Annotated in this window: 53 protein-coding genes and 2 pseudogenes (2 of these 55 cut by a window edge); 35 read left to right on the top strand and 20 right to left on the bottom strand. The window is 63.8% G+C overall.

Annotated elements, in window-relative coordinates; translation table 11 throughout:
- On the top strand, positions 1 to 559 hold the 3' portion of the coding sequence (locus NCR93_RS29920) for a hypothetical protein (RefSeq protein ID WP_175982393.1). It extends 185 nt beyond the left edge of the window; only the last 559 of its 744 coding nucleotides appear in the window; its start codon lies beyond the left edge, outside the window; it ends in the stop codon at positions 557 to 559.
- Positions 560 to 2194: 1635 nt separating this feature from the next.
- Here the strand turns inward: NCR93_RS29920 and NCR93_RS29915 are convergent.
- A complete protein-coding gene (locus NCR93_RS29915) occupies positions 2195 to 3166 on the bottom strand; it encodes a ParB/RepB/Spo0J family partition protein (protein ID WP_008345313.1) in 972 nt (323 codons plus the stop codon).
- Complete coding sequence (locus NCR93_RS29910) at positions 3163 to 4371, bottom strand: ParA family protein (protein ID WP_033535672.1); 1209 nt, start codon at positions 4369 to 4371, stop codon at positions 3163 to 3165. The genes NCR93_RS29915 and NCR93_RS29910 overlap by 4 nt, the downstream gene beginning before the upstream one ends.
- 770 nt (positions 4372 to 5141) lie before the next feature.
- Between NCR93_RS29910 and NCR93_RS29905 the strand changes: the two genes are divergently transcribed.
- The 3 genes from NCR93_RS29905 (at position 5142) to NCR93_RS29895 (ending at position 7444) form a co-directional block, all read left to right on the top strand.
- Positions 5142 to 6521 carry a replication initiation protein gene (locus NCR93_RS29905; protein WP_175982394.1) on the top strand — a complete coding sequence of 460 codons (1380 nt, stop codon included), beginning with the start codon at positions 5142 to 5144 and terminating at the stop codon, positions 6519 to 6521.
- A gap of 71 nt (positions 6522 to 6592) precedes the next feature.
- Positions 6593 to 6760: a hypothetical protein gene (locus tag NCR93_RS29900; RefSeq protein WP_175982395.1), complete on the top strand. Its 168-nt coding sequence runs from the start codon at positions 6593 to 6595 to the stop codon at positions 6758 to 6760.
- Between the two features lie 39 nt (positions 6761 to 6799).
- Positions 6800 to 7444: a DsbA family oxidoreductase gene (locus NCR93_RS29895; RefSeq protein WP_008345316.1), complete on the top strand. Its 645-nt coding sequence runs from the start codon at positions 6800 to 6802 to the stop codon at positions 7442 to 7444.
- A 10-nt stretch (positions 7445 to 7454) separates the two neighbouring features.
- Here the strand turns inward: NCR93_RS29895 and NCR93_RS29890 are convergent, their stop codons facing one another.
- Complete coding sequence (locus NCR93_RS29890; protein WP_008345317.1) at positions 7455 to 7910, bottom strand: YaiI/YqxD family protein; 456 nt, start codon at positions 7908 to 7910, stop codon at positions 7455 to 7457.
- Positions 7911 to 8026: 116 nt separating this feature from the next.
- On the opposite strand from NCR93_RS29890, the gene NCR93_RS29885 reads away from it, so the two are divergent.
- The 7 genes from NCR93_RS29885 (at position 8027) to NCR93_RS29855 (ending at position 12694) form a co-directional block, all read left to right on the top strand.
- Entirely contained in the window at positions 8027 to 8335 is a 309-nt protein-coding gene (locus NCR93_RS29885) for a hypothetical protein (protein WP_372492612.1), read from the top strand.
- Between the two features lie 362 nt (positions 8336 to 8697).
- A complete protein-coding gene (locus tag NCR93_RS29880) occupies positions 8698 to 9552 on the top strand; it encodes an ABC transporter substrate-binding protein (RefSeq protein ID WP_175982397.1) in 855 nt (284 codons plus the stop codon).
- Between the two features lie 51 nt (positions 9553 to 9603).
- The gene (locus NCR93_RS29875) at positions 9604 to 10320 is read left to right on the top strand and encodes an amino acid ABC transporter permease (RefSeq protein WP_008345320.1); all 717 of its coding nucleotides are present in this window, start codon (positions 9604 to 9606) and stop codon (positions 10318 to 10320) included.
- Positions 10321 to 10341: 21 nt separating this feature from the next.
- Positions 10342 to 10986 (top strand): amino acid ABC transporter permease, encoded by a 645-nt coding sequence (locus tag NCR93_RS29870; RefSeq protein ID WP_008345321.1) that lies wholly within the window; start codon positions 10342 to 10344, stop codon positions 10984 to 10986.
- On the top strand, positions 10983 to 11735 hold the full coding sequence (locus NCR93_RS29865) for an amino acid ABC transporter ATP-binding protein (RefSeq protein WP_008345322.1): 753 nt from the start codon (positions 10983 to 10985) through the stop codon (positions 11733 to 11735). The genes NCR93_RS29870 and NCR93_RS29865 overlap by 4 nt, the downstream gene beginning before the upstream one ends.
- A gap of 18 nt (positions 11736 to 11753) precedes the next feature.
- Positions 11754 to 12503 carry an IclR family transcriptional regulator gene (locus NCR93_RS29860; RefSeq protein WP_008345323.1) on the top strand — a complete coding sequence of 250 codons (750 nt, stop codon included), beginning with the start codon at positions 11754 to 11756 and terminating at the stop codon, positions 12501 to 12503.
- Positions 12504 to 12523: 20 nt separating this feature from the next.
- Positions 12524 to 12694: a hypothetical protein gene (locus NCR93_RS29855; protein WP_008345324.1), complete on the top strand. Its 171-nt coding sequence runs from the start codon at positions 12524 to 12526 to the stop codon at positions 12692 to 12694.
- On the opposite strand, the gene NCR93_RS29850 is transcribed toward NCR93_RS29855, so the two are convergent.
- From NCR93_RS29850 to NCR93_RS29840, 3 genes are read right to left on the bottom strand one after another with little or no spacing between them, the layout of a single operon-like run.
- A complete protein-coding gene (locus tag NCR93_RS29850; RefSeq protein ID WP_372492611.1) occupies positions 12691 to 14160 on the bottom strand; it encodes an efflux transporter outer membrane subunit in 1470 nt (489 codons plus the stop codon). The genes NCR93_RS29855 and NCR93_RS29850 overlap by 4 nt on opposite strands.
- 3 nt (positions 14161 to 14163) lie before the next feature.
- Entirely contained in the window at positions 14164 to 15738 is a 1575-nt protein-coding gene (locus NCR93_RS29845) for an MDR family MFS transporter (protein WP_034474155.1), read from the bottom strand.
- A complete protein-coding gene (locus NCR93_RS29840; protein ID WP_175982398.1) occupies positions 15731 to 16858 on the bottom strand; it encodes an HlyD family secretion protein in 1128 nt (375 codons plus the stop codon). Before NCR93_RS29840 ends, NCR93_RS29845 begins: the two co-directional genes overlap by 8 nt.
- Before the next feature lie 188 nt (positions 16859 to 17046).
- Here NCR93_RS29840 and NCR93_RS29835 point away from each other — a divergent pair, with 188 nt between their 5' ends.
- Positions 17047 to 17712, top strand: a complete 666-nt coding sequence (locus tag NCR93_RS29835; RefSeq protein ID WP_008345328.1) for a TetR/AcrR family transcriptional regulator — start codon at positions 17047 to 17049, stop codon at positions 17710 to 17712.
- Positions 17713 to 17937: 225 nt separating this feature from the next.
- Positions 17938 to 18216 (top strand): RNA chaperone Hfq, encoded by a 279-nt coding sequence (hfq, locus tag NCR93_RS29830; RefSeq protein WP_008345329.1) that lies wholly within the window; start codon positions 17938 to 17940, stop codon positions 18214 to 18216.
- A gap of 69 nt (positions 18217 to 18285) precedes the next feature.
- On the opposite strand, the gene NCR93_RS29825 is transcribed toward hfq, so the two are convergent.
- From NCR93_RS29825 to NCR93_RS29815, 3 genes are all read right to left on the bottom strand, one after another.
- The gene (locus NCR93_RS29825; RefSeq protein WP_175982399.1) at positions 18286 to 19755 is read right to left on the bottom strand and encodes an aldehyde dehydrogenase family protein; all 1470 of its coding nucleotides are present in this window, start codon (positions 19753 to 19755) and stop codon (positions 18286 to 18288) included.
- Positions 19756 to 19771: 16 nt separating this feature from the next.
- The gene (speB, locus tag NCR93_RS29820; RefSeq protein WP_175982400.1) at positions 19772 to 20722 is read right to left on the bottom strand and encodes an agmatinase; all 951 of its coding nucleotides are present in this window, start codon (positions 20720 to 20722) and stop codon (positions 19772 to 19774) included.
- A 113-nt stretch (positions 20723 to 20835) separates the two neighbouring features.
- On the bottom strand, positions 20836 to 21681 hold the full coding sequence (locus NCR93_RS29815) for a helix-turn-helix transcriptional regulator (RefSeq protein WP_008345332.1): 846 nt from the start codon (positions 21679 to 21681) through the stop codon (positions 20836 to 20838).
- 201 nt (positions 21682 to 21882) lie between these two features.
- Between NCR93_RS29815 and NCR93_RS29810 the strand changes: the two genes are divergently transcribed.
- The 11 genes from NCR93_RS29810 (at position 21883) to NCR93_RS29760 (ending at position 35402) form a co-directional block, all read left to right on the top strand.
- Positions 21883 to 22230 carry a cupin domain-containing protein gene (locus tag NCR93_RS29810; protein ID WP_175982401.1) on the top strand — a complete coding sequence of 116 codons (348 nt, stop codon included), beginning with the start codon at positions 21883 to 21885 and terminating at the stop codon, positions 22228 to 22230.
- Positions 22231 to 22263: 33 nt separating this feature from the next.
- The gene (locus tag NCR93_RS29805) at positions 22264 to 23730 is read left to right on the top strand and encodes an NAD(P)/FAD-dependent oxidoreductase (protein ID WP_175982402.1); all 1467 of its coding nucleotides are present in this window, start codon (positions 22264 to 22266) and stop codon (positions 23728 to 23730) included.
- A gap of 10 nt (positions 23731 to 23740) precedes the next feature.
- A complete protein-coding gene (locus NCR93_RS29800; protein ID WP_175982403.1) occupies positions 23741 to 24691 on the top strand; it encodes a LysR family transcriptional regulator in 951 nt (316 codons plus the stop codon).
- A gap of 74 nt (positions 24692 to 24765) precedes the next feature.
- Positions 24766 to 26304, top strand: a complete 1539-nt coding sequence (locus tag NCR93_RS29795) for a purine-cytosine permease family protein (protein ID WP_175982404.1) — start codon at positions 24766 to 24768, stop codon at positions 26302 to 26304.
- 180 nt (positions 26305 to 26484) lie between these two features.
- Positions 26485 to 28542 carry an alkyl/aryl-sulfatase gene (locus NCR93_RS29790; protein WP_175982405.1) on the top strand — a complete coding sequence of 686 codons (2058 nt, stop codon included), beginning with the start codon at positions 26485 to 26487 and terminating at the stop codon, positions 28540 to 28542.
- 9 nt (positions 28543 to 28551) lie between these two features.
- On the top strand, positions 28552 to 29079 hold the full coding sequence (locus NCR93_RS29785) for a hypothetical protein (RefSeq protein WP_175982406.1): 528 nt from the start codon (positions 28552 to 28554) through the stop codon (positions 29077 to 29079).
- A 10-nt stretch (positions 29080 to 29089) separates the two neighbouring features.
- On the top strand, positions 29090 to 29854 hold the full coding sequence (locus NCR93_RS29780) for a bestrophin-like domain (protein WP_008345338.1): 765 nt from the start codon (positions 29090 to 29092) through the stop codon (positions 29852 to 29854).
- Between the two features lie 70 nt (positions 29855 to 29924).
- Positions 29925 to 33185 carry an adenylate/guanylate cyclase domain-containing protein gene (locus tag NCR93_RS29775; RefSeq protein ID WP_175982407.1) on the top strand — a complete coding sequence of 1087 codons (3261 nt, stop codon included), beginning with the start codon at positions 29925 to 29927 and terminating at the stop codon, positions 33183 to 33185.
- Between the two features lie 11 nt (positions 33186 to 33196).
- On the top strand, positions 33197 to 33598 hold the full coding sequence (locus NCR93_RS29770) for a hypothetical protein (RefSeq protein ID WP_008345340.1): 402 nt from the start codon (positions 33197 to 33199) through the stop codon (positions 33596 to 33598).
- 49 nt (positions 33599 to 33647) lie between these two features.
- Positions 33648 to 34046: a MarR family winged helix-turn-helix transcriptional regulator gene (locus NCR93_RS29765; RefSeq protein ID WP_008345341.1), complete on the top strand. Its 399-nt coding sequence runs from the start codon at positions 33648 to 33650 to the stop codon at positions 34044 to 34046.
- A 48-nt stretch (positions 34047 to 34094) separates the two neighbouring features.
- Positions 34095 to 35402, top strand: a complete 1308-nt coding sequence (locus NCR93_RS29760) for a chloride channel protein (protein WP_008345342.1) — start codon at positions 34095 to 34097, stop codon at positions 35400 to 35402.
- A 9-nt stretch (positions 35403 to 35411) separates the two neighbouring features.
- Here NCR93_RS29760 and NCR93_RS29755 read toward each other — a convergent pair whose 3' ends face one another.
- Positions 35412 to 36743, bottom strand: a complete 1332-nt coding sequence (locus tag NCR93_RS29755; protein ID WP_175982484.1) for a type II toxin-antitoxin system HipA family toxin — start codon at positions 36741 to 36743, stop codon at positions 35412 to 35414.
- Positions 36743 to 37084, bottom strand: a complete 342-nt coding sequence (locus NCR93_RS29750) for a helix-turn-helix transcriptional regulator (RefSeq protein ID WP_008345344.1) — start codon at positions 37082 to 37084, stop codon at positions 36743 to 36745. The genes NCR93_RS29755 and NCR93_RS29750 overlap by 1 nt, the downstream gene beginning before the upstream one ends.
- A gap of 127 nt (positions 37085 to 37211) precedes the next feature.
- Between NCR93_RS29750 and NCR93_RS32175 the strand changes: the two are divergent.
- The 4 genes and pseudogenes from NCR93_RS32175 to NCR93_RS29735 all read left to right on the top strand — a co-directional run.
- Positions 37212 to 37562: pseudogene (locus NCR93_RS32175) on the top strand (CoA-transferase); the annotation flags it as partial.
- 100 nt (positions 37563 to 37662) lie between these two features.
- A complete protein-coding gene (locus NCR93_RS32170) occupies positions 37663 to 38421 on the top strand; it encodes a hypothetical protein (protein WP_372492613.1) in 759 nt (252 codons plus the stop codon).
- The gene (locus tag NCR93_RS29740) at positions 38418 to 38969 is read left to right on the top strand and encodes a shikimate dehydrogenase family protein (RefSeq protein ID WP_239295323.1); all 552 of its coding nucleotides are present in this window, start codon (positions 38418 to 38420) and stop codon (positions 38967 to 38969) included. The genes NCR93_RS32170 and NCR93_RS29740 overlap by 4 nt, the downstream gene beginning before the upstream one ends.
- A pseudogene (locus NCR93_RS29735) lies at positions 38912 to 39310 on the top strand (fumarylacetoacetate hydrolase family protein); the annotation flags it as partial. The gene NCR93_RS29740 and the pseudogene NCR93_RS29735, both read left to right, overlap by 58 nt.
- A gap of 63 nt (positions 39311 to 39373) precedes the next feature.
- Here the strand turns inward: NCR93_RS29735 and NCR93_RS29730 are convergent.
- The gene (locus NCR93_RS29730) at positions 39374 to 40519 is read right to left on the bottom strand and encodes a porin (protein WP_175982408.1); all 1146 of its coding nucleotides are present in this window, start codon (positions 40517 to 40519) and stop codon (positions 39374 to 39376) included.
- 387 nt (positions 40520 to 40906) lie between these two features.
- Here NCR93_RS29730 and NCR93_RS29725 point away from each other — a divergent pair, with 387 nt between their 5' ends.
- Both NCR93_RS29725 and NCR93_RS29720 read left to right on the top strand, forming a co-directional pair.
- Positions 40907 to 41626, top strand: a complete 720-nt coding sequence (locus NCR93_RS29725; RefSeq protein WP_008345349.1) for a response regulator — start codon at positions 40907 to 40909, stop codon at positions 41624 to 41626.
- A gap of 11 nt (positions 41627 to 41637) precedes the next feature.
- Positions 41638 to 42942 carry an ATP-binding protein gene (locus NCR93_RS29720; protein ID WP_034471160.1) on the top strand — a complete coding sequence of 435 codons (1305 nt, stop codon included), beginning with the start codon at positions 41638 to 41640 and terminating at the stop codon, positions 42940 to 42942.
- Between the two features lie 8 nt (positions 42943 to 42950).
- Here the strand turns inward: NCR93_RS29720 and NCR93_RS29715 are convergent, their stop codons facing one another.
- Together NCR93_RS29715 and NCR93_RS29710 are read right to left on the bottom strand one after the other, a co-directional pair.
- Positions 42951 to 43643 (bottom strand): response regulator, encoded by a 693-nt coding sequence (locus NCR93_RS29715; RefSeq protein WP_008345351.1) that lies wholly within the window; start codon positions 43641 to 43643, stop codon positions 42951 to 42953.
- A gap of 3 nt (positions 43644 to 43646) precedes the next feature.
- On the bottom strand, positions 43647 to 45254 hold the full coding sequence (locus tag NCR93_RS29710) for an ATP-binding protein (RefSeq protein WP_008345352.1): 1608 nt from the start codon (positions 45252 to 45254) through the stop codon (positions 43647 to 43649).
- A 206-nt stretch (positions 45255 to 45460) separates the two neighbouring features.
- On the opposite strand from NCR93_RS29710, the gene NCR93_RS29705 reads away from it, so the two are divergent.
- A complete protein-coding gene (locus tag NCR93_RS29705; protein WP_051078953.1) occupies positions 45461 to 45754 on the top strand; it encodes a DUF2866 domain-containing protein in 294 nt (97 codons plus the stop codon).
- Between the two features lie 2 nt (positions 45755 to 45756).
- Positions 45757 to 46509 (top strand): winged helix-turn-helix domain-containing protein, encoded by a 753-nt coding sequence (locus NCR93_RS29700; protein ID WP_175982409.1) that lies wholly within the window; start codon positions 45757 to 45759, stop codon positions 46507 to 46509.
- Between the two features lie 53 nt (positions 46510 to 46562).
- Here the strand turns inward: NCR93_RS29700 and bamA are convergent, their stop codons facing one another.
- Positions 46563 to 48857, bottom strand: coding sequence for an outer membrane protein assembly factor BamA (gene bamA / locus NCR93_RS29695; RefSeq protein ID WP_175982410.1), 2295 nt, complete (start codon positions 48855 to 48857; stop codon positions 46563 to 46565).
- A gap of 36 nt (positions 48858 to 48893) precedes the next feature.
- A complete protein-coding gene (locus NCR93_RS29690; RefSeq protein WP_008345356.1) occupies positions 48894 to 49283 on the bottom strand; it encodes a hypothetical protein in 390 nt (129 codons plus the stop codon).
- A gap of 362 nt (positions 49284 to 49645) precedes the next feature.
- On the opposite strand from NCR93_RS29690, the gene NCR93_RS29685 reads away from it, so the two are divergent.
- The 3 genes from NCR93_RS29685 (at position 49646) to NCR93_RS29675 (ending at position 53263) form a co-directional block, all read left to right on the top strand.
- The gene (locus NCR93_RS29685; RefSeq protein ID WP_239295324.1) at positions 49646 to 49906 is read left to right on the top strand and encodes a hypothetical protein; all 261 of its coding nucleotides are present in this window, start codon (positions 49646 to 49648) and stop codon (positions 49904 to 49906) included.
- A 397-nt stretch (positions 49907 to 50303) separates the two neighbouring features.
- Complete coding sequence (locus tag NCR93_RS29680; RefSeq protein ID WP_175982411.1) at positions 50304 to 50603, top strand: hypothetical protein; 300 nt, start codon at positions 50304 to 50306, stop codon at positions 50601 to 50603.
- Complete coding sequence (locus NCR93_RS29675; protein ID WP_175982412.1) at positions 50600 to 53263, top strand: ATP-binding cassette domain-containing protein; 2664 nt, start codon at positions 50600 to 50602, stop codon at positions 53261 to 53263. The genes NCR93_RS29680 and NCR93_RS29675 overlap by 4 nt, the downstream gene beginning before the upstream one ends.
- A gap of 61 nt (positions 53264 to 53324) precedes the next feature.
- Here the strand turns inward: NCR93_RS29675 and NCR93_RS29670 are convergent, their stop codons facing one another.
- The 4 genes in view from NCR93_RS29670 to NCR93_RS29655 are tightly spaced (at most 27 nt apart) and all read right to left on the bottom strand, a layout consistent with a single transcriptional unit that may run on beyond the window.
- Positions 53325 to 54317: a UDP-glucuronic acid decarboxylase family protein gene (locus NCR93_RS29670; protein WP_033535669.1), complete on the bottom strand. Its 993-nt coding sequence runs from the start codon at positions 54315 to 54317 to the stop codon at positions 53325 to 53327.
- A 27-nt stretch (positions 54318 to 54344) separates the two neighbouring features.
- Complete coding sequence (locus NCR93_RS29665; RefSeq protein ID WP_175982413.1) at positions 54345 to 55304, bottom strand: glycosyltransferase family 4 protein; 960 nt, start codon at positions 55302 to 55304, stop codon at positions 54345 to 54347.
- Positions 55291 to 56346 (bottom strand): glycosyltransferase family 9 protein, encoded by a 1056-nt coding sequence (locus tag NCR93_RS29660; protein ID WP_175982414.1) that lies wholly within the window; start codon positions 56344 to 56346, stop codon positions 55291 to 55293. The genes NCR93_RS29665 and NCR93_RS29660 overlap by 14 nt, the downstream gene beginning before the upstream one ends.
- Positions 56343 to 56555 carry the 3' end of a glycosyltransferase family 2 protein gene (locus tag NCR93_RS29655; protein WP_175982485.1) on the bottom strand. It continues 804 nt past the right edge of the window, so the window shows 213 of its 1017 coding nt (coding positions 805–1017); the start codon falls outside the window, past its right edge; the stop codon is at positions 56343 to 56345. The genes NCR93_RS29660 and NCR93_RS29655 overlap by 4 nt, the downstream gene beginning before the upstream one ends.

Below are 56555 nucleotides of genomic sequence, written 5' to 3'. Positions count from 1 at the left end.
CGTGTATGCGAACACGACGACAAACGCGCTAGGTCTGGTACAGGGTGCGGCATCCGCATCTCATGGCACTTTTCAGTCGGACAATGCGCGCACCTTCGACATAAGCGGCAAGGCTGCGACCGATACGCCCGTCCTCGCGGGCTACAACGCGAAGAACAGCGTTCAGGGCGTGATCTATACGAGCACGGCGAAGCAGAACAGCATCAAGTTCAACGTGGTTTATGACGCCAACTATGAACGTCCGGTGGCGCTGTCGTCCGTTGCCGGGACGTATTCGGGCGCGGCCGGATCGACGAAGGACGGCGAGACCGCCACTTTTGTAATCGGGCAGGACGGCTCGATCAAGGGTGAAGGCTTGAGCGGCTGCACGTTCAGCGGAGCCGCCACGCCTCATGGCGACAAAGACGTGCTGGACGCCACGATCACGTTTGGACCCGCGCCCTGCATATATCCGGGTGCGAAGCTTACGGGCGTCGTTTTTTTCAGCAACAGTCAGGTATTAGGAGCTTTGACGCTACCTGACAGATCAGACGCCTTCGTGGTGGCCGCTACGAAGTGATGTCGCGTGGAGTGCGCGTCGCGCACTCCCAGTTGCGGATCGGAATGCCGGCGGCCTGTTGAGCTTTGCCCGTCCGGATTTATTTGCGTTAAGCATCTCGCGCGCATTTTCACGGCCACATTATTTCGGATACCGAAGAAATATACGAGGTAGGCGTTGCGCAGGGGCCTTTCCGCCGACAACTCGCCACTTGCGTCTGACTTTGAATTTCGACGCGCCGGACGCCCGCGGACGCTTTCGGTCAGCCCGCGCGCATTCCAGACATTAAGCGCGGACGGAAATTTGAAGCGTCGAACAGATGCCTGTTGTCCCGGCTGATCGCAACATCGACTTTGCCATGCCTCGCTCACACTGAGTCCAGTAGATCTCCAATACAAAACTATGCGACCGGACGAGGTGAATATGTCTTTGCTCGAGTTCCTTGGCACGATGGTCTTCGTTGCCGTCGTATTGCTCTCGATGGTCGCGGTGCTCGACATTTTCTTCCCGCGACTGATCCCGGTCGCGCGTGATGAGCGCTCTTCGGGATTGTCGCGCGCGCGGAAGTTCGCGAGAGCGAACGCGCGGGGACGCTGAGCCTAACTTTCAGATACCTGCGGCTCGCGCATGTTCCGTCCGAGCTTTTTCACCAGCACGCGGGCGGCAAGCAGTCTGAATGGACGAGGGAGCAAGCGGAAAGTTTGCTGATCCGCGCAGCATTTTATGAAGGTTGGTCTGGCGGATCGATGTCTTCCGTCGCCCCATCCGGAGTCGCGACGGGTGTTCTTCGCCGCGACCAGCGAAACGCCGTCTACCGCAGCTTCGACGCCTCACTGCGGACGTATCGAGCGCTACATTTTTCGTCTTATTCGTCACGATGCGGCCGTTATGCGCGTTTCGGAGCGCTCGCCGGTTTCTTTTATGCCGATACCTCTGTCCACGCAGACGATTTCGTGAAACATCCTCCCAGATCACCCTTGAAAATGGGCCGCAAAGCCCGTCCTGTCTAGCGATCGCAGGAGTGGAAACGGGGCGTCGATTGTTTCACGAACGATCGGAGCGATCATTGTTCAGCAGCTTTCCAGGCGAAGTGCTTGCTCGAGTGGCGGTGACCGGCTTCTCCGTTGGTTTCGCATCGCTAAGAGGACGTTCAGGCTTTACATTCAAGCTTCGGATGCTGGCGGGCTCCGCCTTTCCCAAGCTGCTATTCACCCACGCTGAGAGTGACTCGCATCGACGCGCTTGGAGTAGTGGCTGCGTCGTCCTCTGCGCCAAACCGGATGACCATGCGCCTGGATCGAGATCGAGATATTTCGCGCGCCTCATCTGCATCGATGGTGCTTGCCATCAATAGTCCTGCCGTTGAGACAGCTTGTTCCAATGGGAATTGCCCCAGTCCACGAGTTCGCGTGCAAACAACCGTGCGGGTCGTGTCGATGCGCGGATGTGGGAAAGTTTGCGCCCGGGGCGTGAACGGCCGACGTTGCTGCGGAGATCGAGTGTCCCAAGTCGGGACACTCGCTAGATCAACCTAGAGGAAGTGCACGAGCGTGACTTCGCGCTGCGCGTGTCCCAAGTTGAGACACTCTTGGAGCTTCGGAAATTGACCCAGATGCTGAGCGAACCGCATCAAGACCAATTGCTGGAGGGAATCGACTAGCTGTTATCGGCAAACAACTGTGTCACCAACTCCCGAATTTGCCGTTCCTTTTCTTCGGTCAGTAATCCGGCTTTGATCTTGACCGTGAGCCCCATTGAGTCTCTCGTGATCGACCCTGCCTGCGATCCACCCGCAAAAATCTTGTCGATACTGCGATCGCTTACGGCCGGCGCCGGCTTGCGCTCGTCATCCAACGCCTGCTTGATCGCCTTGCCAAATTTCGACTGATCCAGATCGCCCGAAACCACGCGCGCCCAAAGGCCCTTGGCAACGTCGAACGCCGCCGCGTTCCGCCCGCGCAGTACCGAGACGACATTCTCCGCGGCCGTGGCTCCCAACAGGCGAGGCTGCACATCTAGATCCTGCACGACGAAATCCGGCAACTCGCCAAAGGAAAGATACCGGTACAACTCGGAGCGCGAGATGCCCAACGCTTCAGCCATGCGCTTGCGGTTAGGAAACTCCTTTTCGGTCCGTCGAATCGATCGCGAGATCTCGTAGTCGCACAGATCTTCACGCGCTACGTTTTCGACGAGGGCAAGCATCGCCATCTCTTCGTCGGAAAGATCGACGACAAGAACCTTGATCGATTCCTTACCGATCATCTTGTGCGCGCGCCAGCGCCGCTCACCCGCCACGATCTGGTATCCGGTGCCGATGCGCCGTACAACGATCGGCTGTACGAGACCCGCTTCGCGGATCGACTCGGCGAGTTGCACAAGCTTCGCGTCGTTGAATACTTGCCGAGGCTGCCAGGGATTCGGAACGATCTCCGACACCGGCGCTTCCGACGCAGGACCTGCCTGCTCGAGTTGCGCGATGCGCTGCTGCGCCGAGGCCAACGCCGCTGCCATTCCGGGCGCAGTGCGCGGACTCGTCGCCTTCTCTTGCTGCGGATCGAGTTGGATGTCCTTTGCCGCACGCACTTCCGCGGTCTTGCTCATCATTCGGTCGCGAAGGCTGCTCATTGTCCCGCCCTCCATTGCTCAACGTACTGGTCATCGATCCATTTGCAGTAGTCGACCATCGGCTGTTTTACGCGCGCCAAAGTTTTCGCGACTGTCTCGGCCCGTGAAAGATCGAAGACAGTAGAAAAAGCCAACGCGCCATTGCTCATGACCGAACTCGCCGGAATCTCAGTGGTGTGCAACCAGTCGCCATACGCGCGCTGAGACCATGAGCGAACGACCGGCGCCGAAGATGTATTGCCATAGTCGACCCGCGAGAGAAGCACCGAAACGAAGTCGTATGTTTTGTCGACTTCGTGTTCGACGAAACCATTCGCGACTTCAGCGAATAACGACCAGAACGACACCGACGAAATGAAATCCAGACTTTCGGGTACGAGCGGCATGACCATCGAATCGGCCGCCATCAATCCGTTCAGCGTCATATAAGAGAGCGAAGGCGCGGTATCCAGGATGATGTAGTCGTACTCCGCGCGCAGCGGCTCAATCCCTTTTCGCAACACCGACCAGAACTCGAAGTTCGCGTTCGTCTTCTGCGCAGTAGGCAGATGGAATTCGGCGTCGTGAAGATAGTTGTGTGCCGGAATCACATCGAGTCCGTCCCAATACGTGCTTTGCACTTTCGACGCGAGACCGCCTTCCATGTCCGGATCGTAAATGTATGGCAGGACCGTATCCTCCCAAGTCACGTCCTTTTCCGCGTACAGGCCGCACAACTCCGAAAGCGACGCTTGTGGGTCGAGGTCGATCATGAGAACCTTGCGACCACGCAAGCTCAATCCTTGGCCGATGCACATCGACGTCGTCGTCTTGCACGACCCGCCTTTGAAGTTCGCCGTGATTAACACCCTACCGCGATGTTCGCGCGTACCAGTGACAAGCGGCGTCTGATAAATGTCCGAGACCTGCTGAACCCACGTTCGGGCATCCTTCAGAGAGAAGATACGCGCACGCCCGGTTCCGTGCGTTTCACCCGGCGGGAGGTCAGTACCTTCCTTTGTCGCCAGATAATTGATCTTCTGCCGGTCGATCCCGCACATGTCCGACAGCTCGCCTATCGTAAACACCGGCGCTGTCTTCCTTGGCCGTGGTGCCAAGATCTGATCACGCAGTTCGTTCGTCATGACCGACAAACGCTCTGCGAACTCTCCTAGGTTGGAGAGTTTCACCCTTCGATTAATCCCTGGCAGTTCGCTCAAATTCATTCGGTGCTTCCTTTTTAGTCCACGGTGAGGCGTATTCTTCACGCTCGCCGATGTTTCCACGGTTTTGGTGTAACTAGATGTCGAACCGTAGAATACTCGCCGCAGTGATGAATAGCTATTGGAATTGATCGAAATTTGCAAGCACTGGGGCGGAGGTGCAAGACTATCAATAAGATCAACCACTTATACAAGCTATCTTCAGTGATTCCCGACACGCTCAGAGGACAGCGAAACGCTCCACGGCATCGTGAGCTCAGTGGAACGCCGGCTCCCATCACAAAAAACCTCACCTCTGCGAACGTCGGCGCAGTTGGATTCCAGCGTCTCGACGGCTGGTCACAATTCACTTCACCTAAACGAAGCGCGCGAAACGCCATAGTCCCGCTGGTTAAAAATCGAATGCACCGTCTATATGAGTAAGGCCGTTGGTTAGTTATTTTTGTAAACACAAAGACTCACCACCACTAACGTCTCACGCACACGCTTATGAAATCAACGACTTACACCCATAAGGTGAGGAAAAGTGTGCTTGAAGTGATGTTGATTGAGCGTCAAGGTGCTGTGTTTACCCCGTCAAGGTGAGATGAAGTGGACCCCAAGGTGAGGCGTCTAGGCAAGAATGGTGAGGAAATTTGTGTACGTTGCGACGCAATGGTGAGGTTTCCTGTGTCCGCGCCTGCAAAAGGTGAGGTAGTTTGTGTTGACAGCTCACCTTGCAGCCGTTAACGTACCGCTCGACACAATGAACTAGCGCCGGACACGGAGACGGAATGACGACAGCAGGGCAGGTGGCCACGTCCAGACAACTGGCGCTGGCCCTATTCGACGATGCCAATGCGCAGGGCTTGCCCGTCGACGCCGCCCGCTCGGACATCGGCTTTTCGCGCAAGAACGTCCTGATCCGCATCGTCGATCTTGGCGTGGCGGCTCGTCGCTTGATTGACGCGGCCTATTTCATCGTCGCGCAAGAAGAAAAGATTCACGACCTGTACGACGTCGAGCTCGACTATTTCAAGTGGCTCATGCGCTACTCGAGCCGGAACAACGCGCATCTGGAACAGGTGATCACCGAGGCGCAGAGGGCGCTCATTCAGGCGACCGCGGAAGCCGACGCCGATGGCTCCAAGCCGTTCGGCTCGGTTCAACTGATTGGACGCATCTCATACGTCGGCGGACGGTTTCAGTTCCGCGTTCCGCCCGATCTCATCGGAATCATTCGCGGTCCCGGGAAATCGCATTGGCTGAGCTTGCGCATCACGTCGCTTTTCACGCTCAGCTATGCGCGCGTGATGTACGACCATCTGCTTCCCTACGCGTCCGAGGGTATAACCGATTGGTTCACGCTCGACGAATTGCGTGCCTGGCAGGGGACGATGGGCGCAAAAGCGCAGGAATTCAAATACTTCAAGCGCGACTGGCTCGCTCCGGCGGTGGATCAGATTAATGAGGTATCCGATCTTTCCCTCTCGTATGAGACGCGCAATGAACCGGGTTCACGCAAGATCGGACGCATGCGATTTCGCGTCGAGCGCAAGGAAATGGCCGAGCGCCTGCTGCATACGCACGAGCACGCGCAGGCGCTGTATCTGACGCTGAAACAGGAAATCGGTCTGTCCAGCGCGCAGTTGAATCAGATCGCTTCCGACCGCGATACCTTCACCGACGAACGTCTGGAGCAGGCAATCGAGCGTACGCGTTTCAGCCTCAAGCTCGGCAAGGTGTCGAAGAGTCCGGCGGGCTTCTTCATGAAAGCGCTGAAGGAAGGCTGGATCGTCTCGGATGCGGAACGCCAGATGGTTCAGATTCAGGAGAATCTGGCGCTGACCGATCAACGCGACACTGAAGCGAAGCAACAGGCCGAGGCGCGTCGGGCATTGCAGGTCGCGGCACAGGATGTGAACGCTCAGAACCGGATCGTCGATGAAGTCCGTCGCGGCTGGGAGATGTACGAAGCCGCGACGCCGCGGCAGCGCGAAGACTGGCGGCGCACCTACAAGACGAGTCCGGCGGGAAAGCTGACGCTGCGCAGATTGGGCATCGATCCATCGAGCGAGCTCGTCGAAACCATCATTCAGAAATATCCCGATCTGAGAGACGGCTTCTCGGGCTACGTCTTCAACAAGTCGAAAAGCGCGAAGGGCAGGGACTGACCATTACGCAATCGCATCGATCGCAACTAACGGTCTTTAGCAACCGCGCCACCATTCGCTTCGCGATCCCAATGCCCGACGGCAAGAACGACATTGGGCATTTGAACTATCGGCTCTACGCCAGCTCCGCCCTGACGCTCGCCCGGCTCCCGTTGGAGCGCTTCGAAATCGTGAATCCAGTCTTCGACCTGTTCGCGGATGCCGCGAAGGGCACGCGCAAACCGACATCGGCGATTTGAGCTAGTCTGTCCGACTCGATTCCAATCTTCACGAACCTCATGTCCCGCACTCTCCAAATCGACTTCGTCTCCGATATCGCGTGCCCGTGGTGCGCCGTCGGACTCTCTTCGCTGCAACGCGCGCTGGAGCGTCTCGGCGATACCGTCGATGCGCGCATCACCCTTCATCCCTTCGAACTGAATCCGGACATGAGTCCGCAAGGCGAGCGCATCGTCGATTATCTCGGCCGCAAATATGGCCGCACGCCCGAACAGATCGGCGAGACGCAGGCGATGATCCGCGAGCGCGGCGCGCGCGAAGGCTTCGCGTTCGGCGAACGCAAGTGGGTCTACAACACGTTCGATGCTCATCGGCTGCTGCATTGGGCGCGCATCGAAGGCAAGCAACTGCCGCTCAAGCTCGCGCTGCTGCGCGCTTATCACGGTGACGGCAAGGATACGAGCGACCCCGACGTGCTGATCGAAGCGGCTCGCAGCGCCGGGCTCGATGGCGACGAGGCGCGCACGGTGCTGCAAAGCGGTGCGTACGCCGACGAAGTCCGCGCCGAAGAGCGCGAGTTCCAGCAACTCGGCATTCAGTCCGTGCCGGCGATCATCTTCGACCAGAAGTATTTGGTGAGCGGCGGGCAGCCTTCCGAGGCGTTCGAGGAAGCGATCCGGAAGATCATCGACGGGACCGCCTGAAGCCGCCTGCTCAATCGGGCGTCCGCTGCTTCGCGAGAAAACGGTCGAGCTGCGCGGCGAAGTTCTTGCCGTCGCGCGGCGCGTACGGCGGCGGCCCGCCGGTCTGCACGCCGGAGCCGCGCAACTGATCCATCATCGCGCGGATCGACAGACGTTCCTCGATGTTCTCCGCGTTCATCCATTCGCCGCGCGGATCGAGCGCGAACGCGCCCTTTGCGATCACCGCCGCCGCGAGCGGAATGTCCGCCGTGATGACGAGATCGCCAGCCTGCGCCATCTCGACGATGCGCGCGTCGGCGACATCGAAACCGGCGGGCACCTGAATCGCGCGTATCCACGGCGAGGGCGGCGTGCGCAAAAACTGATTCGCGACGAGCGTCACGTGCACCTTCATGCGTGTGCCTGCGCGAAAGAGAATATCCTTCACGACGGCGGGGCAGGCGTCGGCATCGACGATGATTTGCATCCGTTGGCTTCCGATAAGTTATGTCGTGACGAATGAAAGTCGCATGCTCGACGGGCGCAGTGCCGAAACGCGCGCCCTATACTTTCCTCAACGCAAGTCCTCCAGGCGAACGGAGAATCACCGTGAGAACGAAGCTAGCAAGCATTGCTGTGTCATTCTTCCTGGGCGTGGCGGGCGCATCCGCGGCCTCGCTTTCCTATGCGCAGGATACCGGTTCGACCGCAACCGGCGCGACGCAAGCTGCGTCCATGACGAAAGCCGAGAAAAAAGCCGCACGAAAACAGGCGCGCGACAAGAAGAACGCCGAGCTGAAGAAACTCGAGGACGCGGGCTATAACCCCGGCCGCGCGAATGATCCCAACTATCCCCAGGACTTGCAGAACGCTCAGAAGAAAGCGGGGATCGGAGCGGGCGCCAGCCAGTAGCTTCCGACGCGACGTTCCGGCTCGCGAGACATAGAACGCAAAATCCATGACCCGGTTCGGCCGGGTCGGGCCGCGCGGCCGAACGTCGAACCATCGCTTCCGTGATTCCGCCGCGCCGCTCGCGCGTCCTGGCGGCTCGTCAGCCGACTGCGCCTGTAGCCGCATCCCCTTATCTGATCAAAAAACCCTCGCCAATTAGGGTTCGGGCCGCTTGTGCTCGGAATTTTCTCATCCAACACTGCAGTTCGATCCGATACGCCAGATGTCTGTCCGGTATATCGGACATGGACGAACTTTCGCGTTTCGCTCTGAGCCGGTTCTGGAACCGGTTCCTCCTAACCATCCTTCGAAAGGACCTGCTCATGAAACTCTCGAACATAGGCGTCAGAACCGTTTCGCTGTTCGTCATCGCCGGCGCGCTGGCGTTGGCCGCCTGCACCAAGGTTTCCACGCCGGCCGAAGGCGGCGGCGCAAACGCCGGGGCGGCGGCAGGTTCGTCGACGCTCCAGGCGGTTCTGCAGCGCGGGACGTTGCGGGTCGGCGACTGTCTGACGTTCGCGCCGTTCGGCTTCTACGACAAGGATGGTCAGCCCGACGGCTACGACGTCGATCTCGCCAAGGAACTCGCCAGGCAGATGGGTGTGAAGCTCGAAGTCGTGAACACGACGAGCGCGAACCGCATCCCGAACCTGCAGACGAGCAAGGTCGATGTCGTGTTCTGCAACTTCACGCGCAATCTGGAGCGCGCGAAGGTCATCGAATTCACGACGCCGTATGTCGTCGCGAGCGAGGCGCTGCTGGTCAAGAAGAGCAGCGGCATCAAGTCGGTTCAGGACATGGGCAACCGCACGATCGCGACCGTCAAGGGCTCGACCAACGGCGATGAAGTCCGCTCGCTGAACATCCCGATCAAGATCCAGGAATACGACAGCTCGCAGGCCGCGATTCTCGCCGTCAAGCAAGGCCAGGCCGACGCGATGATCGAGGACAACAACTTCCTCGCGTATCAGGCGAAGCTCGATCCCGAATTGACCGTCACGAACGAAGCACTCGTGCCGCTCGAATACAACGGTTTCGGCGTGAAGGCCGGCGATCAGGCGTGGCTCAACTATCTGAACCTGTTCCTCTTCAACATCAACGCGTCGAAGCTCAACGCGCAGCTCTACAAGAAGTGGTTCGGCAGCGATCCGCATTTCCCGCTCAATCCGCAGTTCTGAGGATGAAGTGATGTCGATATCGCACGAGACCGGACGGATGCGGAGGCCGAGATGAACTACGAATGGCTGACCTTGTGGGGCTACGTCCCCGAGTTCCTGAAAGCCGGATGGCTGACGCTGCAGGTGACGCTTCTCGCGTTCGTGCTGTCGCTGGTGCTCGGCTTGCTGGCCGCGCTGGCGAGCCTGTCGCCGATGGCCGCGATCCGCTTCGTCGCGCGCGCGTATGTCGAAGTCATCCGCAATACGCCGGTTCTTTTGCAGATATTCATCGTGTTCTTCGGCTTGCCGTCGGCGGGCATTGCGCTCGATGCCTACTGGGCCGGCGTGATCGCGCTGGGCCTGAACGTCGGCGCGTATCTGTCGGAAGTGTTTCGCGCGGGCATTCAGTCGGTGCCGCGCGGACAGCTCGAAGCCGCGGGCATTCTCGGCCTCGAACGCGGGCAGATCTTCACCGAAATCGTCTTGCCGCAGGCCGCGCGCGCGGTCTATCCGGCGATCGTCAACTATCTGATCCAGCTATTGCTCGGCACGTCGCTGCTCTCCGCGATCGCGCTGCCCGAACTCACCGGCACCGCGACCGTCATCAATTCGCGCACGCTGCTCTACGTGCAGACGTTTTCGGTCGTGCTCGTCGCGTATCTCGTGCTGAGCAACGTGCTGTCGTGGATCGCGGGTCAGCTCGGCGCGCGCATGTTTCATCCGCCGCTCGTCGTCCGGCCGCGCGCACGCTTCGGCGGCCTCGCGTTGCGCCGCGCCAATCGCGCCTGATGCCCGAACCGGAGTCGGATCATGTCATTTGAACTGCTGAGAACCAGTCTGTCGATCCTGCTGCAAGGTCTCGTGACGACGCTTTTGCTGTCCGTCGCGTCGATCGTCGGCGGCACGCTGATCGGCCTTTTCGCCGCCGTGTTGCGATCGTTCGGACCGTGGGGCACGGACCGCATCGCGCGGCTTTATACCGAGCTCTTTCGCGGCACGCCCGTGCTCATCACGCTGATGTTCATCTACTTCGGCGTCTCGTATTTCGGCTATGCGATCGATGTTTTCGCCGCCGGCGTGATCGGCCTGAGCGTTTATCAAGGCGCGTATATCGCCGAAGTTTTTCGCGCCGGGATCGAAGCGGTGCCGAAAGGCCAGTGGGAAGTCTCGCAGATTCTCGGTCTGTCGCGCACGCAGGCGTTCGCGTTCGTCGTGTTGCCGCAGACCGGCAGGATCGTGTTGCCGCCGCTCATCGGCCAATATCTTTCGCTTATCAAAGATACGTCGATCGTCAGCATGATCGGCATGTCGGAGCTGATGCACGGCGGCCAGGCGATCGTCGATCGCATCGGCAAGCCGGTCGAGATTTACGGACTCGTCGCACTCATTTATTTCGTCGTGTGCTTCCCGCTTTCGCAATGGGTGCGCCACCATGACCGCAGGAGACTGTCGTGAGCAATCAAAGTCAGACCAGGCCCATTATTTCGCTGTCGGGCGTCAGCAAAGCATTCGGCGCGACGCGCGTGCTCAACGAGATCAATCTCGACGTGCGCGCGGGCGAAGTGCTCGTGCTGATCGGCGCGTCGGGTTCGGGCAAAAGCACGGTGCTGCGCATCATGGCGGGGCTCGAAACGACGGATTCCGGCGAAGTATGGGTCAACGAAGTGCCGCTGCACGACCCGAAACGCGCGCGCGATATTCGCGGTCACGTCGGCATGGTGTTCCAGCAGTTCAATCTTTTTCCGCACAAGACCGCGCTCGGCAACGTCACGCTCGCGCTCATCAAGGCGCGCAAGATGAGTCCCGCCGATGCCCGCAAGCGCGCGATGGACGTGCTCGATCGCGTCGGGCTTGCCGACCGTGCGGATCATTATCCGAGCCAGTTGTCCGGCGGACAGCAGCAGCGCGTCGCGATTGCGCGGGCGCTCGCCGTCGAGCCGGGCATCATGTTCTTCGACGAAGCGACTTCGGCGCTCGATCCCGAACTCGTCGGCGAAGTGACCGAAGTGATGCGCGGACTCGCACGCGATGGCATGACGATGGTCGTCGTCACGCACGAGATGGGTTTCGCGCGCAAGACCGCCGATCGGGTCGTCTTCATGGACAAAGGCGTGATCGCGGAGCAGGGCGAGCCGGAGCAGATTTTCGTGAATCCATCCAACGAGCGGACGCGGCAGTTCCTGCATCGCGTGCTCGACCACTGACGCACACGGAGCGAATGAATGGCAGTCACGGAATCGTCGCGAGCGAGGGGAGTCGATCGGGTCATCGCCATGTTCCGGCAATTGCATCTCGCGCAGCGCCCGATGACGATGCGCGAGCTGATCGAAGCGACCGGCGCGCCGCGTTCGAGCATCTACGAGCTGGTCGCGATCCTGGCGGAAGTGGGCTGGCTCGAGACATCGGCCGATGGCAGCGTGTTCTTCGGACGCGAGATGCATTACTACGGCTCCGACTACGCGACGCACAACGACCTCATCAGCCGCGCGCATCAGTCGATACTCGCGCTCGTGCGCAAGTACGACGAGACCACGCAGCTTTGCATGCTCGAAGGAAACAAGTACACCGTGGTGCTGTCCGAAAACAGCGCGCGGCCGTTCAACATCAGCTCGGATATCGGCGTGCGCGTGCCGATTCCGTGGACGGCGACCGGACGCCTGCTGCTCGGCCACCTGAACGCCGATGAAATCCGCGCCCTGATTCCCGCCGAAGACTTCGCGCTCGACAACGGCGTGCGCATCGACTTCGATGAATTCATGCGCGATGTGCAAGCCGCGAAGAATCAGGGCTATTGCTGCACCGAAGGCTTGTCGAACGCGTTTCGCCTGTGCATGGCCGCGCCCGTGCGCGATCGCGCCGGACTGCCGATCGCGGCGCTGTGCTTCATGACGGGCCGCGACACCGATCCAGAGCGACGCCAGTCGATGCTCGACGACCTTCTGCAATCGGCGAAGGCGCTGTCGCATCGATAGCGCACATCACGCGAACGCACATGACGACGCCAGCCGCAGACGACGATCCGCTTCGACGCATCGCGCAACTCGAAGAAGAGAATGTCGCGCTAAGGGAAGTGAACGACATCTTGCGCAAGGCCGTCGCGTTCTATGCGCCGATGTTCGAGCGGGAGATGGCGTCGCAGCGTCAATCGACCGAAGACGCTTAGGTCGCCCAGCCGAGTCCGAGACTCTTCTGCAACGCGACGAAGTCCTTCAGCAGTTCGGCCTGCGCGGCGACCACGTCCTGCTGCGCGGCGAATTGCGTGCGCTGTGCGTCGAGCAGATCGATGAGCGTCGATACGCCCGCCGTATAACGTTGCCGCACGAGCGTGGCCGACCGCTCCGCCGACGCCTGCACCTGCTGCAGCCGCACGACATGCTCGCGCTGGTTGCCGTAACGCGACAGCGACGAATTCGCGTCCTTCAGCGCGCCGAGCACGGTCTTTTCGTAGCGCGCTTCGGCTTCGTCGCGCGCGGCTTTGGCGGCATCGACATTCGCCGCCGTGCGCCCGAAGTCGAACAGATTCCATTGCAGATACGGCACGCCGACCCACGAGAAATTCTGCTTGCGCAGCAGATGACTCGGCTCCGATGCGGAGAAACCGATATCGCCGAGCAGCGTCACCTTCGGAAAATAATCGGCAATATGCTCGCCGATCTGCGCATTGCTCGATGCGAGACGACGCTCGGCCGCGCGGATATCCGGACGCTGCTGGAGCATGGCCGCCGGATCGCCGATCGGCACCGACGACGGCAACGCGGGCAACGGCGCACGCGCGCCGAGTTCGGCATCGAGCGCGCCGGGCGCGCGGCCCGTCAGCACGGCGAGTTGATCCAGCGAATCGGTGATCTGCGTCTGCAAGGGCACGAGCGTCGCACGCGTCGTGTCGACCTGCGTCGTGAGCCGCTCGACATCGACTTCCGCCGCCGTGCCGCGCGCGCGCCGCTGCTCGGTGAGCGTCAGCATCTGCTGCTGATACTCGGCCGTGCGTTCCGCGAGCGCGAGACGTTCCTGCTGATCGCGCAAGTCGATGTACACCGACGCCACTTCCGCCGCGAGCGACACCTGCGCGTCCGAAAGATCGGCGTGCACGGCTTCGGCTTCGCCGGATGCCGCTTCGATCGCGCGGCGCGTGCCGCCGAAGAGATCGAGCTCCCACGAGGCATCGAAGCCGACGGTGTAGAAATCGACCGGACCGCGTCCCGTCGAACCCGACGAACCGTCATCGCCCGACGAACCGAAGATCGACGTATCCGGCGAGCGCATGCGCAACGCCGCCGCCGATCCCGACACTTTCGGCAACTCGTTGGCGCGCTGTCCGCGCAGTTGCGAACGCGACTGACGCAAGCGCGCCTGCGCCATCTTCAGATCGGGATTGTGGGCGAACGCGGCATCGATGAGCGCGTTCAGTTGCGGATCGTTGAGCGCTTGCCACCACGTCGCGGGCGCGTGCGTCGCGACGACGCCCTGCGCCGGCGCGCGCACGAAGGCGGCGCTTTTCGCGGCGTCGGGCGCGATTTCCGGCGCGCCGCGATAGTCGGGGCCGACCGTGCACGCGGCGAGCGCGAAAGCAGCGAGCGGAAGCAGGGCGGTCAGGCGAAGCGTGCGAGGGAACATCGTCGATGAATTCATGAATCAGTGGCCGGCAGAAGACATGTCGCCGGATTGGCCGCGCGGCGTCTTGAGCAAGAGTGCGAGCGGCAGACACGCGAGCAGCGCGATCGCCAGCACGTAGAAGGTTTCGGAGTAAGTCATGACGATCGCCTGCTGACCGATTTGCATCGACAACTGGCCGAGCGCCTGCATCTTCGCATGCGCCATGTCGCCGCCCTGCGCGAAAAAGCTGGCGGCGCTCGCGGCCATGCGTTCCTGACCGATGACGGAATTCGCCGTCAGCGATTCGCGGATCGATGCGGTGTGAAAGTCGTTGCGACGGTCGATCACGGTGCCGATGATCGCAAGCCCGACCGAACCGCCGAGATTGCGCGCCATGTTGTAGAGGCCGGCCGCATCGCCGGATTCTTCGCGCGAAACGGCGGCCATCGACGCCTGATTGAGCGGCATCATCGCGAGCATCTGGCCGAAGCCGCGCAAGATCTGCGACCAGAAGAAATCGTGGCCGACGCTTTGCGCGGTGAGCGAGATATCGAGCAGGCAGCTCGCGGCGAAGCACAGCAGGCCCGAGATGACGAGCACGCGAAAATCCACCTTGCCGAGCAGACGCGGCAGCACCGGCATGATGAGAAACGCGGGCACGCCCGACACGAGCATGATCGCGCCGGATTGCAGCGCGTTATAGCCCGCGACGACGCTCAGAAACTGCGGCAGCAGGAACGACACGCAATACAGCCCCGCGCCGACGGCGAACACGATCAGAATCACGCTCGCATAGCGCGGATTGCGCAGCAGCGACAGCCGCACGATTGGCTTCGTCGCGACGAATTGCGAGATCGCGATGAGCAGGAAGCCGAACGCCGTGACGCACGTGAGCATCACGATTTCATGCGATTCGAACCACTGATTGCGCTGGCCTTCTTCGAGCACGACGGTAAGCGAGCTCAGGCCGATGGCGAGTCCCGCTATGCCGATCCAGTCGGCCTTGAAGAACGATTCCCAATGCGACTTCTCCGCCGGCAAGCCGGTGATGAGCAATGCGACGAGCGCGAAGCCGACCGGCACGTTGACGAAGAAGCACCACGACCACGAGATGTTCTCCGCGAGCCAGCCGCCCAGCACGGGTCCGAGCAGCGGCCCGAGCAACACGATCAGGCCGAAGATCGTCATGCCGACGGGCATCTGCTCGCGCGGCAGCCGCGTGCGGATGATGGTCTGCGCGGTCGGAATCATCGCGCCGCCGGTGAAGCCCTGGCCGATGCGGCCCACGACCATCATCGACAGCGACGTCGAGAAGCCGCACATCACCGAGAACAGCGTGAAGAGCACCGCGTTGCCGAGCAGAAAATTGCGCAGCCCGAACACGCGCGTGAGCCACGCGGCGAGCGGGATCATCACGATTTCCGACATCAGATAGCCGGTGGAGATCCAGGTCCCTTCGGTGCCGGTCGCGCCGATTTCGCCTTGAATCTGCGGCAGCGCGGAGTTGGTGATGGAAATGTCGAGCGTGGCCATCAGCGCGCCGAGCGCGCCGGCCGTGACCGCGATCCAGTCGGTCGCGCTCGCGCGATGCGGATGCGCGGCGGCCTCAGTCATGGCGATTTTCCGCCGCGATGCGATGGCTGTCGTCGGTGGCGGTTTTGGTGTCGACATCGACCGTTACCGAGAGGCCCGGCAGCAGCACCTTGCGCGTTTGCGGACCCGTATCGACGCGAATGCGCACCGGCACGCGCTGCACGATCTTCGTGAAGTTCCCGGTCGCGTTCTCCGGCGGCAGCAGCGCGAACTGCGCGCCGGTGCCGGGCGCGAAGCTTTCGACGACGCCGTGCAACTCGGTGCCCTTGAGTGCATCGACGTGCAGCGTCGCCGGCTGGCCGACGCGCATGCGCCCGACCTGCGTTTCCTTGAAGTTCGCTTCCAGATAGAGCGCCTCGACCGGCACGACCGTCATCAAGCGCGTGCCCGGCTGCACATACTGGCCGACGCGCACGGTGCGATCGCCGACGCGCCCCGCGACCGGGCTCACGAGCGTCGTGTCGCTCAGATCGAGCTTCGACTGATTCAGTTGCGCCTGCGCCGCTTGGACTTGCGCGCGCGCCTGCGCGATCTGCGCTTCGGTCGCGCCGATCTGCGTCGATGCCGAACGCGCGGCGGCGAGATTCGCGGCAAGCGTGGCGCGCGCCTGATCGCGCGTGGAGACGAGGCTCGCGAGACGCTCGGCGGTTTCGGCGCCCGTCGCGACGAGCGGACGATAACGGTTCACGTCGTCTTCCGCATGCGCGAGGCTTACGCGCGACACTTCGGCCTGCGCCTTCGCCTGATCGGCGTTGGCGTGCTGCTGCTTCAGCTCGGCTTCGGCGCGGTCGATGTCGGCGGCGCGCGCATCGAGCGCGGCCTTCGCCTGATCGAGCGAGGCCTGATACTGCCGCGTATCGAGCCGCGCGAGCGGCGCGCCGGCCTCGACCGCCTGATTGTCGGCGACGAGCACTTCGGTGATATAGCCGCTTACTTTCGGCGCGATGGTGACGCTGTCGGCCTTGAGATAGGCGTCGTCGGTGGTTTCGACGAAACGGCCGACCGTCCACCAGCGCACGCCCCATGCAATGCCGGCGACGACCGCGACGATGCCGATTGCAATCAGCAGGCGTTTGCGTGACGGTTTGCGTTCGACGGCGTCGGCGGGTTGGCCGCCGTGCGTGGGCGCTGTGACTGACATGTGTTCTCCGGGAGCTTTCGCGCCACCGCGCGGGTGCGGTAGCCTTCGATGAATGCGGGACGGCGAGGGCGTTGCGGCCAGAAATGACTACGATGTCACCGCGACGCGCTCGCCAAACTAGACGATGCCGTCTAGTATGCACGAATCTAGACGCGAGCGTCTAGTTTGACCTTGCTCGAGGAGAGACAATGAAGAAGGCTCGCGCCGACAATGAAAGCGAATTGCAGGATCCGGAGCGCGCCAGCACGGCTCGTTCGCCCTTGCAGGCGCGCGGGCGCGCGCGCATCGAGGCGGTGCTGGATGCGACCGCCGAGCTGATCGTCGAAAAGGGGTTGGAAGGCGTGACGATGCACGGCGTCGCGCGGCGTGCGCAAACGCCGATCGGCTCGATGTATCACTTCTTTCCGGATCGCGACGCGTTGCTCGCCGCGTTGTGGGACCGCCACGCGGCGGCGCTGCAGGAACTCGAAGACGAACTTGCGCGGGTCGACAGCGAGACCTGGCGGGCGTTGTCGGCGGAAGCGGTGATCGATCGGATCATGTCGCCGCATATCGAATATTTCGACCGCAAGACCGATCTCCTGATTCTGATGTCGGTCATGCCGCACGATGAAGCGAAGAAAAAGCGCAAGTCCAGCATGATGCGCAAGGTGATCGACGCACGCATGCCCGGCGTGAAAGCGTCCGAGCGCGAACTGTACGTGGACATGCTGCACGCGCTCGCGAGCGGCGCTCTGGCCGTCAAGCTGCGTCCCGCAATGGGCGACGTGCAACTGGCGCGCCGTTATCTGCGCGAGGTCAAGCGGGCGCTCGCCGCGTATCTCGCCGCCGTGGAGGCGGCGGTGCTCAAATGATGGACGGGCCTTCCAGTCTCTATCGGCCATGATTCGTCGTATTTTGTCCGACGATTCGACGGAAACGGCCATGCGCCATATAGGGCGATTATCTTTTCATCGCAACAACGGCGCGGAAACGGGATAATGACTTGTCCAAAGAAAACATGCCGAGCACAAAAAGCAGGCTCCACGAATGACGAGGGTCGGTCGGGGTGCCTGCGCTCGGTTAAACACGGGTCATAAATGTCCAACAGTCCAGCCAGCATTCAAGGCGATTTTCTCAACGCGCTGCGCAAAGAACGCAAGCGGGTTTCCATTTATCTCGTTAATGGGATCAAGCTGACGGGCCATATCCAGTCGTTCGACACCTATATGGTCTATCTCAATTCGACGAGCGGAAACCAGGTTCTTTTCAAGCACGCGATTTCCACCATTTGCGAAGATCACGGCGCGCCCGGCCGGCCGAATCATCGCGAGAGCCGTGGTCCGGGCGACCGTCCGCCGCGTCCGCCGCGCAGCTAGTCCGGTCTCGCGCGCAAGTTGGCCCAAGCGACGCGCGCGTGAGCTTGCTCACGCGCGTCGGCGGGCCGACTATCCGCGCGCCACGATCGCGTGGCGCAATTCCTGATAGCCGCGCAATCCCGCCACGCCGAGCTCGCGGCCGATTCCGCTCAGTCCGAGTCCGCCCCAGCACGCCTGCGGGAAGATCAACTGCGGTGTGTTGATCCACACGAGGCCCGCGCGCAGCGCATGGCGAAAGCGCCGTGCGGCGTCTTCATCGCGCGTCACGACGGTTGCGACGAGCCCATAACGCGTGCCGTTGGCGAGCGCGATGGCTTCATCGTCGGTGCGGAACGACTTCACGCACGCGACCGGCCCGAACACTTCTTCCGTCCAAAGCACGTTGGCGGCATCCGGTTCGGCGACGACGACCGGCGCCATGAAAAAGCCGTCCGCGCAAGCGCCGTCGAGCGCGCCGCGGAACGCGATGCGCGCGCCGTCCGCCACGCCCTGCTCGACGAGCGCCTGCACGCGCGCACGCTGCGCATGCGATACGAGCGGGCCCATGGCGGCATTTTCGACGTGCGGCGGCGCAACCACGAGCGCGCGCACGGCCGCTTCGAGCGCGGCCACGAACTTGCGATAGACCTCGTCGTGAACGAGGATGCGCGACGTCGCCGAGCACATTTGCCCGGCGTTCGTGAACGCGCCGCCCATTGCGAGCGCGACCGCGTGCTCGATGTCCGCATCGGCGCGCACGATCAGCGCCGATTTCCCGCCGAGTTCGAGCGTCACGCGCTTCATGTCCTGCGCCGCCGTCTGCATCACCTTGCGGCCGACGCCCGTGCTGCCCGTGAACGAAATCTTGTCGATGAGCGGATGCGCCGCGAGCAGCGCGCCGACTTCGCCGCCGCCGTTCACGATATTCACGACGCCATCGGGCACGCCCGCCGCCGTCATGATTTCCGCGAGCAGATGCTCGACCGGCGACGTCAATTCCGACGGCTTCAGCACGGCCGTGCACCCCGCCGCGAGCGCGGGCGCGATCTTCCACGCGGTCGTGACCATCGGGAAATTCCACGGCACGATCAGCGCGGCCACGCCGACCGCTTCGTAATGGCGCTCGCCCGTCACGGCGTCGTCGGGCAATGTCAGCGTCTCGGTCGCAAAAAGCGATGCGTCCGCGCACAGGTCCGCGTAGTAGTCGAACGTGGCGATGGCGTCGCTGACGTCGGTGTCGGCTTCGAGCGGAGGCTTGCCGCTGACTGCTTGCTGCATCGACGAAAGACGCGTGCGGTTCGCAGCGAGCGACTGCGCGATCTTGCGCAGCACCTCGCCGCGCGATGCGGGCGTGCGGTTGCGCCATGCATCGAGCGCGGCGTGCGCGGCACGCACGGCGGCATCGACTTGCGCGGCGTCGGCATGTTCCTGCCAGCCGATGACCGCGCCCGTCGACGCGTTGTGGATCGCGTTGCCCGCTTCCAGAACCGATGCGCCATAGCGCGTGCCCGCGATCGTCGCGGCCGGCAGAAGAATCGAGTGATTGTCGCGGATATTCATGATCGTCCTCGATGGTTCAACGGTACGCGACGCCCGGCATCACGCAGAGCATCTCGAATGCGAGATTCGCGCCGACGAGCGCCGTCGTTCCGGCCTGATCGTAAGGCGGCGAGACCTCGACGAGATCCGCGCCCACGACATTCAGGCCCTTCATGCCGCGCACGATTTCAAGGCCTTGCTGCACGGAAAGGCCGCCGATTTCCGGCGTGCCGGTGCCGGGTGCAAACGAGGGATCGAGCCCGTCGATATCGAAGCTCAGATACACCGGTGCGTCGCCCACGCGCGCGCGGACTTCTTCCATCAACGGCGCGAGCGACCGGTTCCAGCACGCTTCGGCCTGCACGACGGTGAAGCCCTGCTTGCGGCACCAGTCGAAGTCGTCGGCGTGATAGCCCGTGCCGCGCAGACCGATTTGCGTGACCTGATCGCAGCGAAGCAGGCCGTCCTCGACCGCGCGTCGAAACGGCGTGCCGTGCGCGATCTTCTCGCCGAACATCGTGTCGTTGACGTCCGCGTGCGCATCGACGTGCACGACCGCGACCTTGCCGTACTTCTTGTGCAGCGCGCGCAGGATCGGCCACGCGATCGTGTGATCGCCGCCGAGCGTGATCGGGCGACAGCCGCTCGCGACGATCTCGTCGTACGCCGATTCGATCAGCCGCATCGAATCCTTCAGGTCGTAGGGATTCGTCGCGACGTCGCCGATATCGGCCACTTGCAGCGAATCGAAGGGCGCGGCGCGCGTCGCCATGTTGTACGGACGCAGCAGCACCGATTCCGCGCGGATCTGGCGCGGCCCGAAGCGCGCGCCCGAACGGTTCGACGTGCCGATATCGAGCGGCACGCCGACGAAACACGCGTCGAGACCAACGGTGCTCGCCGCCTGCGGCAGCCGCATCATGGTCGCGATGCCGGCGAAGCGCGGCATGTCGTTGCCGCCGAGCGGCTGATTGAGTTCGCGCTGCATCGATACGTCTCCCGTCATCGTTGTAAGGACGGGGCGATGTTAGGCGAGGCGAGCGCCGCGCGAATCACGAAATGGAGATGTTCACATCGAGCCGGTTCGATGTGAACGCGGCTTCAGGTGGCGTGCAGACGAGGATGCTCCTGCCCCCACGCGATCAGATCGCGCTTGGTCCGCACGCCGAGCTTCGCGAACGCGCGCTTCACATACGACTCGGCCGTACCGATTCGCACACCGATGATTTCCGCCGCTTCGGGCACCGTGCGGCCCGTGATCAGATGCGTGCAGATCTCGTATTCGCGCTTCGACAGACGCACGCGATCCTCGGCGATGCGCGCATCGAACTGAGCGAGCGGATGCAGGAACGACGTCGGATGCGCGACGCGTTTCGCGGCGCTCGTCGAAGCATGCAGCTCCAGCAGCGGAAACAGGAACTCGCTCACGTTGCGAAAGCGGTTCATCTCGGCGAGCGTGAACGGCGGCGCATCGAGCGCGCGTTCGAGCGCGATGGAATCCTGCGCGTGCGGCGTGCCGCGCGCGAGCACGCATTCGTGCGCGATCGACGCTTCGTCGAAGAGCCGCTGACGGAATTCGCCCGGCGGAATCGCGCCGATATCGCGCACGACGAGCATCGTCCCGACCTTGCCGCGAATGCCCGCGAAGAGCGGATCGCTGTCGTAGAAGCGGTCGTAGTACAGCGTCATGACATCGGAGATGACGCTCGTGTCCATGCCGACGCCGCTGCTGCCGATCCACTCGCAGCGAAACCCCGTGGGCTTGCTGCGATCGACGCGCGAACGTTCGATGTGCACGACATTGAGCGGCACGACTTCATTGAGAAGCAGCGTGAGACGCGGCACGAAATCCGGCGTGCCGACAGCTTCGATGACTTTGCCGAGCGTCTTGAAAGACAGCGGAAACGCGGCTTGATCCTGATTGAGCGGGGGTACGTTGAGCAGCATGGCGCGCCCCAAAGAAAAGGCTGTCCGATTGTAGATCAAGCGCCGCATCGCCCGCCAGACGGGGATTTCGAGGTAACTAGGTATTTACCCGCAGACCGCTGAAACGCGGCTTGTCCCCCCTGCGGGGGGGCATACCGGGGCATGTCGACCCGGTAACTTTGGCGCACCGATTCATTGAAAACGACGCACCGAAGGAAACACATGAGCAAGCTGATTCAGGACATCGCGCCGCTGGGCGCTGGCATCGGGCAATTCACGCAACTCGATTACGGCATGGACGAAAGCGACTGGCGCGCGGCCGAAGGCAAGCACGGCAACTACGTGATCGGCTGGTGGGAAGGCAAGGTCGGCGCCGTCGATTTCCCCGCGACCACCGCCGACGAAGCCGTCTGGCTTGTCGAAGGCCGCATCGCGCTGACCGATATGAACGGCGCGCGCCGCGAGTTCGCGGCGGGCGAGGGCTATCTGCTGCCGGCCGGTTTCGCGGGCCGCTGGGAAACGATCGAGGACGCGAAGAAGTTCTACGTCGTGCTCGAACCGCAGCAATAACGTCGCGCACCGCGCCCGAGGAGGAGACACGTCATGAACGAAAGCGCGCAACTGTTCGAAGCCGACTTCGCCGCACCCGGCGCATCGCGCGATGTGCGCCGCAAGCCGGCCCGACTGACCGTCGAAGAAGCGCTCGCCCGCACGAAGCTCTCTCCCTACTGGCTCGACAATCCCGCCGAGCCGCCGGCCGAACCGTCGCTCGCGGGCGAAACACGCGCCGATCTTCTGATCGTCGGCGGCGGCTTCACCGGCTTGTGGGCCGCCGTGCAGGCGAAAGAGCAGATGCCCGAACTCGACGTCGTGCTGATCGAAGCAGGACGGGTCGCGCACGGCGCATCGGGGCGCGCGGGCGGCATCATCTCGACATCGGTGATGCACGGCCTGCCCAACGCCGTGCGGGTCTTTCCGAACGATATCGCCGAGCTCGAAGCCTTCGGCCAGCGCAATCTCGACGGCTTCGAAGAGACGCTCGAACGCTATGGCATCGACGCCGATATCGAATGGAACGGCGAGATGACGGTCGCCGTCGATCCCGAGCATATCGACCATCTGCGTGCCGATTACGATCTGCACAGATCGTATGGCCACGACGTCACGCTGCTCGACGCCGCGGCCACGCGCGAACAACTCGATTCGCCGCTGTTCGCGGGCGCGCTGTGGTCGCGCAATCGCAGCGGCATCGTGCATCCGGCGAAGCTCGCGTGGGGTTTGAAACGCGCGGCGCTCGAACTCGGCGTGCGGCTTTACGAGCACAGTCCGCTGATCGACGTGATCGACGAAGGCGCGACCGTCTTCGTGACGACGCCCGCAGGCAGCGTGCGCGCGCCGCGCGTGCTGTTGGGCAGCGGCACCGCGAGAGTCGGCATTCCGGATATCAACCGGCGCGTCCTGCAAGTGCGCGATCACGTACTCGCGACCGAGCCGCTCGCCGGCGAGCAACTTGCGCGCATCGGCTGGAAGCAGCGTCAGGGCATCTACGACACGCGCACGCAGCTCAACTATTTCCGCCTCACGAAGAACAACAACATCATCTTCGGCGGCCTCGTGAGTTATCACTTCGATGGCGATCCGAATCCGCCGCGCGATCGGCAGCGCGACACGTACTACCGTCTCGCGGAGGCGTTCTACAAGACGTTCCCGCAACTGAGCGACGTGCGTTTCTCGCACGCGTGGGGCGGTCCGATCGACTACTGCTCGCGCGGATCGGTATTCGCGAAGCGCTATCTCGGCGACAAGGCCGTGTTCGTCGCGGGCTACACCGGCTTCGGCGTGGCCGCGAGCCGCTTCGGCGCGTTCATGGGCCTGAACATCCTTTTCGATCGCGACAGTCCCGAGCGCGCGCTCGACATCGCCAATCGAAGCCCGACCTACATTCCGCCCGAGCCGGTGCGATGGCTCGCCGCGAAAGTCACGTTCCACGCATTCGACGGCGCCGATGCCGAGGGCGGCTGGAAGCGCGCGTGGATCAAGGGCATCAAGGCGATGGGCTTCCCGATGTGAGCGCGACGACATGTTCTCCAATACATCCGATCTCGACCTGCGCCTCGTGCGCGTCTTTCTCGCGGTCGTCGACGCGCGCGGCATCACCGCCGCGCAAGCGTCGCTCGGCGTGCGCCAGTCGACCATCAGCTCGCAGCTTTCCGCGCTCGAGGCGCGCGTCGGCTTCAGGCTGTGCGAACGCGGACGCGGCGGCTTTCGGCTGACGTCCAAAGGCGAGCGTTTCGTGATGTCGGCGCGGGCGCTGATCGGCGCGACATCGCAATTCGTCGCGCAGGTGCGCGACATCGATCGCAAGCTGGTCGGCACGCTGTCGATCGGGTTGATCGGACAGGCATCGCATGTCGAGAACGCGCGGCTCGCGGAAGCTATCGGCGCATTTCGCAAGCGCGATCAGGCCGTGCGTTTCGCGATGCACGTCGCGCCGCCGCAGGAACTCGAAGAAAGCCTCGTCAATCGCGAACTCGATCTGGCGATCGGCTATTTCTGGCATCGCGTCGCGGGGCTGTCGTACAGCAGGCTGTTCAACGAGCGGCAAGTGATCTGCTGCGGGCGCGGACATCCGCTCTTTCATGCGGACCCGCTCGTGACGCCCGACGATCTGCGCGCGCACGACTGGATCTGGCGCAGCTATCCGGTGCCGGAAGAACTCGCGGGCATCGGCGAGCGGCGCGTGACGGCGATCGCGGACAGCATCGACGCGGCCACCGTGCTGATCCTGTCGGGCAGTCATATCGGCTATTTGCCCGCGCATCACGCGGACGCCTTCGAGCAGCGCGGACTGATCCGCGTGCTGGGACGCACCGCGTTCGGCTTCGACGTGCCGCTGCATCTCGCGATGAAGCGCGACATGGCCGACAAAGCCATCGTTCGAGCCTTCTGTGAAGACCTTTTCGGCGTCTATGGCGCGCGCGAGATTCATCACGATGAGCCTGAACGCGCGGTAGCAACGTGCCCGATGTGAACGCCTTGATGACGCATTACGGCGCGCATTCCGACGCAACGGAATGACCGCCGATAACAACGGAGCGAGACAACATGGCAGACAACACCAGCGACAGCACCAGCATCACGAAGATCGAAACCTACGGTTTCGAGCGCATTCCCGACGCTTCGCGATACGCGCGGCCCATCGATCTGTTCCGCCTGCTGTTCGGCGGCTGCAATACGTTTTCGACTTCGGTGCTCGGCAGCTTTCCGGTGCTCGTCGGCCTTTCGTTCGAAGCGAGCGTGTGGTCCATCGTGATCGGCGTGCTCGCGGGCACCTGCATGCTCGCGCCGATGAGCCTCTTCGGGCCGCGCAACGGCACGAGCGATCCGGTGTCGTCGGGGGCGCACTTCGGCATTCATGGCCGCATCGTCGGATCGTTTCTCGCGGTGCTCACATCGGTCGCGTTCTTCTCGCTCGCCGTATGGAGTTCGGGCGATGCGCTCGTCGGCGGCGCGCACGACATGATCGGCTTGCCGGTCAATCCGTGGACGCTCGGCACGGCGTATCTGGTGTTCGCGGTGCTCGTGCTGATCGTCTGCATCTACGGATTTCGCTTCATGCTGTGGGTGAACAAGATCGCCGTGTGGGCGGCGAGCCTCATGTTCGTGCTCGGCGCATTCGCGTTCGCGGAGCCTTTCGACGTCCACTACGCGGGCACGCTTCAGCACGGCAGCGCGGGCTTCTGGGCGGCGTTCGTCGGCGCGGCGCTGGTCGCGTTGAGCAATCCGGTTTCGTTCGCGTCGACGCTCGGCGACTGGGCGCGCTACATTCCGCAATCAACGCCGCGCCACCGCGTGATGGGCGCCGTGTTTCTCGCGCAGATCGCGACGTTCTTGCCGTTCCTCTTCGGCCTCGTCACCGCGACGATCATCGCGACGCAAGCGCCGAGCTTCATCAGCTCGAACGACTACGTGGGCGGCTTGCTTGCGGTATCGCCGCGCTGGTTCCTGTTGCCGATGTGTCTGATCGCGATCATCGGCGGACTGTCGACGGGCACGACCGCGCTCTACGGCACGGGCCTCGACACGTCGAGCATGTTCCCGAAGTTCCTCAACCGCGTGCGCGCGACGGCGCTGATCGGCCTGCTCGCCATCGGCTTCATTTTCGTGGGGCGTTTCGCGTTCAACCTCGTGGAAAGCGTGGCGACGTTCTCGACGCTCATCTGCACCTTCAGTTGCCCGTGGATGGCGATCATGGTGATCGGCTTCGTGCAGCGCGGCGGTTTCTATCTGGCCGACGATCTGCAAGTGTTCAATCGCGGCGGGCGCGGCGGCCACTATTGGTATAGCCACGGCTGGAACTGGCGCGCGATGGGCGCATGGCTGCCGGCCGCGTTCATCGGGCTGACGTTCGTGAATCTGCCGGGACAGTTCGCCGGGCCGCTCGGCGCGCTCGCGGGCGGCTGCGATCTCAGCGTGCCGGTTTCGTTCGTCGTGGGCGGCGCGCTGTATCTGACGATGCTGCGGCTCTTTCCCGAACCCGACGCCGTTCACGGTCCGCAAGGGCGCCGTCTCGTCGGCGCGTCGCGCGAATCTTCACGCACGAGCGCGCACGTTCCGATCACGGCGCGCGTGCGCGAGGATTGACTTTCATAACGCTCGTCTATTCGAACATTCGGACGATAGATTTAATCCACCGTTGATCCAGCGCTTTTCCAGTATCGGTTCAACACATGGACGTTATTCACGCGTGTGTTTCAGTGCGGATCGCAAAGGCGATCCGAGACGGAATACATCGCGTTCCGGCATTCCCCGACAGGAGACGAGATGTCCGAGCCGAAACATCCAGCCGGTGCAGAAGCGCGTCGAGTCTTTCTGAAGAACGTTGCGGTCGCCGGCATGGCGACGGGCCTGTCGGGCGTCGTAGGCGATGCGCTGGCGCAGGCCGACGCGTCGCCATCGGGCGGGACGGGCGCGGCGTCGAAGCCGGCGACGCGCGCGACGCTCGACATCAATCAGCAGTACGCCAACTTCCTTAACTTCGCGGATGCACAGGACTTCGAGGACGCGCGCCGCGGCCTGATCGCCACGCTGCCCGAACCGGTGGTGATTCCCGGCCAAGGGAATTTTCCGGCCTGGAACCTTCAGACGTTCGCGTTCGTGAACGGCGGCCCGGACAACAATGCGCCGCCCACGGTCAATCCGAGCCTGTGGCGCAACGCCAAGCTCAACATGAATCACGGCCTGTTCACGGTCGTCGAGGGCATCTGGCAAGTGCGCGGCTACGATCTTTCGGTGATGAGCATCATCCGCGGAGATCAGGGTTATATCGTCGTGGATCCGTTCATCACGACGGAAGTCGCGTCGACGGTGTGGAAGCAACTCGTCATTCCGCATCTGGGCGACAAGCCGATCACGCACGTCATCTACACGCACAGTCACGTCGATCACTACGGCGGCGTGCGCGGGCTCGTCAGCGATCAGGATCTGCAATCGGGGAAAGTGAAGATCGTCGCGCCGGTCGGATTCACCGACGCCGCCGTGGGCGAGAACGTCATCGCCGGCAACGCGATGGGACGCCGCGCGAGCTACATGTACGGCTCGCTGCTGCCGCGCAGCCCGACCGGCATCGTCGATGGCGGCCTCGGGAAGACGACGTCCGTCGGCACGATCACGCTCGCCTTCCCGACGATATTCGCGGAGAAGACCGGGCAGAAGATGACGCTCGACGGCGTCGAGATCGAGGTGTTGATGGCGCCGGAATCGGAAGCGCCGTCCGAATTCATGTTCTACCTGCCGAAATTCAAGGCGTTCTGCGCGGCCGAGGACGCAACGCACACGCTGCACAATCTCTACACGCTGCGTGGCGCGAAGGTTCGCGACGGGCTGCTCTGGTCGAAGTATCTGCAGACGTCCATCGACATGTGGGGCGCGGATGCGCAAGTGCTGTTCGCCTCGCATTACTGGCCGACGTGGGGCAATGACCGCATCCAGCCGTTTCTGCGCGCGCAGCGCGACATGTACCGGTATCTGCACGATCAGACCTTGCGGCTCGCGAACATGGGACAGACGCCGCTCGAAATCGGCGAAGCGATTCGTCTGCCCGACAGCCTCGCGAAGCACTGGTATTGCCGCAGCTATTACGGCACCGTTTATCACGACGCGGTCGCGCAATACAACTTGCGTCTGGGCTTTTTCGACGGCGTACCCGCGAATCTGCACAGGCTTCCGCCGACCGAAAGCGGCAAGCGCTACGTCGAATACATGGGCGGCGCGGCGGCGGTCATCAGGAAGGCGCACGCGTCCTACGACAAGGGCGAATACCGATGGGTCGCCGAAGTCATGAATCACGTCGTGTTCGCGGAGCCGCAGAACGTCGCCGCGAAGCAGTTGCTCGCGGACGCCTATGAGCAGCTCGGCTATCAGGCCGAATCCGCGCCGTGGCGCAATTTCTATCTGACGGGCGCGATGGAGTTGCGCAAGGGCATTCAGAAAGTGCCCGCGCCGCAGCCGCAAAGCCCGGACACGATCCGCGCGATGCCGCTCGACATGTTCCTCGACTTTCTCGGCATCCGTCTGAATGGCGAACGCGCGGCGGGCAAGACCGTCACGTTCAATCTCACGCTCACCGACACGAAAGAGCAGGTCGTGCTCGGCGTGGAGAACAGCGCGATCCATTACTCGAAGGGCACGACGTCGGGCGCGGCCGATGCATCGATCACGATGACGCGCGAGAACCTGAACAACATCATGCTCGGCACGACGAACATGCAGAAGCTCGTGATGTCCGGCGAAGCCAAGGTGGACGGCAACAGCCAGCAGCTCGGCGCGTTTCTCACCTGGCTCGACACGTTCGAGTTTTACTTCAATATCGTCACGCCTTGAGGGGCCGACATGTGCGCCATCTGCAACTTCAAGATCGAATTCGGCGTCGGTCATCCGGCGGCGCTGACGGTCGCGGTCGCCGCGCGCAAGGCCATCGAGGCCGGGCTGATCGATCCCGCCGATACCGGGCAAGGGCCGCTCGCCGCGGCGCGCGCGCGCATGTCGGCGATCGATGCGCTGAATCTGCTGCAGGCGCGCATCGAGGAAACGCACACGCCGGACGAGCTTCTCGCGCTGCCGGAGTTCTACGTGTTCCTCGTCGAAAGCGATACGTGGGGGTTCTTTCGCGCGACCGTCGATGGCTTCGATCCCGACATCGTCCCCGAGCTGCCGGACGTGACGGCAACCGACGCATCGCGGCGCAGCAACATCGTCGTGATGCCGGAGGCGGGCTTGCGCGCATGGCTCGCCGGACGGATCGGCGCGCGCGCGGCGCTCGGCGATGCGCTCTTTCACGTCGACGCGCCGGCGCTCGCCGGAACGACGCTGGCGACGATGCTCGCGAGCGCCGAATCTTCCGTGGCCGACGCGCGCTGAAGGAGCGCCGATGACGGTTTTAGTCGATCATCCGGAAGGTTTGTTCGTCGTGCTGCTCGCGCTGTTCATCGGCGCGGTGGCGTGCGGCGCGCACGTATTGCGGCGCTTCGCCGTGCTGCCGCCGGAGGATCGCGAAGACTTCAACATCATCCAGACTTCCACGCTGACCTTGCTTGCGCTGCTCGTCGGCTTCAGCCTTTCGATGGCGGTGAATCGCTACGACTTGCGCAAGACGCTGGAGGAAAGCGAGGCGAACGCGATCGGCACCGAATATGCGCGCGCCGATCTCGTCGATGCCGCGACCGGCGCGAAGATCAAGTCCGCGCTGCTCCGCTATACGAAGCTGAGACTGGCGAACTACACGACGCGCGCGCCCGATGCGCTCGCGACGATCGTCCGCGATACGTCGAATGTCGAAACGGAGCTGTGGCAGCTCGCGACGCAAGTGGCGAAGGATCAGCCGACGCCCATCGGCGCGCTCGTCGTCGCCGGCATGAACGACGTGCTGAACTCGCAGGACTACTCGGAGGCAGCGCGCATCAACCATATTCCGCTGGGCGCGTGGTATCTGATGATCATCATCGCGCTGCTCGGCTGCGTGATGCAGGGCTACGGCGCGAAGGGCAAGCTGACCAAAGGGCTGCTCATCACGATTCTTCCGGCGACGGTCGCGCTGTCGCTCGCGCTGATCGCCGACATCGACAGTCCGAAAGGCGGATTGATCCGCGTCGAGCCGCGCGATCTCACGCGGTTGCTGCAGTCGATCGGAGCGTGAGAGCCATGGCGCGCGTCCGGCTGCGTGCTATCTTTTTGAGTGGAAGCAGATCTTCCGCCCAGGAGAGATCGTGGACGTCGCCGCCTGGCTGCGCAGCCTCGGAATGGAACGGTACGAGCCGGTGTTTCGCGAGAACGCCATCGACGCCGACGTGCTGCGCAATCTCACCGCCGACGACCTGAAGGAACTCGGCGTTGCGCCGGTCGGGCATCGGCGCAAGCTGCTCGATGCGCTGGCCGGACTGCCGCATGCGTCCATCAAACCGGGCGATGAAGGAGAGCGGCGGCAAGTCGCCGTGCTTTTCGCCGACCTGTGCGGCTTCACGCAGATGAGCCGGGAAATCGACGCGGAAGAAGTGCTCGACGTGCTCGATCGATACTTCGAGCAGGTCGATCGCATCGTGGAGCTGCATGGCGGCCATGTCGACAAGCACGTCGGCGACTCGGTGATGGCGGTCTTCGGCGCGCCGGTCTCGCATGGAAACGATGCCGAACGCGCCGTGCGCGCCGCGCTCGCAATCGACGACGCGATGCCCGGCCTGTCGCGCGCGCTCGGTCGCGCGGTTTGCGTGCACATCGGCATTGCGGGCGGCGAGGTCGTCGCGAGCGGCACGGGCAGCGCGACGCATCGGGCGTACACCGTCACCGGCGACACCGTCAATCTCGCGTCGCGTCTCACGGACGCGGCCGGCACCGGAGAAATCCTCGTATCGGAGGCCGTGCGGCGTCATCTGGCCGAGCGTCTCGATTGCGTCGAACGCGGCGCGCTGTCCGTCAAGGGATTCGCCGATCCGGTTCCGGCATGGCGCATCGCCGGCATTCGACACGCGCCGCCGATCCGGCCGATGGTCGGCCGCTGCGAAGATCTGCTCGCGTTCCGGACCGTGCTCGGCTCGTGCCGCGCGACGGGCCATGGACGCACGATCGTGCTGCGCGGCGAGGCGGGCATCGGCAAGACGCGCCTCGTCGAAGCGTTCGAAAGCGCCGCGCGGGATGCGGGATTCGTCTGTCACGGCGGGCTCGTGCTCGACTTCGGCGCGGCGACCGGACGAGGCGCGATTCAATCGCTCGTGCGCGGACTGCTCGCGCTCGACAATCCGAACGATGACGCAACGATAGGGCAGGGCATCGCCCAGGCGATCGCCGCCGGTTCGATCGATGAAGGCGATGCGCTCTTTCTCGAAGACCTGCTCGACATGCCCATGCCGCTCGCGGATCGCACGGTCTTCGAGGCAATGGACAACGCGATGCGCGTTCGCGGCCGGCGCGATGTCGTGGCGCGGCTCGTTCGTCGCGCGAGCGGCCGGCATCCGCGGTTTCTTGCCGTCGAAGACATTCACTGGTCGGATGCGCCGACGCTGGCGGACCTCGCGGCGCTATCCGCGACGGCGGCGGATTGCGCGGCCGTGCTCGTACTGACCGCGCGCCCGTTATCCGAAACCTTCGACGCGTCCTGGCACGCCGCGCACGGCGCGCCGTATTCGCTCATCGATCTCGGACCGTTGAGCGCAAGCGAGGCGCGCGTCATGGCCGAATCGTTTCCCGGCGCGACGGCGGATCTCGCGGAGCGCTGCATCGCGCGGGCGGCGGGCAATCCGCTGTTTCTCGAACAGTTGCTGAACCACGCGCAGGACGGCGCGGAATCCGGCGTGCCCGGCTCGGTGCGCAGTCTCGTGCAGGCGCGGCTCGACCGGCTCGATTCCGCCGGCAAGACCGCTTTGCAGGCGGCGTCGGTGCTCGGGCAGCTCGTCGAGAAGGATGCAGTCGATTTTCTCGTCGATGAAACCGGCGCCGGCGCCGCGCTCGAATCGCCGTCGATGGATCGCCTGGTGCGACGCCAGGGCGCCGGCTTCATCTTCCACCACGCGCTGGTCCGCGACGCGATCTACGACGGGCTGCTGAAAAGCCGTCGCCGCGCGTTGCATCGTCGCGCGGCGCAGTGGTTCGGCGAGCGCGATCCGGTTCTGCGCGCCGAGCATCTCGATCGCGCCGCGGATCGCGCAGCGGCGCTCGCCTATTGCGACGCGGCGCGCGTGCAGGCGTCGGCGTATCGGCATGAAGCGGCGCTTCGGCTCGTCGCGCGCGGGCTCGAAATCGCGGATGCGGACAGCGACCGCGCCGCGCTCGAATGCCTGCGCGGCACGATCCTGCACGACGCGGGCGACATGACATCGGCGCTCGCGGCGTTCGAAACCGCGCTCGGCTTCGCCACGACCGACACGGCGCGCTGTCACGCGTGGATCGGGCGCGCGACGGTGAAGCGCGTCATCGACGATCTCGACGGCGCGTGGGCCGATCTGAATCGCGCCGCATCGGCCGCGACCGCGCAAGGACTGCTGCGCGAGGAAGCGCGCATCCATTTCCTGCGCGGCAACCTGTGTTTTCCGCGCGGCGATATCGAAGGCTGCGTGCGCGAACACGAACGCAGCCTCGCGCTCGCGCAGCAAGCGGGCGACGCGGAACTGGAGGCCGCCGCGCTCGGCGGAATCGGCGACGCGCAGTACATGCGCGGACGGATGATCAGCGCGAACGACGCCTTCAGCCGCTGCATCGAGCTGTGCCGGCGCCACGGATTCGGACGGATCGAAGTCGCCAATCTGCCGATGCACGCGATCACCGCATGGTTCGCGGGCGCGGCGAACGCGGGGCTCGATGCGGCGCTCGCGAGCGTGGCCGCGGCGGAGAAGGTCGGGCAGTTGCGGGCGCTCGCGGTTGCGCATCATGCGGCGTTTCACTGCCTGCACGATCTCGCGCAGTGGGATCGCGCGTGGGAGCATGTCGGCCCGGCGCTGCGCTGTGCGCGCGAACTGAAATCGAGGCGCTTCGAAGGCGAGGCGCTCGCGTTGCGCGCGGAATTGCATCGTGTCGCGGGACGCCGGCGCGACGCGCTCGACGATATCGAAGAGGCGCTGTCGATCAGCCGCGAGACCGGCATGACGTATCTGGGCGCCGCGTATCTCGGCGTGCTGGCGCGTTCGACGGACGACGTCGCGGTCTTCGACAGCGCGCTCGCGGAAGGCGAAGCTCTGCTCGCCAGCGGCGCGGTGAGCCACAACCACTTTCTCTTTCGGCGCGACGCGATAGACGCGTGCCTCGATCGCGGACTTCTGGACGCGGCCGCGCATCACGCTGCGGCGCTCGAAGATTACGCGCGACGCGAGCCATCGCCGTTTTCGGCATTCGTCGTGGCGCGGGCGCGCGCGCTCGTCGCGCATGGCAAGGGCGACCGGAAAGCGGCGTCGACGGATGCGCTACAGCGGCTCGCGCAAGAGGGCAGGAAGCGCGGCTTGGTTTACGCGCTCGCAGCAATCGATGACGCGCTGCGTCGATGAGGACGGCGATCATGTGGAACGAATGGACGCGTCGAATCAAGGTCTTCGTTCAACGCTTCTGGCAGCCGACGAGCGCATGCATGACGTGCATGCCCGGCAGCTGGGGCAATATCGCCAGCGCCGCGCACTGGATGGTGGCGTTCAAGACCGGGCTTCTGACCGGACTGCTCGCGCTGCTTCTGACCTTCACGCCCGCCGCGAAACTCTACGGAAACCGGTACGGCAATGCGGCGCTCGTCGGCGTGCTCACCGCGATCGGCGATGCGTATGCGCATCCGGGCCACTATCGTCTGCCTTACGTCGAGCATGTGCTGACGGGCGCCGTCTCCATGCTTCTCGCGCTGCTCGCTTCGTATCTGTTCGAGGACCGCGCGCGGCGCCTTCGGGTGGCGTGGCGACGCGTGTTCGGGTAGCCGGCGTCGTATGATCCGCGAGCAAGCCAATCTCGAATCAGGATCGCCAATGTCATCGAGCATCAACAAGCAGGATCTGGAAGCGATGTCGAGCTTCCGTTACGAGCTGCGCAAGTTCCTGCGCGTGTCGGAGGAAGTCTGCAACGCGGCCGGCATCACGACGCTTCAGTACCAGTTGCTTCTGCATGTACGCGGATTTCCCGAACGGCGCTGGGCCACCGTGGGCGAGCTCGCGGAACGGCTGCAGGCCGCGCCGAACGGCACCGCGGCGCTGGTGTCGCGATGCGAGACGGCGGGACTCGTCACGCGCAAAACCGACAAGACCGATCGCCGTCAAGTGCAGGTTCACCTCACCGCGAAGGGCGAGCGGTGCCTGCTCAGGCTCGCTGCAGAACACAAGGCGCACTATGGATCGTTCGGCTGGGTGTTCGGTCCGCAGGAAGTGTGATGCAACTTTTATGTCACAATGTGCCTTAAATTTTAGGCGGCTTCCCCGATGCACATTCCTGGATTCATCGACCGGCGCACCATCCTGCGCGCGCGCAGACTGTGGCTGCATTACGGCGTGTTCTGGCTCGGCGCGATCGCGACCGGGCTCGTCGCGGTCATGTATGCACGGCTGATCGACTTCGGGTACGACGCTTTTCTGCGCGTCGTCGCCGTCTACTGGTGGTTGCCGCTGCTGCTCACGCCCGCGATCGGCGCGCTCGCTGTCTGGCTGACGCGCCGCTTCTTTCCCGGCTCCGAAGGCAGCGGCATTCCGCAGGTCATCGCCATGCTGCACGACAAGCGCGAGCTCGGGCCGCGCTTGCTCACGCTGCGCATTCTCGTCGGCAAGATCGCCATATCGTTTCTGTCGATTCTCGGCGGCTTCACCATCGGGCGCGAAGGGCCGACCATCCATGTGGGCGCGGCGCTCATGTTCAGCTTGCGCCGCTTCTATCCCACACGCTTGCGCAACATGCGCGGCGGCGCGCTGGAACGCAATCTCGCGCTCGCGGGTGCGGCTGCGGGATTGTCGGCGGCGTTCAATGCGCCGCTCGCCGGCGTGGTGTTCGCCATCGAAGAGCTCACGCGCAGCTTCGAGCAGCGCACGAGCGGCGTGCTGATTACGGCGATCATCTTTGCCGGCATCGTTTCGCTCGCGCTGCAAGGCAACTACGTCTACTTCGGCACGATCGATCTCACCGGACACTTCCCCGAATCGCTCGCGCTCGCCGTCGTTTTGCTCGGCGTGGTGACGGGCATCGCGGGCGGCATCTTCTGCTGGCTGTTGCTCAACACGGAGCGCTGGATGCCGGGCCGTCTCGCGAGCTGGCGTCAGACGCATCCGGTGGCGTTCGGCGCGGCGTGCGGGCTCGTCATCGCGGTCATCGGCGTGGTGGCGGGCGGCCATACCTTCGGCAGCGGCTATGCGGAAGCGCGCGGCATGCTCGAAGGCCACACGGAAGTCGGCGCGAGCTATCCGTTGCTGAAAATGGCGTCGATGGTCGGGTCGTATCTGCCGGGCGCGCCGGGCGGACTTTTCGCGCCGTCGCTCGCGATCGGCGCGGGCATCGGCAATGCGCTGCATCTCGTGTTCGGCAACATGGAATTGCCGATGCTGATCGCGCTCGGCATGGTCGGCTATCTCGCCGCCGTCACGCAGAGTCCGATCACGGCGTTCGTGATCGTCATCGAGATGATCAACGGTCACGCGCTCGTGCTGTCGCTGATGGCCACCGCGCTGATTGCGAGCCAGGTGTCGAAGCTGTTCGCACCGCCGCTCTACGAAGCGCTCGCGCAGAAGTACATGGGCAAGTGACGCCGCGCGTCACGATGCGAGCTTGCGCGCGAGGCGGCGCATGCCGTCGAAGATCGTCTCGGCGACGTCCATCGGGAAATCGCGTGGCAAGCGTGCGGCCACTTCGTCGATGACGTGCGGCGTGCGCGCGCCGAGTTCATCGATCATCGTTTCGACATCGTTCGCGGCGAGTCCCACGCGCCGCCCCTGCGCGATCCAGTGCCGCCGCTGAATCTCGCCGATCAGATAGTGCGCGTTCTTGCTGCGCACGGCCATCGCGAGGCGCACGCGTTGCGCGGCGAATTGATTGGCCCGCGTACCGATGACCGGATGCGCCGAGAGCACGTCATAAAGCGGCGTCGATTCATACCGGTTGTCGGGCAGATGCGCGATGCTGAAGTTCTTCGCGTGACCATCGGTGGCGGCGAGTATCCAGAAGATCATCTGCGTGCGAAAGAAGCGAAGACGGTCCTGTGCGGCGTGCGTCGATCCGGCGAGCACCTCCATGATCCGTTCGATGCCGGGACCGCCGTCCGACTCGTACTTGAGCAGCGCGGGCGTGCCGGTGGCCTGACACATGTCCTCTTGCGGCAGGCGCAGGATCCACGATTTGTCGCTCGACAGACGGCGATCGAAGCGCTCGACGACGAGCACCTTCTGATCGTCGAAGCGTTCCATTTCGCATCGCGCGATGGGCAGGCCGAACGCCGCGACGATCTTCGAGCAGAGCCATTCGTTCTCGACCGACGTACGCATGTCGGCGCGCATGTTGCCGACGAGCCCGAGCGGCAGCTTGAAGATATGCGTGGTCGGCGTGCTGCCTTCGGGCAGAAGCCAGCGCTTGCCGTGACGCAGAAGCGCGGTCTTTTCCTGCGCCCCGGCGATGGACAGGCGCAGGTCGTCGACCGTTTCGTGCTGGCCGAGTTGCGGCGCCGATGTGGTCTCGCGCAACAGACGCGCGATCTGCGATGCGGTGAGCGCACGGCCTTTTATGGTGTCGAGATCGACGGGCGCTTCGCCGGGCGGCAGCATTTGAAGGGCGCCGACGCAATCGCGGCCCAACTGCGCGAGCAACTGGAACGGCGCCGTGCCGCCGGTGCGGAATCGCGTGGCGATGCGGCGGCGGATCGGCTCGCTATCGGGCAGGAGATTGTCGAAGAAGTCGGTGACGACTTGCCCGCGCCACGGCTGATTGCCCGGCGTGAAGGGCAGCGACAGCGATAGCGGACGGCCTTGAGGATCGGCGATCCAGTCGTCGCGATAGACGAGGCGTTCGCCGGCCGCGCCTGTTTCCCAATGCCCGACGGGCAGGCCGTTCATCCACAGGTCGAGTCGGCCGGATTGCGTGCGGCGCGCCATGATTACCAGTTCTCCCGTTTCTTCGAGGCCGCAGCGGCGGCCGTGGCGCGCTTGCGTGCGGGGCGCGCGGCGGTGGCCTTGGCCGCGATGGGCGGCGGCGGGTGTATCGGCGTGGCTTCGCTCGCCTTTTCCGCTCGCGTGAGCGCGAGTTCCACGTCGAGCACGCGTAGAACCTTGAAGAGACGTTCGACGCTCACTGCTGCCGGATTGGCTTCGAGTTGCGCGTACGTCTGCTGCGTAACGCCGAGACGCGCCGCGACCGCCGCTTGCGTAAGGCCCGCCGCCTTGCGAAAGCCGATCAGGATCGGCCTGAGCTGGCTCAGTGTTTTCAGCGAATAGTCCATCGCGTGCTCCTACAGGTTTTGATCTGTAATGTCATTTTACAGCCTCGGAGTTGTTAAGCATGAAAACAGATCATAGCCTGTAAATCGATGCGTGCCCGTCGATGCCTCGTCCTTTGGGTTTGTCCCAATGGCCTCATCGTCAAGGTCGCAACTGATGCGCGAAATGGCGGGCGGGCGTCCCGGCCTCATCACGAAGACGGGGCTCGGCACGTTCGTCGATCCGCGTCAGCAGGGCGCGCGTCAGAGTCCGTCGACGGAAGAGATGCTCGTCGAGCTGATGCGTATCGACGGCGAGGAATGGCTGCGCTTCAAGCCGTTCCCGATCGATATCGCGTTCCTGCGCGGCACCACCGCCGACGAAGACGGCAACGTCACGATGGAACAGGAAGCCTTGCTCGGCGAAATGCTCGCGATGGCGCAGGCGACGCGGCGCGCGGGCGGCATCGTCGTCGTGCAGGTGAAACGCATGGCGCGGCGCGGCACGCTGCCGCCCAAGCAAGTGAAGATCCCCGGCATTCTCGTGGACTTCGTCGTCGTCGAGCCGGAGCAGCGTCAGACTGATCGTGCGGCGCGCGGCGATGGAGCTGTATCCGCATGCCGTGTGCAATCTCGGCGCAGGCATTTCGACGGGACTCTCGACCGTCGCCGCGGAAGAAGACCTGCTCGACTCGGTGATCCTCACCAACGAGCAAGGGCTGATCGGCGGTGCGCCCATCACAGGCCGCGATTCGGGCGGCGCGCAGAACTTCGCCGCGATGATCGAGCAGCCGTCGCAATTCGACTTCTACGATGGCGGCGGTCTCGATCTCGCGTTCCTCTCGTTCGCGGAAGTCGACGCGCACGGCAACGTGAACATCAGCCGCTTCGGCGACAAGATCGTCGGCGTCGGCGGGTTCATCAACATCAGCCAGAACGCGAAGCGCGTGATCTTCAGCGGCACGCTCACCGCGGGCGGGCTCGACGTGCAATGGGAGAACGGCAAGACGCGGATCCTGCAGGAAGGCAGGCATCGGAAGTTCGTGCGTTCGCTCGAACAGATCTGCTATAGCGCGCCGCTCGCGCGCGAGCGCGGCAATTCCGCGTTGTTCATCACCGAGCGCGCGGTGTTTCGTGTCGGCGATAAAGGGCTGGAGTTGATCGAAGTCGCGCCGGGCATCGATATCGAACGCGATGTCTTCGCGCAGATGGATTTCGGTCCAGCCATCGCCACCGACGTGCACGAGATGGACGCGCGCATCTTCGCGCCGCAACTCATGGGCATCAAGGATGAAACGGTGGCCCGGGAACGTAGGCATCGTTCGCAACGCATCGCCGAGTGGTACGGGAGCCGCGCATGAGTGCCGCGTCGATCACGGGGCGCACGCGCTTGTACGGCATCATCGGCGATCCGATCGCGCAGGTGCGCTCGCCCGAAGTCTATACGCGCAAGTTCGCCGATGCGGGCATCGATGCGGTGCTCGTGCCGATGCACATCGAGGCAAGCGAGATCGATGCGGTTCTGCCCGCGCTGCTGCGCCTGAAGAACCTCGACGGCCTGCTCGTGACGTCGCCGTTCAAGACACGTGCGCTCGCCATCGCCGATGAAGTGCATTCGCGCGGACGGCGCATCGGCGCGGTGAACGCTTTGCGTCGCGATGACGAAGGCCGCTGGCACGCCGACATGTTCGACGGCGAAGGCTTCGTGCGCGGCCTGCTCGCGAAGGGCCACGACGTGAAAGCGAAGCGCGCGCTCGTGCTCGGATGCGGCGGCGCGGGCGCGGCCATCGCGGTATCGCTCGCGGATGCAGGCGTCGCGCACATCACGCTCTGCGATATCGATCGCGCGAAGTCTGCAACGACGTGTCCGAGCGCGCGTTCCAGCTCGAACACGGCGGTCAATGGGTGAAAGGCAAGATGGCGCCCACCTTCGGTCCGCTCGGTCCGTGGCTCGTCACGCCCGATGAACTCGGCGACGTGCAGAATCTGCCGCTGTGGCTCGAACTGAACGGCAAGCGCATCCAGAACTCATCGACGTCCGACATGATCTTTCCGATCAGCAAGCTCGTTTCGTACATCAGCCAGTTCGTCGTGCTCGAAGCGGGCGATGTCATCACGACGGGCACGCCGCCGGGCGTCGGCCTCGGCATGAAGCCCGAGCAATACCTGAAACCGGGCGACGTGATGAAGCTATCCGTCGAAGGGCTCGGCGTTCAGGAACAGACCGTCGCGCGCTGGGACGATCAGTAACGCCGCAACCCATGCGACGCAAAAACGGCGGACATACGCGTCCGCCGTTCGCTCACGCTTCGATCAGAAGCGGTGACGCAAGCCCACGGTCGCCGAGACCTGGCTGTTCGTCGACGATGCCGACAGTCCGTTGATCGCCGCCGTGATGCCCGAATCGCCCGTATCGCTCACGTGCTGATACACGCCTTGCAGATACACGTCGGTGCGCTTGGACAGCGCGTACGCCGTTTGCAGGCTGAACTGATTCCACTTCGGATCGACGCCTTCGAGATGGCCGTCGGTGAAGGTGTACGCGCCCGACACCGACCACGCGGGCGTCAGGTTGTAGCGGCCGTTCACTTCGTAGTTGGTGAAGCGCGCGCTGCCGCCATCGAGCGTGATGCCGTTGGTCGTGCCCGATGCCGATGCGCCGATGCCCGTCGCGCCGTCGAGTCGCGTCTGCGTGAAGACGAAGCCCGCTTGCGCCGCGCCGAACGTGTAGCTCAGGCCCGCGCCGAACGTGCGCTGACGGCTTGCGCTGAACGTGGCGTCATCGCTGACTGCGCCGCTCGAATTCAGCGTCGCGCCCGCGTTGTTCAGCTGCATGTAGCTCGCCGCTACGTTCAACGGACCGTAGTTGTACGATGCGCCCACGCTATACGCGCGATTCGTCGCGAAGCCGCCCGCATCGTTCGAGAAGCCATACAGGCCGCCGAACTTGAAGCCGCCGTAGTTCAGGCTCTGGTACTTCACGGAGTTGCTGACGCGGAACGAGTTGTCGAGGTTGTCGTTGTCGAACGGGTGCGCGGCCTGCGTGCCGCCGTATTGCGTGCCCGTGAGTGCGAGCGGGCCGAGATAATCGACGACGGAATCGTACTGACGGCCGAGCGTGAGTGCGCCCGCGCGATCGCTCGACAGTCCGACGAACGCCTGACGGCCGAACTCGCGTCCGCCTTGGCCGAGCTTGCCGTTCATGACGCTGAAGCCGCTTTCGAGGGTGAAGATCGCCTTCAGGCCGCCGCCGAGATCTTCCGTTCCGCGCAGGCCCCAGCGGCTGCCGTTGACGGCGCCGCTCGTCGCCTGAACGTTATGCGCGCCGCCCTGATTGTTCGTGTAGGTGAGGCCCGCGTCGATGAGGCCATAGAGCGTCACGCTGCTTTGCGCGTGCGCCGTGCCGGCGACGGTGCCGAGCGCGGCCAGCGCGCTCAGCGTGAATAGGGATTTCTTCACTGTGGTATCTCCAAGAGAGCTTGAGGTTCTTTCCGATCGATCGGTCGACGCATCGGACGGCGGATTAAATCACGGCACATGACGTGCTTTCGTTGGACGCGAGTTACCGAATGTTGTGTAACGCGTACGCCTGCGGAGCACAGCGAAAGAGGAATCCCTTGAGCATCAATGCGTTCGCGTGCGCGCGATGCCGCAATGCGGCGCGAATCGCGATTACCTGCGGTAATGCCTTGTGCGAATCGGAAGGACGTTGTGGTCTGCGCGCGACATCCGCGTACTGAGTAAGATGGCCGAGTGTGTCCGGATTGACATGAAGTTGAGGTCCGGATTGATGGACAATCTCGTCTTGAGGCGCGACGCCGCCCGCTCTCGAACCGGTGCAACGAAGTGAACGAATCTCAACTGCTGCTCGTGGAAGACGACCCGGAAATCAGCGAATCGCTCGCGGATTATCTGCGCGGCAAGGGCTTTCGCGTGCAGGTCGCCGGAAGCGCGGAAGCCGGACACGAACTGCTCGCGCGCGGCGGCTTCGACCTCGTGCTGCTCGACGTGATGCTGCCCGGCGAAGACGGCCTGAGCTTCTGCCGTCGCGTGCGTGCATCGGGCGGGCCGCCCATCATCATGCTGACCGCGCTGTCCGAACCGACCGACAAGGTCGTCGGCCTCGAACTCGGCGCGGACGATTACGTGTCGAAGCCCTTCGATCTGCGCGAGCTGCTCGCGCGCATCCGCGTCGTGTTGCGCCGCGGCCAGACGAACGAGGCCGCCGCGCGCGCGCCGGCAAGCGAAATCGTGATGACGTTCTCCGGCTTCACGTTCTATCCGTACCGGCGCTTTCTACGCTCGCCCGCCGGCTTGCGCGTGCCGTTGACGGGCGCCGAAACCGACTTGCTGCTCGTGCTGTGCCAGCATCCGCGGCAAGTGCTATCGCGCGAAGAACTCATCCGTCTCACGCGCGGCAAAAACTTCCCGATCGCGACGCGCTCCGTCGATCTGCTCGTGAGCCGGCTGCGCCGCAAGCTCGCGGGCGACGATCCGCTCGATGATCCGATCCGGACCGTGCGCGCCGACGGTTACGCGTTCCAGCCCGAAGTGACCGCCCAGTGATGCGCCGCCTGATGCCGCGCGTTTTCGCGACCACGCTCGGGCAGATTCTCGCGATCGTCGCGGGCTCGTCGGCGGCGACGCTGTTGCTCTTCATCGTGTTGTTGTTCTATCCCGGCGCGCCGCCGAGCCCGCCGTGGCCGTGGCAGACGTCGTATCGCATCGTCGCGCTGGTGGACATGCTGAGCGCGACGCCCGACGCGGACCGCGTGCGCGTGCTGGCCGCCGCCGGTCGCGCGCGCATGACGGCGAAGCTCGTCGACGATGCCGTCATCTGCAAAGGCTCGACACTCGACACGCACGATCTCGAAGCCGCGCTCAGAGCGGAACTGCACGCGGGCGCGGCGCTGACGGTGCGAACGTGCGATGCGCGTCAGCCGACGCAGAATCTTCAAGTGCTGATTCCCCTCGGCCAGCGCACGCTGGAGATTCGCACCGACCGCAACGAACGCGAGCCCGATCGCTTCACGATTCCGTTCTTCGGCGCGCTCGCGTTTCTGTGCGTGGGCGTCGCGGGATTGTCGGCGTGGGCGGTGTCGCGCGTGATTCGCCCGTTGCGGCGATTGTCCGAGAAAGCCGATGCGTTCGGCCGCGACATCACCGTTGCGCCGATCGATGAAGAAGGACCGCTCGAAATCCGCCGCGCCGCGCATGCGTTCAACCGTATGCAGGAACGCATCGCGCGCTCGATGCAAAGCCGCACGCGCATGCTCGCCGCGATCAGCCACGATCTGCGCACGCCGCTCACGCGCATGCGCCTGCAGCTCGACGCCGAGAAGAAAGAGATCGAGCGCGCCAAGCTGCTGCGCGACATCGATCTGATGCAGACAATGGTGAGTTCCGCCCTCGCATTCCTCACGAGCGATGCGGGCGCGGAGAAAAAAGAGTGGCTCGATCTCGGCGCGCTGCTCGGCACGCTATGCGACGAATACGCGGAGTCGGGCGCGGCGATCCGCTACGACGGGCCGGATCAGATTCCGTTCTTCTGCAAGCCGGATGCGATCCAGCGCGTTCTCACGAATCTCATCGACAACGCCATTCACTTCGGCACGGAGATCGTCGTGACGGCGGCGCTCGATGCAGGCAACGTGGTGATCGACGTGACCGACGACGGGCCGGGCATTCCCGCCGATCGCCTTCAGGACGTGATCGAGCCGTTCGTGCGCCTGGACCCGGCGCGCGCGCAGCGGCCCGGCAGCGTGGGCCTCGGGCTGTCGATCGTCGATGACATCGTGCGTTCGCACGGCGGCACGCTCGCGCTCATCAATCGCGAGCCTTCGGGCCTGATCGCGCGCGTGACGATGCCCGCATCGAACTGAACGTTCGCTCAGATTTCGAGCTTGTATCCGACGCCGTAGACCGAGACGATGATCTCGCCCTCGGGCCGGACGTCCTGCAGCTTGCGGCGCAGATTCTTGATGTGGCTGTCGATCGTGCGATCCGTCACCACGCGATGATCCGCGTAGACGTTATCGAGCAGAAACGAGCGCGGCAGTATTCGGCCCATCGACACATGCAGCAGATGCAGCAATCGGAACTCGATCGGCGTGAGGCGCAGTTCGTGGCCGTCGAGCGTCACGCGATGAAACTGCGGATCGATTTGCAGCGCACTGGCCGCCGCGCCGCTCGCGGTTGCGTTCGCGCCGCCCGCGCGACGCAAGATCGCCTTCACGCGCGCGACCACTTCACGCGGGCTGAACGGCTTGCACACGTAGTCGTCCGCGCCGGTTTCGAGTCCGAGCAGACGATCGATCTCGTCGATGCGCGCCGTCAGGATGATGACCGGCAGCTCCGAAAACGTCCGCAATTCGCGGCAGATATCGAGTCCGCCGCGGCCCGGCAACATCAGGTCGAGCAGCATCAGCGAAGGCGGCGTTTGACGCACGAACGGGATGACCTGCGCGCCATCGGCGAGCGTCGTCACGATGTAACCCGCGACGCGCAGATAGTCGGCGAGCACGGCGGCCAGCTTCGGCTCGTCCTCGACGATCAGGACATGGGCGGGAGAAGTTACGGGCATCGCTTACTCGCGGTGGGAAGGAAAGCGCGCGGTGATCGACACGCCGCCGTGCGCCGAATCGTCCGCGCGGATGCTGCCGCCATGCGCCGTGACGATCGCCTTGCATAGCGAGAGCCCGAGTCCCGCGCCGCCGCTTTGCCGGCTGCGCGATTCGTCGACGCGATAGAAACGGTCGAAGAGATGCGGCAGCGCGGACGTCGGCACGCCCGGCGACGAGTCCTGCACGTTGAGCGTCCAGTCGTCGGGTGCGCCCGCGAGCGCGACGCGCACGCGCCCGTTCGGATCCGTGTAGCGCAGGGAATTCTGCAGCAGGTTCTTCAGCAATTGCACGAAACGCGCGGCGTCGACATCGACATCGGCGGAGGCGAGCGCATCGCTGCATTCGACATCGATGGCGAGCCGCTTCGCGCGGAACGACTGACGCATCGCATCGACGGACGCGCGCGTGAGCGCGTTCACCTGCGCGGGCGCCTTGCGATAGCGCAGCATGCCGACATCGCTCAGCGACAGGTCGTACAGGTCTTCGATGAGCTTGTTCAGCGCCGCGACTTCCGTCTGCAGCGAGGCGAGCGATGCGGCATCGAATACATGCACGCCGTCTTCGATCGCTTCGAGTTCGCTGCGCAGCACGGCGAGCGGCGTGCGCAATTCGTGCGACACGTCCGCGATGAACTCGCGCCGGCAACGTTCCGCGCGCTCCAGCGAATCGGCGAGCGAGTTGAAGTCCGATGCGAGCTTGTCGAGCTCGTCGCGATTCTTCGCGGGCACGCGAATCGAATAGTCACCGCTCGCGAGCCGATGCGTCGCGGCCATCACGCGGCGCACCGGCACGAGCACGAGGCGCGCGAGCACCATCGCGACGACGGCGGCGAGTATCACGGCGACGCCGCCGATCTGCCAGGTCGCGCGCATCTGCTGCGCCTGAAACGCGATGTCGGCGGCGTCGGTGAGCGGCGTCGGCCCGGCGGTTGCGAGCCAGCCGACGATCTTGCCATGCACGCGCACGGGCGACGCGGGCGCATCCGGCGGCGGCGGCTCGTTGGTGGATGCGACGAGCGCGCGATCCGCATCGAACAGCGCGGCAGGCGGACGTTCCCGTCTATGCCCGCGCACGCGATCCGCCGATTCGATTTCGGGCGCTGTATTCAGCGAATCGCGCAGACGTGCGGATTCGGGCGGCGCGAAAGGCGACGGGTTCGGCAACGCGTTCGAAGGACGCATGCCCCAGTGCGGACCGTGCCACGGCTCGCCGAGCGGCCCGAGGATGCGCGCCACGCTCCCGCTGCCCGGAAAGCTGCGCCACGCGCTCGGCACGGTCGCGCGCATGTCTTCGATCTCGCGCCGCACGAACTGCTCCTGTGCGTCGTCGAGCAGCGCGAGCCATGCGTCGTCGTTGCCGCGCAGGAACGCCCAGTTGCCGTGCGCGGCGTACTCGCTCGCGACCTTCGCCATCACGGCGCGTTCGCGCCCCGCATCGCGTTCGCGCACGTAATGCAGAAAGCCGTTCTCGAAGCTGACGCGCACGGCGTAGCCCATCGTCAACGTGATGACGAGACACGCGACCAGCACGAGCAGAAAGATCTTCGAGGCGATGCCAAAACGAAACTTCAATGAGGAACCCTTCGCGTGGCAGGCGGATTGAATGACGGCCGATTCTAGTTGATGCGGCCTTCGTCACGCAGTTTCCTCGCGAATCTCCACGACTTCTCCACTTTTTCTCCATGCTGGATGCGGCATTGATCGCTAACGTCGCTGGCAATCTCAAGGGATAACCACGGAGTTACGCCATGCCACGCACCGAACGAAAGGAGGCCGATATGAAGCGCCCGTCCTGGCCCGGACGAAGTTCCGCCGATGTAGCGCAGATCGCCGACGAACCCGCGACGAAACTGCGCGGCTGCCGCCTTTCCGCGCCGATCGTGCAGCCGTGGGGCGCGTCCTGCCGTGTCGTCGAATGGATCAACTTTCGCGGCGAACGCTCGTTCATCGCGGTGCATGTGAGCGCGACGGAACCGGAAATCCGCGAGCGCATGCGCCTGCACGCCAACGGCGAACGTCACGTCGCGCTCGATGCGGCCGCGCTCGGCCGTCCGAAGCTGCGGAGGGCGTAACGATGATGTCCGGTACGCACGAGCCGCATCGCATCGTCATCGTCGAGCCGGATGACGGCGTTCGGCAAAAACTGCGCGCATTTCTTTCGAGCTATTACCCGGCGATGCGCACGATCTCGAATGCAGAGACGCTCGCCGTCGAGATCGAGCACACGAAGCCTTCGCTGATCCTGCTCAGCAACGAACTGACCGACACGCCCACGGCAGCCGTGCTCTGCGATCTGCGCACGCTGCATCCGGATATCGCGGTGCTCGTCATCGGCGCGCCGCACGGCTGGATGGACGCCATCACCTGTCTCGATCTCGGCGCCGACGACTTCGTGCAACTGCCCTGCAACGAGCGCGAGATTCTTTCGCGGATGCGCAATCTGTTGCGTCATCGCGCGGGGCGTGCATTGCCGGTCACGCCCGGCGACGGCAAGCTGCGCCTCGGCGACTTCGTGCTCGATCCGGCGAAGCGCACGCTGAAGCGCAAGCGCGTGGCCATCGACGTACACGACAGGCTCCTCGAACTGCTCGCGTTGTTCGCGCGCAATCCGATGACGGTGATGTCGCGCCTGCGCCTCACGCGTCAGTTGAGCGAGCAGGGCTGCGCGCTGTCCGAGCGCTCGGTCGATGCGCTCGTGTGCCGTTTGCGACAGATCGTCGAGGACGATCCCGCAGAGCCGCGCCTCATTCAGACGATACGCGGGCGCGGCTACGCCTTCAGTCCGAATGGCGCGAAGCTCGGCGCGGTCATGCCCGCTCATGCGTAGATCGCCGAACCGGGACGGGCCGGGCTCTTCGCCGGAGATTCACGTAAAGAGCCTTAAAACGCGGTGCCGATCTGAAACTGGAACTTCTGATACGTGTCTCCGCTGTGATGCACGATCGGGAAACCGAGGCTCAGCTTCAGCGGGCCGATCGGCGAAATCCATTCGAGGCCCATGCCGTAGCTGTAACGCAGGCCGTTCGATCCGGTGCTGTTGCCTTCGTCGCCCCAGACGTTGCCGCCATCGACGAAGGTGAACACGCGCAAGGTGCGGTCGTAGCCGGTGCCCGGCAACGGAAACGTCATCTCGATGTTGGCGACGACCATCTTCGAGCCGCCGATCGGATCGTTCGTCGTCTTGTCGCGCGGACCGAGCGAGCTCGACTCGTAGCCGCGCACGGAACCGATGCCGCCCGCGTAGTAATTCTTGAAGATCGGATACGACTTGCCACCCAGACCCGAGCCATAGCCCGCCTGAAGATTCACGCCGAACACGAAGCCGCGCGAGAACGAGTGGTAATACTGCGCGGTGAAATCGGTCTTGTAGTACTCGGTGTTGCCGAGCGGCGTGCCCACTTCCGCGTTGGCCTGCAAATAATAGCCGCGGCTCGGCACCAGCGCGCTGTCGCGATGGTCGCGCTTCCAGCTCGCCGTGAGCGGCACGTTGTTCACCACACGGCCGAACTCGCTCACGTAGTCCAGATACGATTGCGGCGTATCCGAATCGGTATTGAAGCGATCCTGCTCGACGCCCGCGCCGAAGTACACCATGTCCGATTCGGAGAACGGAATGCCGAACTTCGTGTCGACGCCCATGCTCACGATACGAAAGCTCGAATCGCTCGAATAGTAGAGCGGATACGTCGTCCGGTAATACGCATCGGTGATGCGCTGAATGCCGTCGACGGTGAAGTACGGGTCCGTCTGCGTGATGCTCAGCGTGCGATACGTCTTCGCCGTATTGACGTTCACGCCGAGACTCGTGCCCGAGCCGAACACGTTGTCCTGCGTGACGCCGGCGGACAGCACGACCTTGTCCGTCGATGAAAAGCCCGCGCCGAGCGTGATCGCCCCTGTCGGTTTCTCTGTCACTTTCATCTGCACGTCGACCTGATCCGGATCGCCTTCGATGGGCACGGTCGTCACATCGACATCGGTGAAATAGCCGAGACGGCTGATGCGGTCTTTCGAGAGCTTGAGCGCCTGACTGTCGAACCATGCGCTTTCGAACTGGCGCATTTCACGGCGCACGACTTCATCGCGCGTGCGCGTATTGCCGATCACTTCGACGCGGCGCACATACACGCGCTTGCCCGGATCGACCTGCAACGTGAGCGCGACCGTGTGATGCGCCTGATCGATGTCCGGCTGCGCGTTCACGCTCGCGAAGGCGTAGCCGTATCCGCCGAGCCTGTCGACGAGCGTCTGCGTCACTTGCTGCAGCTTGTTAGCCGAGAACAGCTCGCCCGGCTCGATGCTCACGAGCCGCGCCAATTCCGCATCGCGCCCGAGCAGATTGCCCGCGAGCTTCACGCTCGTGATGGTGTAAGGCTTGCCTTCGTGCAGCATGATCGTCAGATACATGTCCTTCTTGTCGGGGGAGATCGAAACCTGCGTCGATTCCACGCTGAATTCGAGGTAGCCGCGATCGAGATAGAACGAGCGCAGGTTTTGCAGATCGCCGGTGAGCTTCTCCTTCTGATAAAGATCGTTCTTCGTGTACCAGGAAAACCAGTTGGGCGTGGAGAGCTGCATCTCGTCGTGCAGCGTCTTTTCATCGAATGCGGTGTTGCCGAGGAAATTGATCTGCCTGATCTTCGCGCTCGGTCCTTCGGCGACCGAGAAAAGCAGTTGCACGCGGCCGCGATCGAGCGGCGTCACCGTGGTCGTGACTTCGGCGGCGTAAAAGCCGCGCATCAGATATTGGCGCTTGAGTTCCTGTTCCGCGCGGTTCGCGAGCGCCTTGTTGTAGGTCTGACCCGGCGCGAGTCCGACCGATTTCAACGCCTTCGACAAATTGTCCTTGTCGAATTCATGCACGCCCGCGAACTGAACGCCGGCGATGGCCGCCGCTTCGACGACGCGCACGACGAGCACGTCGCCGTCGGTCGACACGCTCACGTCGCTGAAGAGGCCGGTGTCGTAGAGCGCGCGGATCGCATCGGTGGCTCCCGTCTCGGTGAAGGTGTCGCCGCGCCGTATCTTGAGATTGGCGAAGACCGTCGACGGATCGACGCGGCTCACGCCTTCCACGCGAATGTCGCGCACGATGAAGCTGCTGCCGGCATGCGCGTGCGCGCTGACGAGGGCGCCCGCCGCGACTGCGAGCGAGCGATAGATGTGATGCTTCATGCGGGAACCGGGAAAAGTGGAGAGAGCGGCGCGGGCTTACTGGATCGGTGCATCGCCGATGGCGGGCAGGGACTGGCCGGTCGCCGCGCCGATGACTTCATGGATCTGCAGCGCGCTTTCGCGGCGTATGCGAAAGGAGAGCTGCGCGCCGCCCTGAAGGACGAAGGAGAGAATCAGCGCGCCGGTGCCATCCGCATCGAGCGCGACTTCCCAGCCTGCGCAATGCATCGTGAATTTGGCCGCGCGATTTTTCTTGCGGATTCTTTCCGAGCACGCGATGGCGTGCGCGAGCGCGGCGATCAACTCGTGCATGACGGAGCAATGCAATGCGACCGACGAGCCCGAGCGCGCGTCGACGACGAGATAGCCGCCGTCTTCGCTAAGCCGGAAGCTCGCGAGCGAATCGATGGTGAGAGCCGGGCGCATGTGCGTTCGAAGCGGGTTATCGAAAGCGCACAGTCTATGAAGGCACGACGCGCATTGGGTTACGCGCCTCTTACCGGATGTTGCCCGGGATGCGGCCAAGAAAGCGGCGCATTCAATCGAATGCTTTCCTATAACCACATCATGAAATGCGCGTGATTTTTTAGGCGCCGCGGTCCGATATTTGCTCGATAAGGGCTAAGCTATCCGAATGCCTGATTTACATCGCATGTCTGGAAAAACGTGCATTGCGTGGCCGTCGAAAGCGGCGCGGCAAGGCAGCGCTCGAGCGGTCGGGCGTTTCTCCGGGCGTTCGGATCTTGCATCAGCAGATGTGCTTTTAAACGAAGGACATCATGTACTCCATGAGCGGTTTTTTTGTCGAGATCATTCCAGAACACGTACCGGATGATGGCTGGACCGCGATCGCACAGTTCTCGCGCCAGCGAGATTATCGAAAGCACGACGAAGTGCCCAAAGCGACCTTTCCGACCAACGTCGCGTATGGAACACGGAGCGCCGCCGAGCGCGCCGCCACGCAATGGGCACGCGAATTCGTCACGTCTTCGAGCGAAGTTCTCGAATCGTCCTTGCGGCTGGAAGAGGCGGCGCGCAAGGCTCATTGAAGGCAATTGCCTGCAAACGTACTGGGTCGAGTCTTTTCGATCTCAATCCCACTACGACAAGATGGATAGGCAGACTCTCTCGAGGATCGACCTCACGCTCACGCAATTCGAGCGTAGAGTTTCCGAACAGGAATGGCGTCAGATTCGTCTACGACAGATCGGTTGCAATAGTAAAGCGTGCATGGCATTGATTCACGAATTGCAAAACAGCCTGAGATGCCTCCGGCGATATCGATTCGCTGTCGGACAAGACTTCGGGCGCCCCGATGATGACGCGGGTTCATGCTGGATTCAGGCCCCTTGACGCTTCCCATTCGGTCCGTCATCGCGGTCCCGGGCGCACGGGTTGCTGATCGACACACCAGTGCTGACCACTCCCTGTTGCAGGAAGAACGCCATGAATCGCAAATTACGATCGGGAATGATCCACACGCTCGCGTGCGTCTCGCTGTCGGGCGTCACGCTCGCAAACGCCCAGCAAAACGGTGCGCCGCCAGGCCATTCCACATCGGGAAACCAGGCATCCGGGAAATCCGCGGGTGTTGCCGGCGGCGCGGGCGCCGCGGGCCAGTCGGGCACGGACCCGGCCACGCTTAGCCGCATGGAAGAAGAGCGCGTGCAGAAGAACAACGCGCAATCCGCGACGAAGGGCGCATCGAATCCCGGCGCGGGCAAGCGCAAGGACTGGAAGGAGTGACGGCCCGCGTAACGGAGGATCAGGAGCGCGCGCGTCTGCGCAGGCGCATCGGCGCCGATCTGTGGCGCGCGGTGTGGGCCTGGCGCTATCAGACCGCCGCGGCGGTCGCGCTGATGATCGGCGCGCGGCTCGCGGTGGTCGGGGTGCCGCTGATGCTCAAGCGCGTCATCGACGAGTTCAGCCATCCCGCATCGAGCGTCGTCTTTCCGGTCTTTCTCGTCCTCGCCTACGTCCTGCTGCGCTATCTCGGCGATGTGCTCAACGAAGCGCGCGACGTCGTCTTCAGCATCGTCACGCAGCGCACGGTCGCGTCGTTCACCGAGCGCACGTTCGCGCATCTTCATGCGCTCGGCGCGCGCTTTCATGCGCGGCGCGAAACCGGCGCGGTCGTGCGCGACGTGCAGAAGGGCGCGGACGGCATCGGCTTTTTGCTCGGCACATCGCTCTTCACGATCGTGCCGGTGATGATCGAGATCGGCACGATCGTCGCGGTCATGGTGCATGCGTATTCGCTGGAATTCATGGCGATCATCGGCGCGACGTTCGTGCTGTATTCGGTGTGGACGGTCATCTTCACGCGCTTTCGCATGCGCTTCCAGCGCGCGGTGAACGGCCTCGAAGCACAATCGGACGGCCGTCTCGTCGACAGCCTGCTCAACTACGAAACGGTGAAGTTCTTCGCGAGCGAAAGCATCGAAACGCGGCGTCTTTCGAGCGTGCTGGAGCAGTGGGTGCATGCGCGCATCGCCAATCAGCGCGCGCTCACGCTGCTGCATGTCGGGCAGAGCACGATCATCACGATCGGCATTGCGGCGGTGATGTTGCGCGCGGCGCAACACGTCGTCGCGGGCACGATGAGCGTGGGCGATCTCGTGCTCGTCAACGCGTATATCGTGCAGGTGTGCAATCCGCTCAACACGCTCGGCTTCGTGTTTCGCGAGACCAACGACGCGATGGTCAACGTCGAGCGCATGTTCAACATTCTGCTGTCGCGCGGCCGCGTGCGCGAGGATGTCGATGAAGCGCACGCGAAGCCGCTCGTCGTGACGGCGGGCGAGATCGAGTTCGATCATGTCGAGTTCGGCTACGATCCGGCGCGGCAGATTCTGCGCGATGTCGATTTTCGCGCGCATCCGGGCAAGAAGCTCGCGGTCGTCGGCGGCAGCGGATCGGGCAAGTCGACGCTCGTGAAGCTGCTGTTCAGGCTCTACGAGCCGACGGCGGGCGCGATACGCATCGACGGTCAGGACATCTCGCAGGTCACGCAGAACAGCCTGCGCGCGACCATCGGCATCGTGCCGCAGGACACCGTGCTCTTCAACGACACGATCGCCTACAACATCGGCTATGGGCGTCCCGGCGCGACGCGCGCGGACATCGCGCGGGCGGCCCGCGCGGCGCAACTCGACGGCTTCATCGAGCGTCTGCCGGACGACTACGAGACGCGCGTCGGCGAGCGCGGCGTGCGGCTCTCCGGCGGCGAGCGTCAGCGCATCGCGATTGCGCGGGCGATACTCAAGAATCCGCGCATCATCGTGTTCGACGAAGCGACGTCCGCGCTCGATACGCGCTCCGAACGCGCGATCCAGAACGAGCTCGACAGGCTCGCGGAGGGCCGCACGTCGATCGTCATCGCGCACCGGCTGTCCACTGTCGTCGATGCCGACTGGATTCTCGTGATGGAGCATGGACGCATCGTCGAGCAGGGACAGCACGACGAACTGCTCGCGCGCGATGGCGTGTACGCGCGCATGTGGTCGCTGCAATGGCAGCAGGGCGAGCTGAAGCACGCGCAACGCAAGGTGTCCGCGACGGCGCTCGGACTGGATGCGCTCGTCGCAGGCGTGGTCGATGCGCTGCACGACGAGATCGTCACGCGCGGCGTGAATCTCTACACGGTCATCAGCGATCCGGGTTTGCGCGTCTCGGGCGATGCCAGCGTGCTGCAGCAGATCGTGGCCGATCTGTGCCGTTCGCACATGAGCTCGGCGGCGCGCGGCGAGCGCATCGAACTGCGCGTGTTCCGCGAAGACAATCACGCGAATCTCACGGTGATCGGTCAGCGCGCGAGTCCCGCCGATCTGTCTTCGCAGCAGATGCGGCGGCTCGAATCCGCATTGAACGAAATGGGCGGCGGCTTCACGGTGCGCTATATCGACGAGCATGTCGCGTATGTCGCGACGATGCCGCTGCGTCCCGTGCTCGACGATCCGCAAGCGTCCGAAGCCACGCATGACGATGCATTGGCCGGCATCACCGTGATGGTGCTCGACGATCAGGAAGACGCGCGCGATGCGCTCGAAGCCGTGCTCGAATCGGTGGGCGCGCGCGTCATGTCTTGCGCATCGGGCGATGAAGCGCTTGCGCGTCTGCGCGAACTGCCCGGCGCGCAGTGGCCGGACGCGCTTCTGTGCGACATCGTGCTAGGCGGCGAACAGAACGGCTACGACGTGCTGCGACTCATTCGCGAGGAAGAGTCGCGCCGCGGCGCGTCGCTGTCCGAACGCATGCCCGCGATCGCGCTGACGGGACACACGCAGGCGGATGCACGTTCGCGCGCACAGGCCGCGGGCTTTCAGGCGCATCTGACGAAGCCGGTCGCCGCGCCGAAGCTGATCGCGACGATCGGCGACGTGACGGCGCGCACATCGCTTCGATGAGGGCGGCGCGAGCGCGCGTTCGAATGTGACCGATGCAATGCTGCGCCGTTGAACGGAAGCATCAACCTGACGTGGCGATATTGAGCGCGTGACGTCCCTGCATCGCCTCGATGACGCCACGGAAATGCTGCGCCGTGCGACGCAGGCCTTCGTCGAGAGGCGTCGTCGGTGTCCAGCCGAGGGCATCGCGTGCGAGCGCGATATCCGGCTGACGATGCCACGGATCGTCCATCGGCAAAGGCTTGAACACGATCTCCGATGACGATCCCGTCAATTCGATGATGCGCCGCGCGATCTCGAGCATCGAAAGCTCGTGCGGATTGCCGAGATTGACGGGTCCGGTGAGTTCATCGGGCGTGTCCATCAGGCGGATGAATGCGTCGACCATATCGTCGACATAGCAGAAGGAGCGCGTCTGCGAGCCTTCGCCGTACACGGTGATCGGCTCGCCCGAGAGCGCCTGCATCATGAAGTTGGAGATCACGCGTCCGTCCGACGGATGCATGCGCGGCCCGTACGTGTTGAAGATGCGCGCGATCTTGATCGACAGTCCGTGCTGCCGCCGATAATCCATGAAGAGCGTTTCGGCGCAGCGCTTGCCTTCGTCGTAACACGAGCGCGGACCGATCGGATTCACGTTGCCCCAGTACGCTTCCTGTTGCGGATGCACATGCGCGTCGCCATACACTTCGCTCGTCGATGCCTGGAAGATGCGCGCATGCACGCGCTTCGCAAGCCCGAGCATGTTGATCGCGCCGTGCACGCTGGTCTTCGTCGTCTGCACCGGATCGTGCTGGTAATGAATCGGCGAAGCGGGGCAGGCGAGGTTGTAAATCTCGTCCACTTCGACGTAAAGCGGAAATGTCACATCGTGCCGCATCAGTTCGAAATTCGGGCTGTCGAGCAGATGCGCGATGTTGTCCTTCGTGCCGGTGTAGAAGTTATCGACACACAGCACATCGTGCCCGAGCGCGAGCAGCCGCTCGCACAGATGCGAGCCGAGAAAGCCCGCGCCGCCCGTCACCAGAATTCGCTTTCTATAGGCTTCTCTCATGTCGCCTTCATCCTTTCGATGTGTGTGCTAACTGCATACGAAGCGCAGCGTTTCGTCCCAGTCGCGGGCGAAGCGCGCGATATTGAATCGTTCGAGCGCGGTGCGCCGCGCGCCTTCGCCGAGACGCCGCGCGTCGGCGGGATCGCGCAGCAGGTGCTGCATCGCGTCGATGAGCGCCTGCGTGTCGGTATGCACGTAGCCGCTTTCGCCGTTGCGGATCACGGTGGCGAGTTCGGTCGTCGCGAGACCGATGATCGGCATGCCGATCGTCATCGCTTCGACGATGGCGAGCCCGAGGCTCGTCCAGCGAATCGGATTGAAGAAGAAGCGATAGCGCGCGCTGAACGCCGCAAGCTCCAGATTGCCGATCTCGCCGATGCCGCCCGCCGACTGCGCATCCATGCCGACGAGATCAAGCGGCACGCGCGCGGCCGCTTGTGCATAGACATCGTTGCCGAGCCGCCTGCCGCGCTGGCGCAGATGATTGATCACCGCGATGCCGCGTTCGAGTTCGCCGCTATAGCGCACGCCTTCGGGCACGATCACGCCGTGTTCGATGACGCGCGTCGGCGTTTCGCCGCTGTCCCACATCAGCTTGTTGAAGTGCGTGACGTGCACGAGCAGCGTGTCGCGTTCCTGCACCCAGTGCTTCTGTTCGAAGGGGTTTTCCTGCGGCGGATCGTGCTCGATGTAGACGCGCGGCAGCCGGCGTTGCGCGTCGCTCAGCAGATTGATGCGGTCGTCGTCCCATTGACGCTTGTGCTGAAAGAGCACGACATCGAAGGATTGCGACTGCACTTCGCTCGCCGGAATTTCATGCACGTTCGGGCCGAAGGGCAACGCACCCGCCGTGCCCGCATAGCCCGGCGGATAACCGGGGCGCGTGACGAGATAGAAGTCGTGCGGCGCCTGGCTCAGATAGTAAAGATAATTGCCGTGAATATGCCAGGTAAGCACGCGCAGACGCCGGGAACTAGTCGTGGGCATGAAGAAGCGTCTCCTCTCGGACGGTCGATTCAAGCTGGGCGAATGCCGTGTCGATCACGGATTGCACGCTTATGTTCATCGCGCATTCATGACCGTAAGGGCACTCGCGAAACGCGCACGGACGGCACGAGGGCCAGTCCGCGAGCACGCGATGACGCGCGTGATCGAGCGGCGCCCAGCGACGTGTATCGCTGCCCGACGCGACGACGACACTCGGCGTGCGCATCGCTGCGGCGACATGCGAAAGCCCCGTGTCATTGCATACGATGAGCCGCGCCTTCGCGACGAGCGCCGCGAGCGAGCCGAGCGACGTGCGGCCGGCGAGATCGATGCCGGCACCTTGCGCAACGCGCGCCGTCAACGGGGCTTCACCCGCGCTGCCTGTGACGGCGACTTGCCAGCCGCGCCGCGACAACGCGCGCGCCACGTCGGCGAAGCGCTCGACGGGCCATCGACGGGAAGGCAGCTGCGCGCCCGGATGCACGAGCACGAGCCGCTCGCTATCGAGCGCGCAAGCTTCGATCAGCGCATCGCATTCGCGATTGTCGGCATCGGTCAGCGGAATCTCGAGATCGAGATCGCCTGCGTCGATGCCGAGCCGCTGCATGAGCGCGGTGTATCGCGCGGATTCGGGCAGATCGTCGGGCCATGGCATGAAGACGCCTTTACGCATGGCTTCGTCCGGCTTCAGAAAGCCCGCGTTCAGACGCGCGCCGATGCCTTCGACGATATCGTTCGCCACGCCGCCGCTTCCATGCAGTTGAATCGCGAGATCGAAGCGACGTGCGCGCATCGCTTGATGAAAACGAGGCAGATGCGCATCTGTTTCCTGCTGCTCGGGAAAACCGATAGCGCCGGGAAACACGATAAGTTCATCGACGAGATGCGCGTATCGTTCGACGAAACTCGCCGCCCAAGGCAGACCGATAAGCGCGATATGTGCTTGCGGATAGGCGCGGCGCAGTGCACGCAACGCAGGCACGGCGCACAACATGTCGCCGAGCTGCAATGCGCGAAAGATGACGATGCGCTCGACGTTCATAGAAAGAAGACCCTGAACTTGAACGCGCCGCGTATGCGCCAGTAGATCGACAGATACGGAATGATCGCCGACGTCCACAGCATTTCCGCGACGTGCGACGGCGTGCGCGCAGTCGTCTTCAATCGTTGCATGCTGAACCATATGGTCATCGCGGCCCAGGCAAGCAATGCGAGCGACCCGGTGCGCGGCGCGTGTGCTGCGAACGATCC

It is taken from the genome of Caballeronia sp. ATUFL_F1_KS39 (genome assembly GCF_023630985.1).
GTDB lineage: Bacteria > Pseudomonadota > Gammaproteobacteria > Burkholderiales > Burkholderiaceae > Caballeronia > Caballeronia zhejiangensis.
Note: the sequence above shows the minus strand (reverse complement) of the source record. Positions and strands in the feature narration are given on the sequence as shown.

Coding starts and splice junctions, on each gene's coding strand:
- NCR93_RS29845 (WP_034474155.1), bottom strand. CDS start 15,738: ATGACTGAGGCCGCCGCGCATCCGCATCGCGCGAGCGCGACCGACTGG.
- NCR93_RS29890 (WP_008345317.1), bottom strand. CDS start 7,910: ATGCAAATCATCGTCGATGCCGACGCCTGCCCCGCCGTCGTGAAGGAT.
- NCR93_RS29860 (WP_008345323.1), top strand. CDS start 11,754: ATGGCAGTCACGGAATCGTCGCGAGCGAGGGGAGTCGATCGGGTCATC.
- NCR93_RS29825 (WP_175982399.1), bottom strand. CDS start 19,755: ATGAATATCCGCGACAATCACTCGATTCTTCTGCCGGCCGCGACGATC.
- NCR93_RS29715 (WP_008345351.1), bottom strand. CDS start 43,643: ATGCCCGTAACTTCTCCCGCCCATGTCCTGATCGTCGAGGACGAGCCG.
- NCR93_RS29705 (WP_051078953.1), top strand. CDS start 45,461: ATGAAGCGCCCGTCCTGGCCCGGACGAAGTTCCGCCGATGTAGCGCAG.
- NCR93_RS29815 (WP_008345332.1), bottom strand. CDS start 21,681: ATGCTGCTCAACGTACCCCCGCTCAATCAGGATCAAGCCGCGTTTCCG.
- NCR93_RS29795 (WP_175982404.1), top strand. CDS start 24,766: ATGGCAGACAACACCAGCGACAGCACCAGCATCACGAAGATCGAAACC.
- NCR93_RS29760 (WP_008345342.1), top strand. CDS start 34,095: ATGCACATTCCTGGATTCATCGACCGGCGCACCATCCTGCGCGCGCGC.
- speB (WP_175982400.1), bottom strand. CDS start 20,722: ATGCAGCGCGAACTCAATCAGCCGCTCGGCGGCAACGACATGCCGCGC.
- NCR93_RS29750 (WP_008345344.1), bottom strand. CDS start 37,084: ATGGACTATTCGCTGAAAACACTGAGCCAGCTCAGGCCGATCCTGATC.
- NCR93_RS29900 (WP_175982395.1), top strand. CDS start 6,593: ATGCCCGACGGCAAGAACGACATTGGGCATTTGAACTATCGGCTCTAC.
- NCR93_RS29670 (WP_033535669.1), bottom strand. CDS start 54,317: ATGAGAGAAGCCTATAGAAAGCGAATTCTGGTGACGGGCGGCGCGGGC.
- NCR93_RS29835 (WP_008345328.1), top strand. CDS start 17,047: ATGAAGAAGGCTCGCGCCGACAATGAAAGCGAATTGCAGGATCCGGAG.
- NCR93_RS29785 (WP_175982406.1), top strand. CDS start 28,552: ATGTGCGCCATCTGCAACTTCAAGATCGAATTCGGCGTCGGTCATCCG.
- NCR93_RS29800 (WP_175982403.1), top strand. CDS start 23,741: ATGTTCTCCAATACATCCGATCTCGACCTGCGCCTCGTGCGCGTCTTT.
- NCR93_RS29805 (WP_175982402.1), top strand. CDS start 22,264: ATGAACGAAAGCGCGCAACTGTTCGAAGCCGACTTCGCCGCACCCGGC.
- NCR93_RS29905 (WP_175982394.1), top strand. CDS start 5,142: ATGACGACAGCAGGGCAGGTGGCCACGTCCAGACAACTGGCGCTGGCC.
- NCR93_RS29810 (WP_175982401.1), top strand. CDS start 21,883: ATGAGCAAGCTGATTCAGGACATCGCGCCGCTGGGCGCTGGCATCGGG.
- NCR93_RS29720 (WP_034471160.1), top strand. CDS start 41,638: ATGCCGCGCGTTTTCGCGACCACGCTCGGGCAGATTCTCGCGATCGTC.
- NCR93_RS32170 (WP_372492613.1), top strand. CDS start 37,663: ATGGAGCTGTATCCGCATGCCGTGTGCAATCTCGGCGCAGGCATTTCG.
- NCR93_RS29690 (WP_008345356.1), bottom strand. CDS start 49,283: ATGCGCCCGGCTCTCACCATCGATTCGCTCGCGAGCTTCCGGCTTAGC.
- NCR93_RS29855 (WP_008345324.1), top strand. CDS start 12,524: ATGACGACGCCAGCCGCAGACGACGATCCGCTTCGACGCATCGCGCAA.
- NCR93_RS29685 (WP_239295324.1), top strand. CDS start 49,646: ATGAGCGGTTTTTTTGTCGAGATCATTCCAGAACACGTACCGGATGAT.
- NCR93_RS29880 (WP_175982397.1), top strand. CDS start 8,698: ATGAAACTCTCGAACATAGGCGTCAGAACCGTTTCGCTGTTCGTCATC.
- NCR93_RS29660 (WP_175982414.1), bottom strand. CDS start 56,346: ATGAACGTCGAGCGCATCGTCATCTTTCGCGCATTGCAGCTCGGCGAC.
- NCR93_RS29875 (WP_008345320.1), top strand. CDS start 9,604: ATGAACTACGAATGGCTGACCTTGTGGGGCTACGTCCCCGAGTTCCTG.
- NCR93_RS29770 (WP_008345340.1), top strand. CDS start 33,197: ATGTGGAACGAATGGACGCGTCGAATCAAGGTCTTCGTTCAACGCTTC.
- NCR93_RS29665 (WP_175982413.1), bottom strand. CDS start 55,304: ATGCCCACGACTAGTTCCCGGCGTCTGCGCGTGCTTACCTGGCATATT.
- NCR93_RS29840 (WP_175982398.1), bottom strand. CDS start 16,858: ATGTCAGTCACAGCGCCCACGCACGGCGGCCAACCCGCCGACGCCGTC.
- NCR93_RS29790 (WP_175982405.1), top strand. CDS start 26,485: ATGTCCGAGCCGAAACATCCAGCCGGTGCAGAAGCGCGTCGAGTCTTT.
- NCR93_RS29850 (WP_372492611.1), bottom strand. CDS start 14,160: ATGAATTCATCGACGATGTTCCCTCGCACGCTTCGCCTGACCGCCCTG.
- NCR93_RS29915 (WP_008345313.1), bottom strand. CDS start 3,166: ATGAGCAGCCTTCGCGACCGAATGATGAGCAAGACCGCGGAAGTGCGT.
- NCR93_RS29910 (WP_033535672.1), bottom strand. CDS start 4,371: ATGAATTTGAGCGAACTGCCAGGGATTAATCGAAGGGTGAAACTCTCC.
- NCR93_RS29740 (WP_239295323.1), top strand. CDS start 38,418: ATGAGTGCCGCGTCGATCACGGGGCGCACGCGCTTGTACGGCATCATC.
- NCR93_RS29870 (WP_008345321.1), top strand. CDS start 10,342: ATGTCATTTGAACTGCTGAGAACCAGTCTGTCGATCCTGCTGCAAGGT.
- NCR93_RS29680 (WP_175982411.1), top strand. CDS start 50,304: ATGAATCGCAAATTACGATCGGGAATGATCCACACGCTCGCGTGCGTC.
- NCR93_RS29895 (WP_008345316.1), top strand. CDS start 6,800: ATGTCCCGCACTCTCCAAATCGACTTCGTCTCCGATATCGCGTGCCCG.
- bamA (WP_175982410.1), bottom strand. CDS start 48,857: ATGAAGCATCACATCTATCGCTCGCTCGCAGTCGCGGCGGGCGCCCTC.
- hfq (WP_008345329.1), top strand. CDS start 17,938: ATGTCCAACAGTCCAGCCAGCATTCAAGGCGATTTTCTCAACGCGCTG.
- NCR93_RS29780 (WP_008345338.1), top strand. CDS start 29,090: ATGACGGTTTTAGTCGATCATCCGGAAGGTTTGTTCGTCGTGCTGCTC.
- NCR93_RS29765 (WP_008345341.1), top strand. CDS start 33,648: ATGTCATCGAGCATCAACAAGCAGGATCTGGAAGCGATGTCGAGCTTC.
- NCR93_RS29700 (WP_175982409.1), top strand. CDS start 45,757: ATGATGTCCGGTACGCACGAGCCGCATCGCATCGTCATCGTCGAGCCG.